Raw genomic sequence first — 54865 nt, 5'->3', positions numbered from 1 at the left:
CTGCAGCAGGTCGGCCTGCGCCTGCGTCTCCACCCCCTCGGCCACCACGCGCTTGTCCAGCGCCTTGGCCAGGGCCACGATGGCCGTGGCGATCGCCAGCGCGGGGCGCTCGATGCCAAAGGCGAACACAAAGCTCTTGTCGATCTTGAGCGTATCGAACGGCAGGCGGTTGAGGTAGCGCATGGCCGAATAGCCCACGCCGAAGTCGTCCAGCGCAATCGCCACACCGAGCGCACGCAGGGCTGCCAGGCGGGTGACGGCGGCGTCCACGTCCTGGATGAGCACCCCTTCGGTGACCTCCAGCTCGAGCTCCCCAGGGCGGATATCGAACTCCTGCATCAGCGCGTGCAGCGCTGCGGGAAAGGCCGGGTCGGCCAGCTGCACCGGCGAGAGGTTGACCGACAGGTGCCGCACCGGCGCCTGCGGGTCGGCACGCCAGCGCGCAAACTGCGCCAGCGCCTGGCGCAGCACCCACAGGCCCAGGTCGAGAATGAAGCCGGACTCCTCGGCCAGCGCAATGAAGACATCCGGCGAGACCAGGCCCTTGGTGGGGTGGCGCCAGCGCAGCAGCGCTTCGACCGAGACGATCCGGCGGTCGTGCGCGCCCACGCGCGGCTGGAACACCACGAACATCTGCGCCTCGGCCAGCGCATGGCGCAGATCGTTGCGCAAGGCCAGCCGTTCGGCCAACTCGGCGGCCAAGGCATACTCGAACTGCACCAGCACGTCGCGGCCGGCGCCCTTGGCGCTGTACATGGCCAGGTCGGCGTGCTTGAGCAGTTCCTCCTGCGAGGTGCCATGCTCGGGAAACAGCGCCATGCCCAGGCTGGCAGCCAGGGGCAGTGTGCGCGGGGGCACGCTGTACGGCACCCGCACCGCCTGCATGACGGACTCGACGTCGCTGCGCAGCGCAGCCTGGTCGTGCGCCGGCAGCACGAACACAAACTCGTCGCCCCCCGGGCGGGCCATTGCCAGGGCGCGCGGTCCGATGCTGCGGTGCAAGCGGGCGGCCACCTCCCGGAGCACGATGTCGCCCACGTCGTGCCCGTAGGCATCGTTGATTTCCTTGAAGCCATCGAGGTCCATGAACACCACGGCAAAGGGCAAGGCTTGCACCGGCCCGCCCCCGCTGCCCGGCTCGCGCGGTGGCGTCAGCCGATCGATGGCCTCCACCAGCCCGAAGCGGTTCAGCAGGCCGGTCAGGCTGTCGCGGGTGGCGCGCTCGTGCAGCTGCTGTTCGCGTTGCTCGGCGTGCAGGGCCACCGCCAGCCGCTGGCGAAACGCGGTCAACTCGCGCTCGGCGCGCCCGTGCGGCGCCGGCAGGTGCCCCAGGCGCAGCCACACGCGCTGGCTTCGGGTTTGCGCAACAGGCAGGTCATGCCAGGGCTCCTGGCCGCTGCCACCGGGGCTTGCGGGCGGCCCCTCTGCGGGCGGCGGGAGATCGCGCGGAGGGAGGTCACTCGGCGCGCTGGTCTCGCCTTGCGCCAGCGTTCCATCCAGCGCCAGGGACAGCAGGATGGGCCGGTCGCTGCCGGCAGGCCACTGCACCACGGACACCGGCCCGGCACCGGCCTGCCCGTTCAGATGCACGAGCATCCATCGCACCACCTCGGCGAAGGGCCGCTGCTCGATGATGGCCTGGTCCATGCGGGCGAGCAGGCGAAACAGCTGGAGGTCGCGCCCCACCTCTTCGGTCATGGCATTGAAGGAGTCGGCCAGGTCGGTGAACTCGCTGCGCCGGCCCGCGATCTGCACCCGGCGCGTGAAGTCGCCGCCCAGCACCGCGCGGGTGCCCGAGGTGAGGGCATCCAGGGGGCGGGTCAGCCTGCGCAGCACCACGGAGCTGCTGGCGATGGCCAGCAGGAACGCGATGGCGGCCACGTTGCCCACCAACGCGGCCACGCCAATCGGCAGGTAGCGCCGCACGTCGGGCTGCAGCGTGGTGGTGATGGTCCAGGCCGCCGCATTGAAGTAGGGCTGAAAGAAGATCTCGCGCTGCGTGCGGACCGCATGGCTCGCCTGCACATCGACCCCCTGGCAGAAGGGCGGCGAGAGTTGCGCGCCCGAAAAACAGATGCGGTGCGTTCCCGACTGGGCGTTTTCCCACAGGTAGTCGGCATGGAAGCGGCCGCGCACGGCAGCGTCCGCCAGCGGCACCAGCAGCTCCACCGTGGGCGCCGCCCCCGGCGCACCGCCACTGACGACGCGCAAGCTGCTCAGGGCACCGGCCGCCGGCGCCTGCTCCGGTGCGGGCACCCAGTCCACGCTGGAAAAAACCTTGGCCAGGCTGTCATCAAGCACCATGGGCCCCTGCCCTTTTGCCGCAGGCTGCGCGTGCACCAGCAGCAGGCTTTGCGCAGCACGCAGGCGGTCGATGAGGTTGATGCCCACCGCCTTGGCCAGCTCGCTGCTCAGCTGTGCGGCGGACTGCTGCACCACATATTCCGTGAGCTGGTAGGCCAGGAGCGAAATCACCCCCACCGGCACCGCCACCAGCACGAAGAACGTGGCCAGCAGCTGGCGCCCCACCCGGCTTTGCAAAATGGCATGGGCCGCACTCAGGCGCATTCAGTAGTCCTCGGCCACCCCGATGAACCCCCCATTGTTGGCACGAATGATGTCATCGCGGCTAGCCTTGGCAGTCAGGGGTGTCTGGCTTTGTCCGTCGGGGCCCATGCTGTAGAGGTCGTAGTCGCTGTTCAGGGGATGCAAGGACTTGTCCTTGCGCTTTTGGCCCACCTTGGCGCCCTCCATCGACAGGTAGCGGTAGGGGTTGCCCCAGGGGTCCAGCCGGTTGTCGGGCAGGTCGGCCAGGCTCGCCGGGAACACGTGCTTGAAATTGACGTACCGCTCCAGCTTCAGGCTGATTTCCAGAAGGTCCTTCTTGGCGGCTGCGATTCTTGCACGCTCCATGTACGCCTGGTAGCTGGGCACGGCGACCGCCGACAGCACCCCGATGAGGGTGACCGAGATCAACAGCTCCAGCAGCGTCACGCCCAACGCGCGCAAGGCACGTCTTCTGTTGTTGCGCACCACCCTCATCGCCCGCCACCTTCGCAAAAAAATGGGCATGGCGCGGGGCACACCGCCGCAGAACACGCAGCCGCAGCACAGGCCGTGGGCAGCGCCCACCGCTGCGTCGAGGCGCATGTGTCCGTGACATTCTGTTTCATGCCCTATGATATTGCACGCCCCAACGGCGCCCGCGTAGGACGGATTCGACGGAGCGCCTGGCCATTCTTGGCCCGCACCGCCTCCAACACTCCTCCAGCATCTCGGCGCCACGCCCTTCCCAAGACCTCCTTGGCAGCCCGCGTGAGCCGAGTGCAGAACACGGGCTTTGAGCGCGCGCTACCATGGTGCCGAACGCCGACTTGCCGAGGCTTGGGGCACCCTGCAGACCATCGCGGACCGTTATCGCCCGATTGCCGAGGCCGGTCCCGACGCATCACTGGTCACGAGAGTTTTACCGATTCAAGAAACCGCCCATGAAGACCATCGACGAGATGCTGAGCCTGGACCTGCTCACCCGCGACCAGCACACCCAGATCAGCGCCTGGATTGCGCGCTCGGCCTCCCCCGAGGAGATTCTGCAGATGCCCTCTGCGCTGTGGCGCGCGGTGGAGCATGCCAGCCAGGTCATGGGCATCAACGAGGACCTGCTGCGCCCGCCGGCCCTGGATGCGGGCGGCATGGTCACAGGGTAGTCCTCCACAACCGAGAAGCCGCCCGTGCAGCTGAACTTCGCATGCACGCAATGCGGCCGGTGCTGCCAGGGCCACCGGGTGCCGCTGGGCATGCACGAAGCCATGGCCTGGCTGCGCCGCGGCGGCGATGTCCACCTGCTGTGCGACGCGGTCGTCTGGCCTGCCGAGCCGCCCGCCGGCGATGCCTTGGCCGCCTACCGGCGCCAGCGCAGCTTTGCCGCAGCGAGCGCGGCAATGGCGGTGCGGGTGGGCGTGATCCTGGCCGCGTCGTTTCCGGGCCGCTGCCCGAACCTGATGGACGAGCAGCGCTGCGCCATCTATGCCGAGCGGCCGCTGGTCTGCCGCATTTACCCGGCATCGATCAACCCCTTCGAGCCGCTGGGCACAGAGTCCAAGGCCTGCCCGCCCGAGGCCTGGGATGCGCGCGGTCCCGCCTTCGTGCGCGCGGGCCGGCTGGTGGACGAGGCCACACACGCGCTGATCGACCAGGCACGCCACCTGGCCATGCACGAGATGCCCGCCAAGCAGCGCCTGTGCGACGCCCTGGGCATAAGGGTCGCCGCCATGGCCAACGAGGGTTTTGCGGTACACCAGCCGCCACGCGCCGCGCTGCTGGCCGCGCTGGAAGAATCCTGCGCCGCCACGGCAGCGCAAGCGGAGCCGGTGGTGCCGGCCCTGCCCGGCGACTGGTGCCTGCTGAGCGCACGCGCCGCCACGCTGGAGATCCTGGCCGAGATCGACGCCCATGCGCTCCACGCAGGCCAGGCCGGCCAGTTCGGGGTGGAGTACCTGGATCTGCAGGCGCCCGCCGGGGCGGCGGGCTAAGAGCGGCTAACAAAGCTCTTCTGGCGTCGTTGCTGCGTCTTGTCGTACTGTTCGTACTGCCTGCGACGCAGCGCCTGGCCAGAACCGCTTCGCTGAGTTTTGTTGGCCGCTCCAGGCCTGCGGCAGGTCCTGCATACCTACCTGCCTGCCTGCCTACTTACTTCTGCGGAATCGCAATCGGCCCGCCCCCCTTGGGCCGCTTGCGGCCACCTGCGGGGCTTTCGCCAAACGCCACCTTTTCGTTGCGCATCTCGATGAAGAAGGGCTTGAGCGGCACGAAGTCGAAGTCCTTGTCCACCACCAGAAAACGCGGGATGGTCTGGCCGCTCAACCCCCTGGCGCTGCTGCTGCCTGGCTGCACCTGGCGAAAGCGCCGGGCGCCGGGTGCGGACTGCAGGGTCTTGAAGGCCCGTGCCGGCAGGTCCGCGCGCGCCACCACAAAGTCGGGCTGCGCCTTGAAGCGCACCCAGGTGGTGCCGCCGCTGGGGATGTTGGTGGAGTTGGCCAACGCGAAGTCCAGCACGCTGCCCAGCGGACTGGACGGCGTGGGCGGCCCCATGATGGTCAGGCGCAGCTCCACCTGGTGGGAGGTCTCGCTGCCCACGTTCTTCACCAGCACGTCCAGCTCGTTGCGCGAACCGGGCACGGCCTTGAAGTCGTTGAACTGGAGGTTGGTGAAGGGGTTCGGCGGCGTCAGCTTGTCCGGCAGGGCAATGGGCGCCATCTTGGGCGTCTGGGCCTTCTCCCAGGTGAAGGTGTTGTCGTCCTCGTTGGACTCGGGCACGGCCAGGTACACGTCGACCTTGAACCGGAACCCGTGCTTGGCGCCGAAATCGTCCTTGGCCATGCCCTTGGGCAGCTGCATGGAAAAGCTCTGCGTGTACCCCTCACCATCCGGGTGGGCCTCCAGCCCGTCGACGCTGTAAGGCGCCAGCAGGTGCAGCGTGCCCGTGGCGGCCGTGGTGCCCGCAAACACCTCGAACGAGACCTGAAACGCCCCCGCCTTGGCCGTGGGCTGGTTCGGGTCGAACTCCCCGGGGCCGAAGGGCGAGTGGGGCTTGCTGTTGGCGTTGGCCACCGTGACCTGCGCGAACCAGGGCTGCGCCGGGTCGTAGCACGGCATGCCGGGCGTGGCCTCGTTCAGGCCATCGAAAAAGATCTGCAGGTTGGGCGATGGCATGCACGTCCCTTGCGGTGTGGGATGGATGAAGACGGCCATGGTGGCACACGGCCCAGGCCGCAGCAAGCGCGCAAATGCTGCGGTTTGTAAGGCCGGGGCTTGGCCAATGGCCAGTCCCACCAGCCTCTCGGTGGCGCAGGCCTTGCGCCAGCGCCTTGGCAACCGGGCGTCGCCCCCTGCGAACTGGCAGCAGTTGCGCGACGAGATAGATCCCAGCGCGCATGATGCCGCAGGGCCGGCCACTCGCCGCTGCGGGCGGGTTGCGGCCATGCCACGGCGGCCATTGTGTGTGCAAGGCCTTCGTTGGTACCATGGCATCAGTCCGCTGCGCAATGACTGGCATTGCGCCACAGGTCTCTTCGTCGCCCCGATTCGCCCCACAGGATGAAGACATGCCACTGCCACCCGTCCTCGACCGATTCCTGGCCGCCCAGGAGCCTGTGCATGAGCGGGTGCTGGCCGAGCTCAAGGCCGGCAAGAAGCGCTCGCACTGGATGTGGTTTGTTTTCCCCCAGTACAAAGGCCTGGGCCACAGCGAAATGGCGGCACGCTACGCCATCCAGTCCCGTGCCGAGGCGAAGTCCTATCTGGAGCACCCGGTCCTGGGCAGCCGGCTGCGAGAGTGCTGCCAGCTTCTGCTGGCGCTGGACGCTACAAGCTCTGCGCGAAGCGTGCTGGGTACGCCCGACGACATGAAGCTGCGCTCCAGCATGACCCTGTTCGACGCAGTGCCAGGTTCGGACACCGTGTTTGATGCGGTGCTCAAGAAGTACTTCGGTGGCGAGAGAGACTCCCGCACGCTGGAGCTGCTTGGCCAGGGCGGCGGCCCTGCATAGAAGCCTGTCGGACCTGGAAGTCGTCGGCTGCCAATCGGCCTCAGCGGTGCAGCGCGCGCCACCGGATTGACGCCCGTCAAGCAAAGCTTGACCTTCGTCAAGGCGCCTGGGCCGTGGTCTCCGCACAATCGACTCCATTGTCCTGCGGAGCCTTCCCCCATGCGCCTGAACCTGCCAACCACCGGACAGGAATATGCTGTCCCCAAGGGCCAGACCCTTGTTTCCACCACCGACACGCAGGGGCGCATCACGCACTGCAACGCCGCCTTCGTGGCCGTGAGCGGCTACACGCGCGATGAACTCGTGGGCCAGCCGCACAACATGATTCGCCACCCCGACATGCCCGAAGAGGCGTTTCGCGACATGTGGGCCACCATCGCCTCGGGCCGGCCCTGGTCGGCCCCGGTGAAGAACCGGCGCAAGAACGGCGACCACTACTGGGTGATGGCCAACGCCACGCCGCTGCTGCAGGACGGCCGGCCCGTGGGCTACATGTCGGTGCGCACCGAGGCCACGCGCGCACAGATCGCCACGGCCGAGCAGCTGTACGCCACCATGCGCGCAGAAAAGCAGGCCGGGCGGCGCGTGCACGGGCTGCGCTCGGGCCGCGTGGTGCGGCACACGCTGGCCGGGCGCGTGGCGCACGGGCTGGCCACACTGGGCCTGTCGGCCCGGCTGGCGCTGGCGCTGCTGGCCTTGCTGGCGGCCTCGCTGACCACTGGCATGCTGCTGCCCGGCGCGCCCGGCTGGGCCGTGCTGCTGGCGCTGTTCGGCGCGGCCTGGTGGTACCTGGCGCGGCTGCTGGTGGGGCCCATCGCGGCGCTGACCCTGGCGGCCAACCGGGTCGCGGCCGGCGACCTGACGACCACCGTGCGCCGGGGCCGCAACGATGAACTGGGCGATCTGGAGCAGGCGCTGGGCCAGCTGTCGTTCAACCTCTGCGCCATCGTGCGCGATGCCCGCGACGAAAGCGAATCCATGCGCCTGGGCGCGCAGGAGATCGCCCAGGGCAACCTGGACCTGTCGGCACGCACCGAGTCGCAGGCCGCCAGCCTGGAGCAGACGGCGGCGTCCATGGAGCAGATCACCGGCACCGTGCGCCAAAGCGCCGACGCCGCCCGCCAGGCCACGGCACTGGCAAGCCAGGCCGACGCAGCCGCCGCGCGCAGCCGCGAGGCGGTGGACAGCGTGGGCCAGACCATGCGCGACATCCAGGGCGACTCCGACCGCATCGGCGAGATCACGCAGGTGATCGACTCCATCGCCTTCCAGACCAACATCCTGGCGCTCAACGCCGCCGTGGAAGCCGCCCGCGCCGGCGAACAGGGCCGGGGCTTTGCCGTGGTGGCCAGCGAGGTGCGCAGCCTGGCCGGCCGCAGCGCCGCAGCGGCCAAGGAGATCAAGCAGCTCATCGACCAGTCGGCCCACCGCGTGGAGCAAGGCCAGCAACGCACCCAGGCGGCCCAGGCCACCATGGTCGAAGTGGTCGAGGGCGTGCGCCGCGTGAGCGCCGTGGTCGGCGAGATCAGCCACGCCAGCCAGGAGCAACTGGCCGGCATCTCCGAGGTCAACACCGCCGTGGGCCAGCTCGACACCATCACCCAGGAAAACGCGGCGCTGGTGGAGCAGGTGGCGGCTGCGGCGCAGGGGTTGACGCGCACTGCGGGGGCGGTGACGGATTCGGTGCAGGTGTTCAGGCTGGAGGCGGGGGTGGTGCCGTCGGCGCGGGCTGCGGTGCCGGGTCAGCGCAGCGCCAGACCGGTGGTGCAGCCGCGTGGCAGGGCGTTGCGGGTGGTGTGATGCCGCTCGGCAGTGGCGCAGGGGGTGATGTTCGTTTTTTCGTGATGTTCATGTGGCGTGAGCTTTGATGCGCGGCGAACAGGCGGCAACCCCGGGGATCGCGCCAACCTGTCTGGTTGCTCGATGCAGTGTGCGTGTGGTTGCCGCGTGCTTTTGCCAAGGGCGGGAGCCGGGGTGTGCGCCCGGCGGCGCAGTAACTTTCTCTTGGCCGCCAAGAGAAAGTCACCAAAGAGAAGGCGGCCCCCAGTCTGCGTCCCCCATTCGCCCTGTCGGGCGAACGGGGGCAACCTGCGATGCTCGGACCTGGGGTGGTGCCGATGAACTCGCTGCGTTCTTCGAACTCCGCTCAGACAGCATCGGCAAGCTAGACGACGAAGCGTGTGTGTCCTTCGGCACACACGCCCACCCCAGCCCCTGCGCTTCTCGGCGCAGCCAGCAGGGGTGGGGAGCGGGGACAAAGACGGCTGCTGCTGCGCAGCTGCGCCTGGGGTCGGGGATGCGCTGCGCGCTGCCGACATGTGGGGCGCGGGCGCTCTGGCGAGCCGAGCGCAGCGAAGGACCACAGGCCGAGCGAAGCAATGGCCCGGATGGAGCCCGCACCCAGCCCCTTCTGACCGTGCCGAGAAGCACAGGGCCTGGGGTGAGCGCGTGCCGAAGGACACGCGCATCGTTGTCTGGCTCGCCGAAGCTGTTTGACCGGAGCTGCCTCGCAGAGGCAGCGCAGGGAGTTCTTCGGCGTCACCCCAGGCCCGAGCATCGCAGGCTGCCCCCTCGCCTCCGGCGAGGGGGACACGGGCAGCGGGGTCGTCTTTTCTTGGCCTACCTTCTTTTGACGAAGCAAAAGAAGGTAGGTGCGCCGCCGGGCGCACATCCCGGCTCCCGCACCACGCACAGGCACGCCATCACCAAAGCCCCAGCCCGTCGAATGGCCCTCGGCCGCCGGGCCGAGACCCGGCCTCCGCCCCCAGCAACAGCATGCAGCAACCACGCACCACCAACCGAGGCACAAGGGATTCCACCGCCCGTCTGCACAGTCCAGCCAGGCAAACCCTGCAGACGAACCGCCAGGCCGTGACAGCTATGGCGTGCCCTTCCCTGCCATTACTTCACCAAGGAAACTCTTCATGCACACGCAAGACGCGACCCTGATGTCTATGCAAGGCGACCAATGCGCTCCTCAGCCAACGCCAGGTGCTCACCCAAGGCATCGATACACGCCAAAAAACCCCCACTGAAGCCCCCATCTGCCCCACCCGGCACCACAAGGCCAGGGGCAAGGCCCGTGAGCCGCTCCACGAAGGCCCGCGCCAGTGGCAGCGCCTGCCTCCAGACGTGCGTCGGCACCTGGGAGCCGATGCTCAGCTCGAGCCGGCGCACCGGCAGGTCGCCCCCGGCCGTGGGCGCAAAGGCCATGGGGGTCATGTCATAGGCCGGCGCCAGTTGGTAAGGCCGGCCCTGCTCGGCCATGAACGAGAGGTTGCCGCTGTGCATGTCGGTGTTGCCGATCAGGGTCCCGAACGCCCACAACAGGCTGGCGGCTTGCACGGCTGCGGGCTCGACCACCCGCACCTGTGCCAACGCCTCCACCATCTCCGGCCAGCGCCCGCTGCGGCCCACGAACTGCGCATCCAGGGCAGTCAACGATTGCAGCCCACGCCGACCCAGAACGCCGACCCGGTCAAAGCGCTCTACCTCCAGAAAGCGCTGCGCGCCATGGTCGATGACGCGCGTGCGCGCCGCCGCAATGCCATGGGCGCCCAGCAACTGCAGCGCCAGGTGCTCTGCCAGCAACAGGTCGCGCCAGCGTTCACTCACCGGGCTGGGAACGGCAGAACTGAACTTGACGATCACATGCGCGGACACCCCTTCGGCGCCTGCACCATCACCATCACCATCACCATCGCATTGGGCAAAGGCGGTGAACTTGGGCTGCTCCCCCGCCGCCGATGAACCCGCATGCTCACCCCGGGCTGCGGCCAGCGCCAGGGCGGCATAGGCCTGCGCCTTGCCGGCCAGCGCGATGGGCGGCGGCAGGCTGCTGTTCACGAACTCCTGCTGCGCGGCATCGCCCACCAGCAGGTTGCCGGGCAGATCCCTTCCCTGGCGCAACAGAGCGCGCATCACGTGCGCGTCGTTCCAGTCGCTCAGCCGCTCTGGCAAACCCAGCGCAGGCCCATGCCGCAGGTTGTAGGCACGGCCCAGGTACCCCTGCGGCCGCATGTCAAAAAGCCACCAGGGCAGGCCATCGGTATGCCCCTGCACACCATCCGCCTGCTGCATCACGAACCCCTCGGGGCACACGGGTACCAGCGTGCCCAGCGCTTGCAACCGGCCTTGGGCGGTGACACGGAACACCGGCGCCACCAAGTCGGCCCGGGTGGCATCGCGCAGCGCATATTGAATAGATCGGGCAGCCCCAGTGCGCAGCACCTCACCGCCCAAAGCCTGCAGCGCCCGGGATACCGTTGGCTGGCTCGCCTGCAGACCACGGGCCAATGCCTTGGCGGTCTTTGGCCCCGTGCGAAGTTGATCGCGAAGCGGACCCGCATGGCGATGGGCAGGGGCGTGCATGCAGGTATTTTGCCACAACTGAATAATTCAATGAATAGATAATTGAATTAATAAACGGCAACCGCAGCCAGTGCTGTAGCACGGCAAGGCGAACCAACTATCGTTTACGGTTGAAGGCAAATCCGTATCAGTACCCGCCTCTGCGCCCCCCATACCCGGCAGACTTTCCCGCCAAGGTCGAGCCCCGCGGCTCCACCACCGCAAACCGCAGCATCATCACCCCATAACGCGTCGCGCTCTGCAGGTCATCGCGCAGCTTCACCACCAACCCGTCCTTGCGGTGGTACAGCCGCCACTCCTCCAGCCAGTCGCCGCAGGTGCTGAACACCTTGAAGCGCCCTGTCTGCATGCGCGTGAGCAGGTCGCTGATGCCGGCCTCCAGGCCGTTGCTGCCGTCTTCGAACGTGGCGCGCTCGGGCAGCAGGTTCACGCCCAGGGTGCGGTACTGGCCCGCGAGTTGTTCGCCGCTGCCCTTGTCGTGCTGCAGCCCGTCGTGCGGCCAGGCCACGGGCATCCAGCGGCCACGCGCGGCGATCAGCGGGGCCTGCATGGCCACGCTGGTCTCGCGCACGCGAAAGGTGTCGTACACGTAGACCGTGTCGGTGTCGCGGTCCCACGCCAGCCAGGCGGCTGCGGCCGGGTGGTCCCAGCCGAAGTCCAGGCCCACGATGCGCGGCCAGTGCGCGGGCAGCGCGAACGGCGGCACGACGATGGACTCCTCGGCCACCGGGAACACCTTGCCCGAGCCCAGCACGGGCACGCCGTTCATGCGCGCCTCGCGCTCGTGCACGGGGTAGCTCTCGGCCAGCTCCTGCTTGGTCTTCTCGTCGAGGTGGGGCACGTCGTTCCAGCCGGCCTGGATGATGGCTTTGCTCATGGGGGATCCTGGTTGGCAGGCTGCTGCCCACCGGTGTGTGAAGTGATCTGCAGCAGGGCGAGCAGTGCACCACTGCACTGACCTACTGTGCAGGGGTGTAGTCCATCGGCAGCAGATGGCTTGGCAGGTAAAGCGGATGGCGTGGTGTGCCGTCGGCGGTCAGCCGAAGGATCTGGAGCCGGCTTTTCTCGCCAGCAACTTGATGGCCACCCGGATCATGGGGCGCTTGCGCCAGGTGGGATGGGCTGGTCGGGCATGACCATGCAATCGAGCGCTGTGGCTCTGTGCTTCAAGCGCCCGGCCTGTAACCATCCCTGAGCCACCCCTCGAAAATATCCGATAGCTTGGGCACCGCGTCCTCCTTGGCCTTGCCCCGGCTGATGAAGAGCGCCAGCTCCTTACGCCCCTGCTCTTCGCGCCCCGCGAAGGCATGGCACATGGCCGCGGCCATGTGCAGTGGCAGCTGCATAGGGCGCTGCTTCGACCCTTCGGCCATCTCGATCACCTGCGCAAAGACGCGGGCAGGTGTGGGAGCCGCCTGCCAGAACGCCTGTGCCTGGGCGATTGCCGCGTGCACCTTCTCGGGCATGCCCGTCAGCAGCCCATCCACGCCCCCGATGTAGGACAGGTTGTGCTCCGCACCCTGGCCATCTACAAAGGCATCGAGCAAGGCCGATTTTTCCGTGCGGTGCCATTTGGGCTTGCCACCCGCCAGGTGGGGCACGGCGTCGAAAGAATAGCCCCACCGCGGCGACAAACCGCTGCCAAGCTGCCAATACTCAAAGATGCGGCGAATGGGCGCGGCACTGCTGTTCACCCACAGCATCGGACGCACATTGACAAAACCTTGTGGCCCCAACGCCGCGTCTACCAATGGCGCAATGTGGGCATGGCACTCGGCGATGGTGAGCAATTGGAATTCACGCATGGGCGTGATCGTACTATTTCAGCAAACCCCAGAGCAGCCATCACGCCACACCTGCTGCGCCTCCCACTTCCCCCACCACCACCCCCTTCGTCAAAAAATCCAGCACCACCTCCGTCGCCCCCTCCAGCGGCGTGAAGGTGATCGCGATCAGCCCTTGCGTCGTGGCAGTGCGCGTCAGGCACTCGTTGTACACCGCCACCGGCGGCTCCTCGTCCAGCCACACCCAGTGCCGGGCCGTGCCCTCGAAGGCCTTGCGGCCCTGGTCATACGACTTGAAGCCGATGACCGATTCGCCCCCGCTCTGGTGGCGCACGCACAGGTAGTCGAGCGCGCCGTTGGCACCGGCACGGGGGCGGGCCTTGGCGATGTCGTCGGCCGGCACCATGCCGGTGCCGGGCTGGCCCGGTGGGCCGTAGAGTTCGAGCTGCACGATGTCGCGCGTGGTCTCCAGCGACTTGCCCGCCGCCCAGGCCTGGATGGGGCCCGCAAAGCGCCGGCCCTCCCACCAGGCGGGGTAGCGGCCGGTGAGGTGCAGGGCCGTCTCGTACGCGCCGCCGATGGTCTTGCCCACGCGGTTGCCGGCCATGAAGCAGCGCTCGCGGTGCGTTGCGCCGGCCTTGAAGAAGGCCAGGTGCCGCGCATACAGCGCGCGGCGCAGAGGGCCGTCGTCCTGAAAGAAGCGGCGCATGCGCCAGCCAGCGAGCTTGTCGCGCAGCAGGGCTTCGATGGCCTCGATCTCTTCGATGGAGGCCTGGGCCAGCGCCTCGGGCAGGCCTGTCATGTCAGTTATCCATGGCGCTGCGCGCCACCCGCAGAGCATGGACCCGGCGCGGCCCAAACCAGCGCCCCCGTGCAAGGGCCGCCCCGCCGCACCGGGGGCGTCCCCCTCCCGACTCGCGCAGCGAGGAGAGAGAGGGGGAAGGCGCGAAGCGACTCAGGGGGTGTTTCATTTCATGCACCACCGTGCGACTTCCCCTTGATCGATTTCACCAGCTCCAGCGCCGCCAGCATGCCCTCGGCCCGGTCGGCGGGCATCTGGGCCAGGGCCTTGCGCAGCGGGTCGGGCGCATCGTCGGCCTTCTTGGCGAACATGCCCAGGTGCGTGCCCAGCAGGTCCAGGGCCTTGAGCTTTTCGGGCGACTTGAACTTCTTGGCCAGCTCCAACTGGCCGCCGGGGCCGATCTCCACCACCTCGATGGAAGCAATGGCCGCCGCGGTGGCGCCGTCGAGCTCCTGCACGCGCTTCAAGCTGCCGTCGTCGTTGAAGATCTTGCGGATGTCGAAGAAGGCAATGCTGGCCAGCTCGCGCACCACCATGGCCGGCGTCACGCCGTCCTCGGGCACGCTGGCGCTCATGCCGCCACCGACCCGCGCACCACGCGTTCCATCGCGGCAATCACGCGCAGGCGGTCGGCGTCGTGCAGGCATTCACCGCGCAGCCAGTCGGCCGGAAAGAGCACGTTCACCGCGCCCAGCGCCGCATAGGGAACGTGCTCGCGCGCTGCCTTGACGAGGGCCGTGGCGCTGCCCAGCGGGTGCAGATCGCCGCGCAGGTAGACCAGGCCCGATGCGGACACGCCTGCGTGCATGGGCACGCCACCCGGCGCCTGCAGCTCGACAAGGTGGAGGTCTTCTTCGCTGTGCTCACTGTCGTCCATGGGGTCTCCTTGCAATTCATCCGCCGTGCATGGCCAGTGCCCGGCGCGCATCCATCTCCGAGACGCGCACATCGCCCCCCACGCGCCGCTGCAGGATGCTGTAGCGCTGCACCAGGCGCCGCCCGCGCGCGCTCGATGCAGGGCCGGGTGCGGACTGCACGGCCCCGGCCTCGCGCAGCTTGGCCAGGCAGCTGCTGATCTCGGGGTGCGAGGTCTTGGGCAGGTCCAGCGCGGCGCCGATCTCGCCCAGCGTGAGCGGCTGGCCGGCCTGGCTGTGCAACAGCTTTTCCACGCGCGACTTGAGGCCGCCCGCGCGGATGCTGGTGATGGTGCGCGCAGGCATGGTCAGGGCAGTTGGCGCGCCGTGCAGGCGCGAAGAAGCATGAGAAAGGTGTAACTGCGTGTGTGCTTGCATGGCAGGACTCAAGGGGTTGGCAAGGGTTGCAGCGCGCGCCGGGGCGCATGCAAGGCGGTAAAGGCACGGCCTTGCAAGCCGCGCGGGTGTTGGGCTGTGGCGATCAAGCAGGCCAGTGGACTCAGGAGGCAAGGCCCTGCAACGCAAGGCCCTGGCGGGGCTGCCGGGGGTTGGCGCCAATACGACAGCTGCCCCCAGAGCGTGGTGCCGGGCGGCTACGATCCCGCCACCCAAAACCACTGATAACAAGGGATTTCGTTCATGAGGGCATCACCCAAAACCATCTGCGCCGCGATTGCGGCCGCCACCTTGTCGATGTCCGCATCTGCGGCGATCGACATCGACCTCACCAACGCGGGCTACCAGACCGACGCGGTCGACAGCTTCACCGTCAAGCGCCTGAAGGTGCCCGGCGCGGGCGAGTGGGACGTCACCTTCAAGTGGGACCCGCAAACCCTGCACTTCGTACCCCAGGCCGTGGCGGCCAGCACGGCAGCGCAGTTGCAGATCTCGGGCCCGACCACGGTGAACGAGGCCGGCACCATCACGCTGTCCGCCGCCGTGCGCAATGCCGACGGCACCTCGACCCCCACCGTGGCCGTGTGGAGCGTGGTGCCCTCCTCGGCCGGCACCATCACGCCGCAGGGCGTGTTCCTGGCCGCCAGCCAGACCGCCGACGTGAACGCCGTGTTCACTGCCAGCGTGCTGCTGCAGGGCAAGACCATCACCAGCACCTACACGGTGAAGGTGGTGAACGTAGCCGCCGCATCCCGCACCTGCGCCGGCGCGCTGTCGAACAACGCCAACGGCATGCTGCTGGCCGACTTCGGCGTGAACCCCGAGACGCAGAAGGTCACCATGCTGCTCACGGCCGCATCGGGCAACCCGAGCTTTCTGAGCGGCAGCTTCTTCTTCGTGCAAGGCACCACCTCGGTCGCGGTGTCGCCGTACACCTACGACGCTGGCACCGCCCTCTTCACGCCCCAGGGCGGCTGGTCGGGCGTCGGCACCATCGCCTCGCCCACCCAGAAGCAGGCCGTTTTCTCGGCCTTCCCGTCCAGCATCAACCTGGCGCAGCCGTTCCAGATCCGGTATGCGGGGATTGCGGGCGCACCAGGCACCATCGCCTGCAACTGAGCTGAGCCAAGAGCGGCTAAAAAGCCCTTCTGGCGTTGTTGCTCGGTCTTGTCGTACTAACGTGCTGCCTGCGACCGAACGCCCAGCCAGAACCTCTTCGCTGGGCTTCGTAGCTGCTCTGGAGCAGAGACCTGCGCTGGGTCACATACCGTTGGTATCACCAGAAGGATTGCCATTCTTCACGGGCCAGGCTTCAGTGAGGGCTCGCGCATCAGCTGCGTGACCATCTGCCTGGCGCGCCAGGCTTTGATAGCTTCGGCTGCAGTCAGCGAATAGCTCACCGACGGCAGTGGCGTACTCAGCGACGGCGGCGGGGGCAGCGCCATCGGCAATGCGGCGGGCGGCATGGGCGGCTTGCTCGCGCAGGCCGTCAGACTCAGTGCGAGCGCGGGCAGCATCGCGCTGCAAAGCCGCTTCACGGGTGCGTGCTTCATTCAGGGCTCCTTGGTACTTGAGTGCGGTGGCGCGCTCCGCCGCCCAGGCGGCCTGCTGAGTGCGTGCGCGCTCGCTGGCATGGCTGGCCTGCAGGGCGGCGATCTGGCCACCCAGGCGCCAGTCCTGCAGCTGCCAGGCGGCGGTGGCGGCCAAGGCCGCGCCAAGCACAGCGGCAGCGGTGTGGGTGATGAGCAGCGGTGCCATCACCGCGCCCCTTCCACATAGGCCACAGGCACATTGCCGAAGAAGCGCCAGAACGACAGCACCGGAACGCCGTCGCGGCGAATCACGATGTTCAGGTCCGCCATGTCGGCCAGCGACAACTCGCCGCGCAGCAGCGGCACAGGCTCGTTCGCGAAGGTGCGGCAGCGGTTGAAGCACTGCTCCGCAGGCACCCAGCCAGCCACGCTGCTGTAGCCCAGCACGATGGCACCCGAGGTCGCCGTGTAGGTCACCGGCTGCGGCGTGCTTGGCATGGTCAGCAGCACCATGCCAAGCACGATCTCCACCACCACCGCACTCATGGCCTGTGCCCCTGCAACAGCCCTTCCAGGCACGCCGTCGTTTCGGCCGCACGCCGGTTGGCCAGGCCCTGCACAAAGCGCATCTCGGGCTTGCCATCGGCCAGCACGCGGCCGGTGCGCACATAGCTCCACACCGGCTTGCCACTGTCGGACACGCCCAGCCGCCGGCAGCCCAGCGCCCAGTCGCCCGCGTTCCACGCCACCATGGCCTGGCTGGCGCAGGTGCTGCCCACGCCGTTGTTCCAGGCATGGCTGGTGGCCATGTCGAACACGCTCTGCGGCGGCAGCCGCGTGAAGCACTGGGCCAGGCGCAGCTGCAGCACCTCGATGGCGGCGCCCTCTTCCTGCGCGCAGCGCGCCGGCGTCCAGCGCTGGCCCACGACCACCGGCGTGCGGGTCACATGCCGCGTGATGCCCTTGCACACCGTGGGCAGGCCGCCCGCCAGTTTGTCCGCATAGACCAAGCCGGGGTCGCGCTGATCGGGCTCCCACTGGCCCAGGAAGGTGAGCACCGCGGCGCTGGCCAGGGCGAGGGAGCCGACCAGGTGCGGAAAGTAGCGCAGGCCGCGGTCGCCCGCGTCGGCCGAGTTGCTGCTCATTCGTCCACCCCCTGCTCGGCCAGGTCGGAGTCCGGCGTGTCCATGCCCCGGCGCAGCCGCGCCATGCGCAGCTCATGCTCGCGCACGTGGCGTCGGTTCGCCTCGCGCTTGTAGTACCAGGTGATCGCCAGGCCCGCCACGGCCACGATGGCGCCCACCAGGCCCAGGAACTCGTTGGAGGTGATCCAGCCAAAGCCGGTGAGCCCCGCGCCGGCCGCAATGGTCTTGCTGCCGGTGGCGCCGAGGGCGTCGATGGTTTCGTTTCTCATGCTCGCTGCTCCTTGCAGTCGTCACCCAGGCCTTCGCCGCCTGGTGGGCGGGAGGCGGGCGAAAAAAAGCCGCTGGTGCGGCTTGGTATTCATTGGGCGGGTGGTGCCGGTCACGCTCGCGCATCCATGCACGGCCACCGGCAATCGTGTGGCCCTTGCCGTCAAGGCAAAAATGGCCAATGACGAGACGAGGCCCCTGCGCGCAATCGCCGTGCAGGGGCCTTCAGGTCACGGGTACCGTTCTTCGGGTACTACGGGCGCATCCAGGATCTCCAACGCGCGGCCTGACGCCAGCAGCGCGGCTGTTTCGAGGTATTGCACGCCCGCCCGCGTTTCGGCGCGAGACAGATCGACGGACTCTGCAGCAGCCAGGTCTGCCAGGTAGACGCGCAAGGCCGCGGCCTGCTGGCGCGCTGGCGTTGCGCCAGCGGGGTCGTCCAGCGCCGCCATCTCCAGCGCTATCTTTTCTGCCTGGGTGAAGCGGTTGCGCAGCGCCAGACGGGTAATCCGCGCTGACGGGGTGGACACCAGCTTACCGCGCACCAGCGTGTACTGGCGCAGCTGTTCGGGCGCAAAGCCCTCTGGCGCCATGCACCAGGCGTCGGGGCCGTCGTAGCTGTCCAGAGCCGTGCCCTGCGCCACGCCGTCGGAATTGAAGAGGATCTTCATGCGATCGGAATATGGGTGGCATAGGCCGTGGAATTGCTCAGCATGAAGATGAGACCGTTGGCGTAGGCCAACCGCATGTAGTTGCTGGAGGCCATGAATGCAGAGAAATTCTTGGAAGATGCCCCATGGTCGGTTGAAACGCGAATTCGGTTGGACGAGTTCAATCGGAAAAAGCCCCCAGCCGCATACAGACAGCAGTTCTTCCCGGAGGTATCCGGGTACTCAGAAGACGTTTCGATGGACATCTGCTCCCAGCCCAGTCCGTCGCGCGATCGCAAAATCCCGTAGGTAGAGGAAGTCGCCATGGCATAGAAGTATTCCGGCCCCGCAGCAAGCTGGTAGACATAGGAACTGCTGCCGGCGCCAACAGGTGCGGCCAGGCTTGTCTTCCAATTGACAAGATCTGTGCTGAACGCGACGTTCCAATTGACAGGGACGCTGTCAACCACACTCACCGCAAACCCTGCTCCCGGGCGGTACGCAATCTGGTTGACCTGGTTGGCATTGGGTACAGCCGTCACCGAAGTCCAGGTGCTGGTCGGGTTTGCCGCATAGCAAACGCGGCTTTGGCCCGAATAGAACCACAGGGAAACGAATTTACCGTCGGCATAGATGATGTTGCGCGCGCCGTCCGCGGAGACCGTGGAAAACGGCAAGGGCCGCACCGTCCAGGTAATCCCGTCGGGAGACGATGCCACCGATACGGACGAACCATTGGTCCCGATGGCCACGAAGTGGCCACCGCCGTAGGCCACGCTTGCCATGTGGTTGCTGGTGGTGCCGGTGGGGTTGGTGCGGGCAGTCCAGGTCACCAGGTCGGGCGAGGTGATGATGGTGCCGTTGTCTCCCACCGCTACGTACAGGCCAGCGCCATAGGCGACATCGTTGATGCGGCTGGTGCCGCCCTGGGTATTGGCAAAGCTGCGCGATACCGAAGGGAACTGGGAAACCCACGCCCTCATGCCTGGCTCATTCACCGTTGCGGCCTTCATGGCGATCGGCGACGATTTGAGGATATTGCTGCTGACGCTGCTGCCTGCAAACTCTTGCGCAGCCACATCGCTTTGCATGACAGATGCCAGCGCCAAAGGACTTGCGAGGATCGCGTTGGTCGATACATTGCTCGATGCAAGGCGGCGTGCCAGGCTTCGCTGCGACAACATCCCCACGAATTCCGAGCGGCGGCCGGAATCGGCCAATGCGGCCTCCAGCGCTGCGCCATCGGTGGTTCCCGACTCGATCGAAGCCAAAAGGCGCATGGAACGAACAACAGGCATAGTCAAATCTCCTTGAAAACAGTGACGGAATACAGACCATCCAGTTGCGCAGCCCCGCCACCGCTGGAGGCGGACATGGTGCTGATCGTGATGGTCACGAGGTTGTTTACAGATACGTAACCCATGATCGTTGCGCCACCCGTCGGTGGCCGGGCATGGCCGTAGTTCACCAGCACCCGGTCTCCCACCGAGGCGCCAGGCACCTGGACATTGAAACTGGCACTGGCACCCGATGCCACGGTGGCAATGGGGCACAGGCCCCTGGCGTAGAGCACGGCCGCGTTGTCGCCGGTCGCGCCAGATGCCTGCATCCAGGCATCCATCAGTTCGTAGTTCACGGCCTCCAGCAGCCAGCGCCCGGTCGATGTGGCAAAGCAGGATTCGTCGTCATCCACTTCTGTGGAGCCCACCACGTGGATGAACAGGCCCAGCGCCTCCACCAGCACAGCGCCGCCTGAGTAATAGGAGGTGGAGCGCAATTCGCCGCGGCTCACATACGGGATGCGCGTCATCGCGGTGGGCCTGGCGCCCACGCTCACCGTCCACGCGGCGTAAGTGCCAGAGCCGGAAGGCTCATCCAGGGACAGCGTCATGGCCCCCGTTGCGGCATCGAAGTCCAGCAGCGTGGCCCCCGCCTGCACCTTGGGATTGCTCGTCGCTGCGACGATGAGGTACTGACCTTTCGCAAAATGCTTGCCCACCTGGTCCAGCACGATGCTCCTGGTCCCGGCGGTCAGCGCCATGCTGGTGCTGCTGGTGGCCATCGTGCCCGGAGAATTGAGGGCGGAATGGGCAGCGGCCACGGCCTGGTCACGCGCAGCCAATGCCACACCGGCCTTGTCCAAAGCCATATCGGCGCTGCCTTTCGCCTCCGTGGCATTGTTGAACGCGTTGTCCCCCAGCGCCTTGATGCCATCCGCATACGCTGGCATCTGGTTGCCCCATGCAAAGGCGGCCGCGTTGTACGTGCCCGCAGCCTTCTCGTTGAGGCCCGGGAATGGGAGAGCCGCCGGCGCGGCCGGCACAGGTTGGATAGCCATTTAGATGAACCCTTCTACAGAAATGGAGGCGCGCGCGAGCGCGTGGTTGATGGACTGCAGGTCACCGGTGACGATGCCCACGGTGTTGAGCCAGCCGAAGCGCGGCAGCTTGCTGGCCTCCACGACGACGGGGGTGTCCAGGATCTGCGTCAGGATTGCGGATGCCGCGCTGGCCTCCGACGTCTCCAGCGTCACCGTGAAATCCACGTTCGTGGCGCTGCCGCGCTGCACGCGCTCGAACGTGCCGTCGTCGTTGAACTTGCGGTAGGTGTAGCTCTTGGGCCGTGCACGCGGGCCCGACTCCACACCGCCAAACTTGTCCTGGCCGATCAGCGACTGCCAGATGCCGACGGACAGCTTGCCGATGCCCACCTTTGCGCCAGCCCCGCCCGACACCGTGATCGTGACCTCGGCTGTGGGGCTGATGGGGATGTCGCGCAACGAGGCATCGGTGCGCTTGTTGAGCGGCATGAACAGCAGCTCGAACAGTCCTGCGGGGTGCTCGAACAGATCCTGGTCGATCTCCTTGGTGACCGGACCGCCGGGCGCATCGCGCGCCGTGATCTTGATGCGGTCGCCGACCAGGCCGCGCACATCCACCGCGCGAAAGAAGCCCGGTTGCAGCACATAGGTCACGCTGCCCGTGCCCTGGCCGCGAGTGGACAGGTAGTAGTCAAACGGCGCGTAGCGGTTGCTGGCCCGCTTGCGCAGCCAGTTCTTCGCATCGAGTCGGGGCAGCACCGTGCTGGCGTTGTGGGCCTTCACGCACTCGTAGATGGCGTGCTCGCTCAGCCGCTCATCGCCCAGCGCATAGGTTCCACTGGCCACCCAGGCCACCTCACCCGCCGATGTGTCCGGCTCGGCAACGCTGGTGCCTGGCTTGATCATCGCGTCGGTGATTTCAATGGGAATCAGAATGTTCATGCTACGAGCTCCACCTTGTTCATGATCTCGGCACGGATGCCGTTGCCACCCTCGGTCACGTTGTCCAGCAACTCCACCGTGGCCTGCGCGTGCGTGTTGCCCAGGGTCTGCAGGCTCTGCAGGCGCATCACCTCGTCGGTGAGCTTTTCCAGATGCGCTTCCAGCCGCGCCGTATCGCCCAGGCTGCGACCGTGAACGAAGGGGTTGTAGGCCGTTGGGATAACTGCTTCACCGCGCTGCAGCAGCGCAAAGCCGGTGTTGGGAACGAAGGGCGTGCCCCTGTGGAACACCTTCATGCCCAGCTTCTGGGCCTCTTGCTCCAGGGTGCCGGCAGGCATGCCGAACATCTCGTTGTATTGCGAAAGGGTGTAGCCACCCGCCGCCAATGCGTTGTAGACGCTCATCGCCCCGGAGCCATCGGGTGCCGCAGTCAGCACCTCGCGGGCTGCGTTCAAGATGGCCTGGCGCTCGAACTCCACACCATCCTTGGTGGTGCCTCGGCCCGTTGTGGTATCAAAGGAAGCTTCCCCACGGCCCGCGATGACGTTCGAAGACCGTGCTGCCGCGGGAGTATTCGTCCTGCCATTGATGGCGTCCGTCAGATCCTGCAGCGCCTTGTTCACATCGCCTACACCGCTGTGGATGCCGCGCAGCTCATCGACCTGGATCTGGGCCTGGTCCAGGATGCCCTCGAGCTTCTTGAGTTGGGCCTCCGCCTCGCTCAATTGCTCCCCGCTGATCTCCTCCAGATCCGACAGCTTTCCGGCCAGCACCAGGCGATCACGGTCACGCTCGAACTGGCTGGCGTACTGGGTGCCATCCAGCCCCTGGCGCGCAGCCGAGATGGCTTCGCCCAGCTGCTCTGCATCCATCAGCTTGCCGGTACTCTGCGCAGTGGCCAACGCCTTGGAGATGACATCCTGGCCTTCGGCAGCTTGCATGCGCATCGTGCTGTCGACTTCGCTGTACAGCTCATCCACAGACGACTTGACCAGGTCAAAAACCGCCTTGACGCGTGCCTTGGTCTCTTCCGCCGCCTCCTGCTGGACAGCAACCATCCGCTGGATATTGGCAAACGCCTCGTCTACCTCCGCATCCTTGATGTCGGCGATGGCGCCCGCAGCACGCACCAATGCCAGGCGCATGCCATCGGTGGTGGAGCCCAAGTTGTAGACCGACATGGCGGCCGCCGCAAACTGCTCCTTGCTGGCATTGGCCAGTTGATCCCCCGTCACGTGAATGCCTGCTGCGCTCAAGTCCGCCGCAGCGCTCTCGTACTGCGTCTTGCGGCGCTGGGCCGGCAGCATGTACTTGCTCAGCACGCCAGGGAGTTCCTCGGCCAGCGTCTTTTGCAGCTTGACTGCCTGCACGTTGTCGAACAGCGCGCGGTTGCTCCCATCAAGAGCATCACGCTGGCGGGTCAGCGCCTGGGTCGCATCGTCGGTCAGTGCATTGAGCTCGTCCTGCAGTCCATTGCGCTCGTTCTGCACCTCGATGGCGCGGCGGGTGGCCGTGTTGGCGTCGTACTGGGTCGCAAGCTCCTGCCTGCGCCCCTCATCCAGGTCGGAGAATCCGGCCAGGTAGTTCTCACGCTCCAGCGCCTTGGCTTGCCCTTCCTTGCCCTGGGCCCTCAGCAGCTCCACCGACAGTGACTTGGCATCGTTGAGCAAGGACTCCTTGGCACCGGTGAACTTCTGGGTCAGTTCGTCAACAGCGTTGGTCAGGTTCTCAACCGCAGGTGCTGCTTGCGCCGCCCCTTGGTACAGGGGCGCGAGGTAGTTGGCGATGTCCATGACATCGCCATACAGATCCGGGTTGGACACGACCGAGTTGACAGCGTTCTTGATGTCGTTTCCGGTAGCACCCAACAGTTGCTCAGCCGAGACATTGATGCCCAACTTTTCCAGCCGGCGCGAACCGCTGCTAGCCAAGTACTGGCGGCGCTCCTCGTCGCTGTAGTAGTTCTGCAAGAAAGCGCCCGTAGAGGCCGTAAAGCGCTCCAGCCCACCAAACGCTTCTATGAAGTCATCAGCAAAGTCGGCGAGGGCCAGGCTACCTTGGTGAATGCCAAACCCCAGGGCATCGCTTGCTTCGTTGAGCGTGTTGAAGCTCGTAGCCAGGCGCTTGAGCGTATCGAAAGCGGTTTCACCTGCCTTGGCGTATTCGCTGGGCTCATAGCGCTTGCGCGTAACCTGCTCCACCTTCACGTCATACAACGCGTCGGACGACCCGGTCAGTTGGCTAAGCTGCGTGCTTTTGACAACATCCACCGTCTCGGTGATCCACTGTCCCAATACCTCCTTCGCCATGCCCGCGCCGGCCTTGCCATATGCAGCGGTGATCTTCTCCTGGATCTTTGCTTCGTCCAGTCCTTGGAAGTTCAAGTCTTGTTGGCTCAGGTCGAACGTGAAGCCCGCAATCTTCTCTCCCGCCAAGCCCAGGTCGTTGGCCATGCCGACGAGATTCTTGCGAAACTCGTTGTACCCCTTCTGGATGCCATCGGACTGGGCCTGCACCAGACCGATCATCCGCTCCATTTCTTCGTCGTAGGTTCCGTAGTTGAGGGTGCTGGAGGCAGCGAGCGTGCGATCGTAGGCCTGGCCGTTGTAGGTCACCGAGGCCCCGCCGGTTGCACCTTCCGCCTTGAAGCGCGCAACGGCCTCCTGGTCACGGCGCTTGAGCTCCTTGTATCGGGCAATCGGGTCGGTGGTCTCGAAGCTCGACCCGGAAACCAGGGTCCCCCCCGTGCGTTCCTCCTCCCAGGCAGACAGATCACCGCGACCAAGGGTACCTTGCAGACCCGATCCGACGATGTTCTTGCTACGGAAGAAACCCATCGCATTGGCCAGCACAGCCAGGACCACGCCCCAGCCGGTGGCGCTCAGCCCACCGGCACCTGCGGCAGCACCAGCACCAGCGCCAGCACCGGTACTTCCACCGATACCAAAAGCTTTCGTAATGGCGCCGACAAGCCCCGTACCGCTGTATGCCTGATAGCCCGCATTGACGATCGTCATCAGGTTACCGATCTGGGCGTCACCGCCGTACGTATCGTCACCCCCCGTACCGCCATTACCCCCACTCGTGGCGACGGGACTGTTACCCCCGCCCATGATGCTGGTCACAAAACTACTCAATGCACCCGAGACGGGTTTCATCATGGTGCTGATGGTCGGCTTGAGCACCAGGTTCTTGAACTGCTCCTTGAGCGCTTCGCGAAGGTTCTTACCAAAGTCCTTTCCCGACTCCAGGCTCTTCATGAACGCATCGGTCAGGCTGGTATTGATCTGGTCCGCTGTCTTTTGCCAGTCCTCCCGCACAACCTTGGCCACCGCCGTCTCGCCCTCGATGCGCTTGGCCTCCTCAATCTTGGCTCGTTCCGCATCCTTCTCTTTGCCCTCAGGAAGCTTGTCAAGCTTTTCCAGCTCCTTGGCGTACTTGAGTTCGACCTGGCGCAAAGCCACCAGCTTCGCACGCTCGACGGCCGACAGGCCCGTCATTTGCGCATCCTTTTCCGCAAGCTCGCTTTGCTCCCTGGCCGTTTTCAGCAATGCGTCGGCTTGAGCGCCTATAGCCTGGAAGTCAGCGACCACAAGACTCGATACGTAGCGCTCTTGTTGTGCAATGCCCTTGTCCATCGCCTCAAGCAGCCCAGGAATCGGAGGTCCTGCGTCCGCCTCCTTGTTTCTGGTCTGCTTCAGTTCATCAAGCTTGCCTTTTTCGACCTCGGTCTTGCTCTTGCCAAACGCCTTGTTGAGAGCCTCCTGAGCCTCGGCCGCTTTTCCAATCCCTTCCGCAGCTTTGTTGGCAGACTCGGCGTACTTCTTCAGCTCCTCTTCCGCCTTGGACTGGGCTGATATCTCCGCATCTTTTGCAGCACGCAATGCATTCAGCTTCGTCAGTTCCCGGGCTGCTTCAAGCTCTTTCTCCTTCTGCGCCCGCGCACGGGCACTGAGGTTGCCCTTGTCCAATTCCTTTTGAATTGAAGCTTCCAGCTTTGCACCTTCGCTGAGCTTTTCCTGCGCAGTCCCGCGCTTTCCCAATGACTCGATGTATTCCTTCTCGGCCGCGATCTTTTGCTTGATGATCTCCAGGGTGGATGCGTCCTCACCTGGAGGGCTCTTCGCACCTCCGCCCTGAAACTGGGCGTTGATGTGGGCTTCAACCATTGCAACCGTTGGCTTTCCCAAGCGCTTGTCTGTGGGGTCTTTGGCGGCAATGATCTCTCGCTCTTTGCGAAAATTTTCGAGTTCATCCTTGCGACGCTGGTCAGCTGGCTTGGCAGCCTGAATGCGTCTATCAACCGAATCCCCCGCCTCAATCGACTTTCTCTCTGATGTGGCCTTCTCACCTTCCTCTCTAGCAGCGGCCTGCTCCGACTGCTTGCGGCCTTGCAACATAGCGATTTGCTGCTGAAACTTATCAAGCGCCTTTTTGTAGGCATCCTCTCCAATTTCGCCATTGCCAAATTTCCAACGCTCGCGCTTGATGGTTTCAAGCTGCTTTTCAGCATTCGCAAGCTTGCTATCGACGGTCTCCGGGCGCCCCAAATTGAGCATCTTGTCCCAGGCGTCCTTGGCCCCATCGGAGACGCCGCGCCATGCTTTCGCCAGGTAGCCCAGCCGATCTTCGACGGTCTTGCTGGCCTTGACCATGGCGGAGTCGTAGGTCTGCTGCGCAAGCGTTGCTGCTTGCGTCTTCAGCCCCTGCTCCTCCAGAGCCTTGATCTGGTCATAGACGGAGGAAGTCAGGTAGTTGTGCTGGGCATTCAGTTTGCGGGACGCCTCCACGGGGGATTCACCCAATTCAGCAAAGGCACGCACGGTGTCCTTGATGGAAACTCCGACATTGCGCTCCATCAACACCGCTGTGGCGGCGAACTGCTCCAGGGAAGCAACCCCCACCTGGCCCGACCCGACCAACGCGGCGAGTGCCTCCGCAGCCTTGGCTTGGGTTCCCACCACGTTGCTCACACTGACGGCCATGGCCTGCAATTCAGACACGCGGGTGCCTGCCGCGTTGCCCGTCAACGCAATAGCTTTGGCATACTCCACAGATTCTTTGCTGCCTTCGTGGTAGGCGATGGACAGTCCTGCAACGGCAGCGGCTACCATCGTGAACGGTGCGACGGCTGCTCCCAGCAGACCGCTATAGGCCGCGAAGGCCGCGCCAGCATTGGCAACAGCCCCAGAGGAGTCCGCAAGAGTTCCCACAATTTGGTTGCTCACCTCCAGGAAACTGGTGCCCGACTCACTGCCCGACTGCAACGCAGAAAACACGCCGCCCAACTCACCCGGTAGGCTTTGCATAGCGCTAGACAGGTCCGACACAGCCTGCTGCATGCTCCCAAACACAGCCAGCTGCCCCGCCACGGCCTGCTCGATTTGCTGGGCCACAGACACCATGGCCTGGCCCTGTGCCAGGTACTGCGCGTTTGCTTGAACTGCATCGGCGGTTTGATCAATGGCCATACTCAACCTCTCATGGATATGGCCCGCCAAGCGCAAGCCCAAAAAACAAAAGCCACCCGAAGGTGGCTTGCACAAACAAAACAAGACGTGACCTGGCGCCCCGCCGGACTGCTCAGTCCCTGCCATTCATCTCTTCCAACGCCGCCCGTTCAATCACCTGCACATCCGCAAAGATCGCATCGCGCTCGTCATCGGTCTTGTCGCGGTGCAGTCGATCGAGGGTCGCAAACACGGCCAGATAATCCAGACCCGTCGCCCCGCCCATGCCCACCCGCCACTGGGTGCTCACGCTGCAAAACAGCAGGCAGGCGTCCACGTGCTCGGGCCAGACTTCCACGTCTTGCTCGGGGAAGTCGCTGGGCCGCATGCCCCACACGGCCAGCTCGGATTCATCGGGCGGCTTTTGGTAGGGCGCGCGCCCAATGGCCTTCAGTTTCCCAGGCGCAGGCCTTCGCGGGTTTCGTTGTAGGCCTTGAACACGGCCTCGGCGGCGCCGGGGTAGCTGTCGCACATGTCGACCAGGGCGTCCACGCCCAGGGGTTCGTCCAGGTCCCAGCCGGTGACGATCTGCACGATCAGCTCGGCGCTGTGCCTGGCGCGCAGGCTGGCGATGTCGCTTTCCTTCACGGGCTTGATCAGCGCGGTGATGGCCGCTTCCTTGGCGTCGGCGTCCGACACGTCTACCGCATCGGTGGCCGCAGTAGCAGCGGCCGCCGTCTTCTTGCCGGCGGGCTTCTTGGCGGCGACGGGCTTGTCCTTCTGCTCGGCGGCATGGGCTTTCTCGGCCTCCTGGCGCGCGGCATCGAACAGGGTCTGCACGGTCTTGCCGATGGCTTCGGCGTGCTGCTCGCGCATCTTGGCCCACACGGTGGAGGGCAGGTGGCGGGCGTCGAAGTTCACTTCGTCGAGCCCGTGCGGCGTGGGCACTTCCACCTTGAGTGCGAAGGACTTGGGGGTGGACTTGCCGATAACGAGTTTGGCCATGGTGATTTTCTTTCGAGGGAGAAACAGTCAACAAAAACGAAAAGCCCGTGCCAAGCCCTGCCGCCCCCTCGAAGGAGCGAACAGGGCCGGGGCGGTGCAGGGGGTGCCTGCACGGCCAGAGCAAGCTGTAGCGGTGCAGACGAAGGGAGAAACAGGCGCCTCACGGCGCCTGGCGCGCTCAGTAGCGCGTGGGGCGGCCTTGCAGCGAGATGGTGGCGCGCACCTGCATCACGCTGCCCTTGGTCAGCGTGGGCGTTTCGTTGAAGGACACGAAGCCGTTGTAGAGCAGCACGGCGCCGTTGGGCAGGGTGACCTTCAGCGCGCGGATGGCGCGGGCTTCGCCGGCGGCCTTCAGGGCCTGGTAGCCGGGCAGCGATGGGTCGTCGCCGATGCCGATCTGGATCGACTGGGCGCTGGTCACCGTGGGCAGCTGGCGCTCGTAGTCTTCTTCCAGGAAGGAGAAGTTGGCGAACTGCTGGTCACCGCCGCTGGTGGTGAACTCCAGGATCTGCGGGATCTGCGTCCAGGCCGTGATCTCGCGCAGGCTGCCCACGCCGGTACCGGCCGCGAAGCGGTTGGTGTCCGTCGTGTCGATGCCGGTCACGTCCAGCGCGTTGGTGGCCACGTTGGCAGCCTTGAACACGCGGTCGCTGATCTTCTGCCAGCCCGACTTGAGCTCGTAGAAAGCGCCGTTGAGCAGGCCGTGCGCGGCCGACGTGATGACACCGGGGTTGGCGTTGGTGATGGCGGTCACGGTCTTGACCGAGCCGTAGGTGGTTGCAATGGCGATGGTTGCGCCGTCGGGCAGGGATACAGCCATGGAATGGGCCTTTCAGTGGAGAAAATGAAGTGACAAACAAACAAACAAAAAAGCCGCATCAAACAAGTGCGGCGCAAGGTCTGCGTGGCATGGGGCAGGCGTGTCCCCGGAAGATCCAGGAGAGCGGCCTGCCGCGGGGCAGAGTGAACGGTGGGTCAGGATTGCTGCGGCGGCTGCTGCTTGTGCAGCCACTGCTCCCAAGCGGTGATCGCGCCCTTGGCCAGGCGGATCAGGGTTTCATGCAGTGCTTTGGTGGCAGGGTTCATGGAGACCTCGGCGAATGGATGTTGGCGCACGCCGCAACGCGCGCGCAGCGCGGGTGCGCCATGCACGTGGGACAGTAGAAAAAGGAGGGAGAACGAAACCAGGGCCGCTGCCAACAAAGCAGGGCCGCAAAAGCAAAAAATCCCGCAGGGCAAACCATGCGGGATTGATAAAGATTCAAGACGACACACCACCCCAACTATCTACCGCAGTCGCTACAGGCGAGGAGCCAGGCTGTGGCTGCGGGCAATCAACAGAGGGGCGACGGGCGAGAGGGTAAGCACCCTCTGCAATCGTCTGGTGCAATTCTAACCGCGGTGCATGGCGTTGTGCAAGCGTTTTTTCATCGACTGGTTTCTGCGGCTCACACAATCGTCCAGCATGTTGAGCATGCGGCGGCCGTCCTGGCCCATGGGCTCGCGTGCCTTGCGGCTGCCGCCGCAGGCCTTGCACAGGCGCCCCAGCATGGGGGAGCCGGGCACCAGCGCGCTGCCGCGGCCCATGCAGGCGCGGCAGGTCGGGTCGAGCCAATAGCACACGCTGGTGCGCGCCAGGCAGCGCGGGTCGGCCAGGTGCTTGGCCGTGGCCCAGCGCTCCACGGCCTCAAGCACCTGCGCCAGCGAGCGCAGGCGCGAGAGCAGTTGCACCGCGTCGGCCTCGGGGTGGCTGCGGCGCTGGTGCGCGCTGCTGTCCTGCGTGAAGCGTGGCGCTGCCACGCTGTCCCATTCGCCGCGCAGGCGCATCAGCGCGCCGCCCAGCATGCCGGGCGACCAGCCCGCGGCGATCAGCACGTCGGCATCGCCACGGCGATCCGGGTCCACCTTGAGGTTGGAGGACGAGGTGCCCGCGCGGGTATAGGCCTCTTCCACGGTGCGGTAGTGGTTGGTGTTGTGGTCGGTCATCAGCATGCTCGTCCTGGATGGTTGTTGTGGGTGTTGATGCCATCAATGGCATCACTGCGCGAGCCAGGTGGCAACACGCCGCAGCGCGCGGCGTTGTCCGGCAGGGCCCCGAGGCGCCGGTACTCCGCCAGCACCACGGCATGGCCCGCGGCGGCGCCAGCCGCGCCGAACACGGCAGCCAGCTCGCCCTGGTAGGCATCGGTGTGGGCGCCCTCCTTCAGCGAGCGCCAGAACTGCGGCCCCTGCGCCAGCGCGCGCACCTTGCAGCCGTGGCAGCGGGCGCGAAAAAGGGGGCTGTGCGCGCGGGTCTGCGCGGCCTGGCATGCAGGGCATGGCTGCCCTGCCCCACCGCTGCGCAGCAGCGCGCAGACCACGAGGCCCACGCCCGTGTCCGTGCCTGGAGGTGCAACGGCCAGCAGCGCGGCGCTCATGCCCAGCCCTCCTCGACCATGGCGATGAGCCGCTGCAGGGTGGTGCGGTCCATGGCCGGCAGGATGACCTGCAGCACCGCATCGAAGGCCGCCGCGTAGAAGCGCTCGAAGGTCTGCTGGTCCATGGCCTCGTAGCGGATCGACTGAACAATGGGCACCGCCCTGCCGGTGCGCGGGTCGATGGCATCGTCGCAGTAGCCAGCCGCCAGTTTGACGGCCACCAGCGCCTTCTCGCGCGTGTCGTAGATCTCGCTGTTCTCTGCCACCACCTGCAGCAGCGCGAACAGGCGGCGGTGCTGCGGGCCGTTGCGCGGGCGGCTCCACTCCATGCGCAGGCAGGTGCCGGGTTTCATCACCTCCAGCTTGCGCGTGAAACGGGCCCAGGCATCCTGGTCGTCCGGCGTGCTGCCGCGCAGGCCTTCGGCGGATTTGATGAGCATGGCTTTCATGATGGGTACGTCCTTTCTGCGGTGGTGGTGTTCAGGGAATGGGCCGCCGTGGCGCCCGGGCGGTAGGCCGGCCGGCGCACCCCGGTCGCGGCACGCAATGCGCCGGGCCGTGGGGGTGTTGCGGCGGCTGCCAGGGGGCCCGCCGATGCCAGTGCGCGCAATGCAGCGCGGTCCATGGCGGGGCTGGTCTGCGGTGCGCGCACGGCAATGGGCTGCGCACTGCGCGGCGCGGGCGAAGGCGCTCGCGTTGCATCCAGCGGCACGGCGGCCTGAGCGTTGGGTACGGCCCCCTTTTCGGCACGCGGCGCAGCCGAGTCCCCCGCAGTGGCGGCACGCGGCGCAGCCGAGTCCTCAGCAATCGCGGCACGCGGCGCAGCCGCGAGGGCCTGCAGCGAGTGAAAGCGCACCGCCGTCTTGCCCGCCGCGCTGCCGCCCTCGTACACCAGGCGCGCGCGCTCCGCATTGCCAATGAATGCGATGCGCGGCGGGGGCAGGCCGACCTTGGCGTACTCGCTGTCGGGGCTGCGGTCGCCGCCCAGGCAGCGCGGGTAGTCGAAGGTTCCGCGCCCGGTGTAGGCGCGGTGGCTTTCGCAAAAGCGGTGCTGCAGGTAGCCCAGCTCCTTGAGGTCGGTGCGGCACACCTTGGGCCAGCCGCCCAGGTCCAGCACGGCGGCGTGGATGGCGGGGTCGTCAAAGACCACGTCGGTGTAGGCGCCCACGCTGCCCATGGCCTCCAGCGTCTTGCCCCAGGCCAGGGCCGCACGGTCGGCCGCCGTGCCGGCAAGGATGCGCACCACATCGGCCACGCGCGGCGCAAAACGCCCGTGCTCGGGATCGGTGGCGTGGCGCTGCATCGCCTGGTGGATCTGCGACAGCTCGAACGGCTGGCACGCGCCCCACCACAGGTCCAGCACAAAGCGGCTGGCGTCCTGCCGGTAGTAGGCGAGCACGTCGGTGATCAGCTGCGCAAACAGGCTGCGTTCAGAGGGCTGCATGCGGGGGCTCCTTTCCATGGATGGGCGGGTGATCGACTGCATCGGACAGCCCAGGCGCCTCGGCCGCCCAGGCATCGGCCACGCTGCGGTTGCGCTGCTCCAGCGCCTCCTGCCGGTTGACCGGCGCATGCAGCACGCCCGGCATGTGCATGCCAGCAGCGCTGCCACCGCCGCCGCGCTGCCCAGCGGCGCGCATGCACACGGCCTTGAGGTACTGGGCCGGGTCGGCCGGGCGCGCCACGCAGGCGGCACTGACGGCCTCGGCCACGATGTCGCTGCCATAGTCCTTGCACAGCCGGCCGACAAAGCTGCCGCACTGCGCACGCGGCATGCCCGCCTGCTGCAGCAGCGATTTGCCCGCGGACCACAGCGCATCGCGCGTCAGCCCGTCGGCAGCCCCCTCGGGTGGCAGGCCAACACCCGCATCACGGCCTCGGCTGGCCGGCGCCGTGCCCACCGTGCTGCCCTGCCCCGTGGCCGGTGCGGCGCCGCCCGTTGCGCCAGCAACGGGGCTGCTGTCCCCACCAAAGAGGTCTGTTCCATCTCCTTCTCCGTCTCGCTCTCGGCTCCGTTCCTTTCGGTTCCCTTTAAGGCCGGTTTCCGGTGGATTGCTGGCGGACGGGTGCAGGATTTCCGGCGGAAAGCAATCGCCTTGTTCGGGCCCGCAGCCCTCGCCCTGCGGCGCCATGCCATGCGGGTAGGCCCCGGTCTTCCAGAGCGCCTGCGGGGGCACGCCCAGCGCGGGCTTGCCTTCCTTGGCGCGCTTGGCGTTTTCCTTGCGCAGGCGGTCGCAGTACTTCTCGTAGGCGTACTTCTCCTTGGCGGCAAAGGCCGCAATGGCCTTCTCGGCCACCACCGGGTGGTACAGGCGCCCATCGGCACACTTCACAAAGCCGTGCAGCGCCGCAGCGCGCACCTTCTTCCATTCCTTGAGCACGCGGCCATAGCCGGCCAGGTTGGCCAGCTCCACGTCATCGTCGGGCAGCGAGGCCGCAGGCACCTGGTGCCAGGCCGCGCACCACAGCAAAATGCCCGCGCGAAACGCCTCGCCCTCAACCGCGGCCGCAAACTTCGAGTCGCGCAGCCGCCGTACATCGAGCTCCATGTACTGGAAGTCGCTCAGGTCGCAGGCGGGCAAGGTCAGCGGTGCAGGCAGGCCTGCGCTGCCCTTGGCGTCGCTGCTGGTGCTGTTGCTGCTGTTGCTCACGCGCCCTCCTGCCCCGGGGCCGCGGCATAGGCCTCGTTGAACTGCGCCCACAACGCGGTGCCCGGCTCGTGGTGGTTCGCTTCGGCCAGAGGAATGTGCTGCGCGGCCGCCGATTGCGCGGCTGCACGCAGTAGCTGCAGGGTGTTGCCAAGCGCCATCACTGCCTCCAGTCGCGCGCAATGCGGCGGCTCTTGTCCAGGCTGGCCTGCGCCTGGGCACGGCTCTCGATGCAGATGGAGCCCCGCACACGCGGGGCCAGGCCCACCGTGCGCAGGCCCCTGCGGTTGAACAGCAGCACCGGGCCAGCAGGCAACTCGGGCCGGTGGTGCGCAGAAGCACTGCGCGCAGCATCGGCACCGCGCGGGCGCACCGATTCAAAGGCATTGGGCCCCGCAGGCACGGGGGATGGTGGGGTTGATCGCATGGCTCGTACGGCTCCTCACAAGGCGTGCGGGCGCCCACGCTCCCGCAGGAGCGCACGGGTGGGCCCATCACAAAAGAAAAGAAAAAACACCCGGCGCCGCACAAGGCAAACAAGGCAGCGCCGGGTCGAAGGCCGTGGCGCCTGCTGCATCAGCGCCACGGCAGGAGAAACCAGGGGATCAACCGTCCCCGCAACCGAAGTCCACCGACGCTGCTGGGCCCCGGGATCGCGGCAACATGCCCGCAAAGTCCACCGCCCCTTGCGTCAGGGCATGCAGCTCGCGCATGCGGCTTCGGGGAACCGCGCGGCGCCAGTGCGTGATGGCGCTGGGCGTCAGCCCAAAGTGCTCGGCGACCAACTTGTTGCGGCCAGGTTCGGCATCCAGCCAATCCGTGAATCTCATGGCAGCAAGTTTAGTTTTAACTAAACCAATAGTCAAGTAAAAGCTAAAACATCTTGCCAAAAATTTAGCTCCAGCTAAACTGCGCAACCATGAGCAACGACAGCACCCGCCGCGCGGAATTCACCGCCTACTTCGAAAAGCACTTCGGCACCGACCGCCAGCGCTTCATGGACCAGTTCGGCGTGAGCAAGGGGCGCATGACGCAGTACCTGGACGAGGAAGAGGCCTTTGGCGAGCGCGCCGCCCTCAACCTCGAAAAGCGCGCCAACCTGCCCCTGGGCAGCATGTTCCCCTCGCTGCTGCGCGCCGGCAGCGAGGCCGCCCGCATCCTCGCCCCCGAGGGCGTGCCCGTGGTGGGCACCGCGCAGCTGGGCGACGACGGCTACTTCTGCGAGCTGCAGTACCCCGTGGGCCACGGCGACGGCCGCATCAACTGGCCCACGCGCGACCCCAACGCGTACGCCCTGCGCTGCAAGGGCGAGAGCATGAAACCGCGCATCCGCCACGGCGAGTTCGTCGTCATCGAACCCAGCCACGGCTTCATGCCGGGCGACGAGGTGCTGGTGCGCGAGCGCAGCGGCAAGGTCATGGTCAAGCAGCTGGCTTATGTGCGCGATGGGATGGTGCACCTCGATTCGGTGAACGAGGCGCATCCGCGCATCAGCATTCCGGAGGATGAGGTGGAGGTGATTCAGTATGTGGCGGGGATAGCGAAGTCGGCGTTGTGGTCGAATGATTGATTGACCGCTACCGGATCAGTTGCTGTTTGTGGTTTGTGGGTGTGGCTACTGCATGCTTTTTCCGAGGGCAGGAGCCGGGGTGTGCGCCCGGCGGCGCACCTACCTTCTTTTGCTTCGCCAAAAGAACGTAGGCCAAGAAAAGGCGACCCCGCTGCCCGTGTCCCCACTCGCCCGTTGGGCGAGTGGGGCAGCCTGCGATGCTCGGTCCTGGGGTGACGCCGAAGAACTCCCTGCGCTCCCTCTTCGAGGCAGCTCCGGTCAAACAGCTTCGGCGAGCCAGATGACGAGGCGCGTGTCCTTCGGCACGCGCTCACCCCAGGCCCTGCGCTTCTCGGCACGGTCAGAAGGGGGTGGGCGCGGGCTCCACTCGGGCCATTGCTTCGCTCGGCCCGTTGCGCCTTCGCTGCGCTTGGCCTGGGCAGAGCGATCGCGCCACTTGCGTCGGCAGCGCGCAGCGCGAACCGACACCCGGCGCAGCTGCGCAGCAGCAGCCGTGCGGTACCCGCTCCCCACCCCTGCTGGCTGCGCCGAGAAGCGCAGGGGCTGGGGTGGGTGCGTGTGCCGAAGGACACACGCACTTCGTGATCTGACTTGCCGATGCTGTTTGAGCGGAGTTCGAAGAACGCAGCGAGTTCATCGGCACCACCCCAGATCCGAGCATCGCAGGTTGCCCCCATCGCCCATCGGGCGATGGGGGACGCAGACTGGGGGCCGCCTTCTCTTTGGTGACTTTCTCTTGGCGACGCAAGAGAAAGTTACTGCGCCGCCGGGCGCACATCCCGGCCTCCGCCCTCAAACACAGGCATGCAGCAACCACGGGAGCCAACCCCCGCAACCAGGCTCCACAAAGCACAATACCAATCCAGCCAGCCGCCCCAAGCACGCCCCACCTCCATGACCTCAACCACCCCAAACCCCACCCCCCTCCGCCTCACCCAGTTCTCCCACGGCGGCGGCTGCGGCTGCAAGATCGCCCCCGGCGTCCTCTCCGAAATCCTGAAAACCAGCGGCGCAGGACTCGCCGGCCTCCTGCCCAAAGAACTGCTGGTAGGCATCGAAACCGCCGACGACGCCGCCGTCTACCAGCTCAACGACGAGCAGGCCCTCATCGCCACCACCGACTTCTTCATGCCCATCGTCGACGACCCGTTCGACTTCGGCCGCATCGCGGCCACCAATGCCATCAGCGATGTGTATGCCATGGGCGGGCGCCCCATCATGGCGCTGGCCATCGTGGCCATGCCGGTCAACCAGCTGCCGGTGGAGGTCATCGGCCGTGTGCTCGCAGGCGGCCAGGCCGTGTGCCGCGCGGCGGGCATACCGATTGCCGGCGGGCACACCATCGACTCGGTCGAGCCCATCTACGGCCTGGTCGTGATGGGCCTGGTGCACCCCGCGCGCGTGCGCCGCAACCGCGATGCGCGCGCCGGCGACATGCTGGTGCTGGGCAAGCCGCTGGGCGTGGGCGTGCTCTCTGCCGCGCTGAAGAAAGGCCTGCTCGACGACGCCGGTTACGCCCGCCTGGTGGAGACCACCACGCGCCTGAACACCCCCGGCATCGCGCTGGCCGAGCTCGACGGCGTGCACGCCCTCACCGACGTCACCGGCTTCGGCATCGCCGGCCACACGCTGGAGATGGCACGCGGCGCCGGCCTGCGCGCCGTGCTCGACTGGCACCGCCTGCCGCTGCTCGATGGCGTGGCCGACTGGGCCGCGCAGGGCATCGTCACCGGTGCATCGCGCCGCAACTGGGACGGCTATGGCGCCGAGGTCACGCTGGCCGACGGCCTGCCCGCCACGGCCCAGGCGTTGCTCACCGACCCGCAGACCAGCGGCGGCCTGCTGGTCAGCTGCGCGCCGCAGGCGGTCGATGCCGTGCTGCGCACCTTCCGCGAGCAGGGCTTTGCCGATGCCGCCGTGGTGGGGCACATGCAGCAGGGCGACGCAGCCGGCGCCCCCGCCGGCCTCACGGTGGCGCCATGAAAGAGCCCACGCGCGTGCACGACCGGCACGCCTTCGACACCCTGATCGACGCGCGCAGCCCGGCCGAATACGCCATCGACCACATCCCCGGCGCCATCAACCTGCCCGTGCTCGACAACGAAGAGCGGCGCATCGTCGGCACCCTGTACAAGCAGGTCGGCGCCTTCGAAGCGCGGCGCGTGGGCGGCGCCATGGTGGCCGCCAACCTGGCGCGCCACCTGCAGGGCCCCCTGGCCGACCGCCCCCCGGGCTGGAAGCCCCTGGTCTACTGCTGGCGCGGCGGCCTGCGCAGCGGCTCCATGACCACCTGGCTGCGCATGGTGGGCTGGGACGCCCAGCAACTGGCCGGCGGCTACAAGGCCTGGCGCCGCCACGTCATCGACACCATCGAGCAGCGCGCCCCCGCCCTGCCCCTGGTGGTGCTGTGCGGCGCCACCGGCACCGCCAAGACCCGGCTGCTGCACGCCCTGGCCGCCCAGGGCCAGCAGGTGCTGGACCTGGAGGCCCTGGCCCGGCACAAGGGCTCGCTGCTCGGCGCCCTGCCCGACGTGGCCCAGCCCTCGCAAACCGCCTTCGAAACCGCCATCGCCAGCGTGCTCGAGCGGCTGGACCCGGCCCGCCCCCTGTACATCGAAGGCGAAGGCCGCCGCATCGGCCGCCTCACCGTGCCCCTCACCCTGGTCGAGCGCATGCGCGCCAGCCCCTGCATCGAGCTGCGCGCCAGCACCGCCGCGCGCGTGGAATACCTGCTGCGCGACTACGCCTACCTGGGCGACCGCCCCCAGTGGCTGGCTGACCAACTGACCCCCTTGAAACCCTTGCACGGCAACGAGACCATCGCCGCCTGGCAGGCCATGGCCCTCGCGCGCCAACTGCCCCAGCTGTTCGAGGCCCTGGCCACCCGGCACTACGACCCCTCGTACGCGCGCTCGCACCGCTCGTACTTCCGTGCGTGGGAGCAGCGGCAGGTGGTGGACGCGGCGGATCTGTCGCCGCCCGGCATCGAGGCGCTGGCGCACAGCATTGCAGGCTTGCGCAACGACGAAGGCCACGGCGCAGAAGAACAGGCAGGGCAAGCACCGCAAGGGGCCCTGGGAGCGCCAGCGTCCCCCTGAACTACGCCGCCGAGCGCAGCCCCGCCAGCCGCGTGAGCGCCTGCACCTGCCACCCGAACTCGTCACCAAAGGCGGACCGGTCCATCACCGCCGCGCCGCCATAGGCATACACCGAGGCATAGGCCGCGTAGCTGGCAGCATCCAGCGCACGCCCGGCCAGCGCATGTGCCACCGCATTCGTCGCCGACACCGCCGCATGCGCCGTGCCGTCGATCGACTTCGATCCCGGGTGGCTTCTCGCAACCCGCTCCACCTCGCCGCAGGCTGCCTGCAGCCCGGCAACGTCCAGCGCGCCCGCCACATAGGCCCCCAGGTGGTCCAGCGCCGCCACCGCGCGCGCATCCTCCAGCAGATGCCGCACCCGTTCCACACAGGCCAAGCCGAAGGCATAGCGCAGTTGCGCATTGGATTCATGCGCCAGGTCCAGGGACCGGGCCAGTGCGGTGAGCTCTTCGTTCATGGCGGTGTTCCGTTTTTCCACGCGAGGCGGACAAGGCGCCATCATCCACCGTGCCAACCGAATCGCCAAGCAGGCGCCCCAACTGCCTCGCCGCGCTGGGCCCGGGCACAGCGATAGCGCCCCACCTGTCGGCAGCGCGCAGCGCGTAACCGCCCCCCCGGCGCAGCTGCGAAGCAGCAGCCGTGCGGTACCCGCTCCCCACCCCTGCTGGCTGCGCCGAGAAGCGCAGGGCCTGGGGTGGGCGTGTGTGCCGAAGGACAAACACGCTTCGTGATCTGGCTTGGCGCAGCTGCTTGAGCGGAGTTTGAAGAACGCAGCGAGTTCTGCGGCACCACCCCAGTTCCGAGCATCGCAGGCTGCCCCCGTTCGCCCGACAGGGCGAATGGGGGACGCAGACTGGGGGTCGCCTTTTCTTGGCCCACCTTCTTTTGGCGACGCAAAAGAAGGTGGGTGCGCCGCCGGGCGCACATCCCGGCCTCCGCCCTCCATCAAAGGCATTCGACAACCACTGCACGCTGGTGGTCAAGTACCCAGCCCCCAGCTTTTCCTCTTTGGCATCCCCCTCATGGCAAGCACTACAAGGCCTGTCATGCGCGCAAGAGCCCTGTCGCTCAGCCCTGTACCCCCAACTTCTGGAGCAACCCCACCGCCCGGTACGGCACCTCCTTCACCCCCTCCAGCAAGAACACCGTGGACCGCGAATGCTGCGTGCGCAGCGGGATCAGGGGCGCATAGGCATCGGAGTCGTACCAGGCGCGCGCCTGCTCCATCGAGGGGAAGCGGATCACCACGCAGTCGCCGCCGAAGGTACCTTCGCGCAGTTCCGGCCGCGTGCCATGCACCAGGAACTCGCCGCCATAGGGCTCCAGCGTGGCATCGATGCGCTGCAGGTAGGTAACGATGTCGGGGCCGAACTGCAGGTCTTCGAGCAGGCCGATGGCGTAGGCAGACATGGTGGATCTCCTTCAAGGGGTGGTTGGGTGAACCTGGCGCCGCGGGCACCATGCCCGGGCAGTCAGGAGCCACTGTAGAAAAGGCCGTGTTGCGCGTCGATTACGTCCGAGGTCATGTTTTGCACGACAGCGCGTCTGCGCCGCCGGCTTTTGCACCATCCCGCGTTACAGTCAAGTGGTAGAGGGGACACCCCTGCCCCGCCGCCCCACAAGACCATCCAGGAGCCATGACGATGACTGCCGCCCAGCCAGAGCCAACAGCACAGACCACCCCCACCACCCACCACCAGGCCGCCACCGCCTGCCTGGAAGCCTGGCTCGCCGCCTTGGCGGCGGACATCCAGCACGAGAGCAACCGCCCCAATCCCGACACCGCCAAGATGGAGCGCCTGGTTGCCGACCGCAGCAAGCTGTTCCAGGAGCGCACTGCGCTGGAGGCCAACGACAAGGGCGCCATTGCCCGCGTCGTCGCCGACTACGCCGCCGCGCTGCAGGCCCGCAAGTTCAAGGTCTGACCGACAGCCCCTTGCCACAGAACTGAACGGGGCTGATACACCCACCCAGGGCCGCCCCGATGCTCGCCCGCCCACCCATCGCCCCGCTGCGCCCCTTTGTGCGCCTGCTGTGGGCGGGGTTCACGCCGCTGGCATCTGCCCGCCCCGCGCGCGAGCATGTGCTGCCCACTGGCCACATGCACCTGGCCCTGCGCTGGGGCGGGCCGCCGCTGCACCTGCTGGGCGGTGCGCCGCACAGCGATGTCGAATCCCCCGGCCCTGCCGTCGTGGGCGGGGCCCGGGCCGGCTACTACGCCAAGCAGGCCGGCACGCACGGCTGGTCGGTGGGGGCGCAGCTCGAACCCGGCGCGGCCGGCGCCCTGCTGCGCACCAGCGCCGCCGAACTGGCAGAGCGCCACACCGCGCTGGCCGACGTGTGCGGCCCCAGTGCAGTCGCTGAGCTGATGGAGCGCCTGCAGGCGCAGGGCGACCCCGCCGCGTGCCTGCTGGTGCTGGAACGCTGGCTGCTGGCACGCATGGCCACCCAGGTGCGTGGCCTGCACCCGGCCGTGGCGGCGGCCCTGGCCAGCTTGCACGGCGGTGCCCAGGTGCAGCAGGCCGTGGCTGCCAGCGGCCTGAGCCACCGCCACCTGATCGCGCGCTTTCGCGAAGCCACCGGCCTGGCGCCCAAGCAGCATGCGCGCGTGCTGCGGCTGCAAATGGCGCTCGCTGCACTCGGCACCCCGGGCCTGGGCGCCGCCGATGTCGCGGCCAACGCCGGCTTTGCCGACCAGGCGCATTTCACGCGCGAGTTCCGCGACCTCACCGGCGTGACGCCTACCGACTGGCTGCGCGCCGCCCCGGCACAGCGCAACCATGTGCGCGTGGGCGTGGGCTGATGCGTATTTCGGTCGCTGCTGGACAGTGGGGGCGGGTTGACCTGGACAGCGGGAACGGCGGGAACGGCGGGAACGGCGGAAATTGGACACAGAGATCGGCGCTCGTGTGCATTCCCAGGTCGCTGACGATGAGCATCTGTTCGGCTCGTCCAGGAGCCTGCCGGACTTGGAGCGTCGAAAGCGAAAATCGGCCCCAGCGAGGACATTTTTTGCCGGATTTGCAGCCCCATAGCCAGGCCATGGGGCAAAAAGGCGGTGAAAAATGGACCGCTGCGGTCGATTTGCAGCCGACGATTTCCAAGTCCGACAGGCTCCCAATCGCCTTCTTGGGTGATACAGGGCACTGCTGTGTCCAGCTAAACTTCCGATATCGGCCAGGAGCGGCCGTGAGCTCTGTCGCAAGAGATGGAGGTCGGCTCGACGATGCGTATTCATTCTTCGCTCCAAAACCCAAGTCATAACCAACAGCACAAACTTCAATCCTCATGAAAAAAAATACTTCCTTTCTCGGCCGCGCGCTAGCAGTTATTGGATGCTTGGTCGTACTCTCTGGCTGTGCATCGATGTCGACTACCAAGTCTGAGCCCATCGCAAACGGATCCAAAATCTTGATCATGCCTTCGCGCGACGTTGTACAAGGGGGGAAAGCCCATGCGCAAGGAGCAGGAAGTGGTAAAAATCTCCAAGTGGCAGTGCTCCGCGAACTCAGTACCCTGTCTACATTCAAGGCGACACCCTTCGACGCGAATGCAAAACTCAATCACTCTGCGAGCATAGTTAAATCAGACGCCCTGGAAGCGGGCAAGAGCGCTGCGGCCGATTACGTGCTCATCCTGGACCTCGGTGAATTCAGAAACGCTGCGCCAATGACTTTTCGATCTGACTTCGTGACACTCCAAAATGGTTCACTCTTGCGCGTGAGCGATGGCAAGGAAACGTGGGTTTTGAATAACCCAGTGGTCTTGGAAAAATCCAACCTGGGAAATCATTTGGTTTTGATTGACAACCTCGCCAAATTGGTGGCTGAGTCCATCCTTCGGTAGTAGCCCACGGGGCTTTGCGCTGTTCAATTTCAATTTTTTGTCCGACGATGCAAAGCACAGCGCTAGCTGCATATCGCTGGCCATAAGAGCCTGTTCAAAGTCTTTTTGCAGCCGCGATGGGGCGCAATCGGGATGAGTGGATGCTTCGGATGCGCCGCATGGGCTCATGCCCATGCAAGCAGCCGGGGCGTCCAATCGCCCGATTGCGCCCCAACCCGTCGGGCAAGTGCCTTTTCGGGCGGTCTGCGGCGTTGCGGCGCTTGCCGATAGCACGGGCTATCGGCTGCGCACCGCGCCTAGCATCCCATCCCGAAAAGGGACTTGCGCGGCTTCAAAAAGACGTTGAACAGGCTCTTAGAAATCCGGGAATGCGAAATGGGTATTGTGCGCACATTTGAAGGGTTTCGATAGGCTTGTAGAGCAAGACTGTCAGAGGGTTTCGCTAAGCTGGGAGTTGCTTTGAGGCAAAATCGAAATCAATCACTGCACACCTTCTTGGCAATTCCTCATTCGGGCCTTTGGCGTCCATGTGGCAGGCGCCAGCTGCTATGGTTTTTGCAGCGTTGCGTCGCTTCGGTGGCGCAGTGCTTTTTCGTGGATGGCGCACGTCTTCAAACATGGCCGTTCGGCGGCTTGGACAACTGTCAACTTCTCCTGTTGCTGAAGGACTGCGCCGGGCGCATTGCCGACTCTCGCCTCATCACAGAACCAGTCGTTCAATTCGCGCACGGTGAGTGACCGCTTCCCGGTATCAGCGTCCGGCGGCTATGGGCCCGTAGCAGTCGGTCGATGACATCGGATGCAACACCTGCTAGCGGTCGTTAGCTGAGAAACCATTTGCACGGATCTCCATAGCGTTGCCAACAAGATATTTGCGGCCGTCTTCCTCTGCTCGCTGCAAGTAGTCATTCAGCTTTGACGAAGCTGTATCTTTTAACGCCCATAGCGCAGCGATGCGCTGGTACTCATGGCCAGTCTGCCAAGCGCGCTCTGCAAACGATTCAGTCAAGGCGGACTTCAATTGGCTCAGTGCAAGGAGGGCGCGTCGGCTTACGTACTCGACGTCGTCTTGCACAAACCTGATCAGTAGCGCTTCCGCCTCCCGCTTGTGCTCGTGTAGCTCTCCCAACTTTGCTGCTATCTGCCACTTGGCATCAATCTCAACTGAATGGATGGCTCGAGCGGCAAGGATTAAAAGCGCGTCGCTTCTACCCAAAAATTGATCGGCAATGTCTTCAATTTCGTTATCGCGTGCTAGCGCATAAAGGAAATCGTCTGTCACGGCGTTGCCCCAGTTCACCGCGGGTACTGTTTCAATCAAGTATTTGGCAGCGGCCCTGAAGCGTTGCCAGTCCGGGTAATCACACTCCCATTCACCTGACCTCGCATCAAGGGGAATTACCGTCGCCCACTGCTTAAAGCGCATGACCTCATCGTGAAGGAATGATGTAGCGTCCATGGTGCGGATTGGCGATTACAAGGAGCGAGTAGCCTACCCTAAAGCGGCCACTCGCCATCGTCCGGTTGTGGCCGATACCCGAAGTCTAGCCCACGCCCGCAAATGTTCTTCAGCGAGGTTCGGCCGGCCATTTGCGCCTCTGCTCAAGGTGCCGGCTTCTTTCTGTGTCCACGGTGCCGAACTAGCTGTCCAGAGAGCCGAAATACGCAGCCAAGAACCCGGTCCAGGGTCAATTTCCTTCAAGACATCCCTGGCCGCCTTGCCTACAGTGGGGCTGAACTTGCAACCCCAGGAGATGCACGCCATGGTCCACGAACTCTTTCCCTACCTGCATGTTGCCGATGGCGCGGCGGCGATCCGCTTCTATGAGGAAGCCTTCGGCGCGCGCGAGCTGTTCCGCCTGACCGAGCCGCCCACGGGCCGGCTGGGCCATGCGGAACTGGACTTCGGTGGCACCACGCTGATGCTGAGCGACGAGTACCCCGAGATGGACATCCTCGGCCCCCGGCCGGGCGCCCCCACCTGCGTGTCGCTGCACCTGCACGTGGACGATGCGGACGCGGTGATCGCCCGGGCCGTGGCCCTGGGCGCCACCTTGGAACGGCCCGCGCAGGACGCCTTCTACGGCGAACGCTCGGGCGTGGTGCGCGACCCCTTCGGCCACCGCTGGAACATCGGCCATTCGATCGAGAAAGTCACGCCCGAGGAGATGCAGCGCCGCTACAACGCGCTGATGGCGACAAGCGGCTGATTCGGATTTGCCTTGAGCCATATGGCGTCGTTGGTTCGCCTTGCCGTGCTACAGCACTGTCTGCGGCTCCCGTCTAGCCATACGGCTCAATGCAAATCCTCACGAAAGCTCACACCAGGCCGCGCAGTTCGACGCGCACCCCCAGCCCGCGCAGGTCGCCGCTCTTGTACAGATCCAGCCGGCCCCCGTAGGCCTGGGCGATCTGGCCCGCAATCGCCAGGCCCAGCCCGCTGCCCTGCACCGATTCGTCAAAGCGCAGGCCACGCTGCCCTGCGGCCTGCAGTTGCGCTGGCGTCATGCCGGGGCCATCGTCCTCGACCTCCAGCACCCATGCGGCAGCGGGGCTGTCGCCCTCCCTGCGCACGCGCAGCGACAGCCGCACGCGCGAGGCGGCCCACTTGCCCGCGTTGTCCAGCAGGTTGCCCAGCACCTCCTCCAGGTCGGCGCGCTCGCCGCGCCACAGCAACGCCCCCGGGGCCTGGTCGTCCAGCTCCCAGGCCAGTTCCTGTGCGGCGTGCAGGCGCTGCATCATGTGCAGCAGCTGGCCCACGCACTCGCGCACATCCACGGCCGGCCTGGCAGCGCCCGGGTGGGCCAGCAGCGCATCGCTCATGGTGCGGGCCTGGTAGCGGTCCACCAGCTGGGCCATGGCCGCCACCTGGCGCTGCACCTCGCCAGCGGGCACCTGCGGCTGCGCGCTGGCCTGGGCGCTGAGCAGGGCCAACGGCTTCTTGAGGGCGTGGTTCAGGTCGGCCGCGTGTGCGCGGGCGCGGGCCACTACCTGCGCGTTGTGGGCCAGCAGGCCGGCCAGTTCGGCCTGCAGGGGCTGCAGGTCGCGCCCCGTGGGGGCAGACAGGTGCTGTGCCACGTCGGGCCCCGGGCCCTGCGGCGAGCGCAGGGCCGCCAGCAGCGCCTCCAGCCGGCGCAGGGGGGCCAGGCCCACGCGCACCTGCATCCACGCCAGCGCCCCGGCCAGGGCCATCAGCACCATGGCGGCCAGCACCAGGGTGCGGTCGATCTGGCGCATGCTGTCCTGCAGCTGCGCCGCCGGGCCGTAGACCACCAGGGTCGCCTCGTTCGCGGGCGGCCCCAGCGCGATGGGGGTGGCCAAGGCCAGCAGGGGCTCCTGCATCGGCCCCGTTGCCCGGTGCAGCACGGGCGAGCCGCTTGCAGGCACGGGCTCGGTGGGCAGGCTGTCCATGTCCCACAGCGAGCGCGAGCGCAGCACGCTGGCTCCGGCATGGGCGCGCCAGTACCACCCGGCATAGATGGCGCTGAACTCGTCCGCCCCGCCGCCCGCATCGCGCAGGCCGCCCTGCGGCCCCACCTGCAGCCGCGCGCCCACGCGCTGGGCCTTGTCGCGCAACACCTGCTCGAAGCTGGCCAGCAGGCTCTGGTGCATCTGCGCGCGCAGCCACCAGCCGCCCGCGCCCACCAGCACCAGCATGGGCACCAGGGCCAGCAGCACGATGCGCGTGGCCATGGGCCACTGCGCCAATTGCAGCGCCAGCCGCTGGGCCAGCGCCATCAGGCCGGCCCCCGCGGTGCGTCTGCGGGCCCGGCCTCCAGCCGAAAGCCCTGGCCACGCTCGGTCACGAGCCGGGGCGCACCGCCGAGCTTGCGGCGGATGCGGCCGATCAGCACGTCCAGGGTGTTGGAGTCGGGGTCCAGGTCGCGCGCATACACGTGCTCGCCGATCTCGCTGCGCGTGAGCAGCCGGCCCGGGTGGTGCATGAAGTACGCCAGGATGCGGTGCTCCTGCGCCGTGAGCTGCAGGCTCTGGCCCTGGCCCTGCAGCGCGAAGCGGCCCTGCACCACGTCGTACTCCAGCGGCCCGGCGCGCAGCACCGCGCTGGCCGACCCGGCCGTGCGGCGCAGCATGGCGCGCAGGCGCAGCACCACCTCGTCCATCAAAAAGGGCTTGGTCAGGTAGTCATCGGCCCCGGCGTTGAAGCCCGCCAGCTTGTCGCTCCAGCGGTTGCGGGCCGTGAGCACCAGCACCGGCCAGCCGCACCCGGCCTCGCGCCAGTCCCGCAGGGTGCTCAGGCCGTCCTTGAGCGGCAGGCCCAGGTCCAGCACCGCGGCGCTGTAGGCCTCGGCCGTGCCGGCAAAGGACGCGGCCTCGCCATCGTGCTCCACATCCACGGCAAAGCCCGCCGCCTCCAGCGCCAGCCGCAGTTGGCCGGCCAGCGCCACATCGTCTTCCACCACCAGAATGCGCATCCTTACTCGTCCACCTTCTGGCGCAGCACCTGCAGGGTCACGGCATCCACCTCCAGCTCCAGCTTGTGGCCGTTGGGCTGCAGCAGCTCCACGCTGTAATGGGGCTGGCGCCGGTGGTCGGTCTCCAGTTCCACCTCCAGCACCAGGCCCGCAAAGCGCGGGGGCAGCGATTCGAGCATGGCCCACATGGGCTTGATGGCGGCCTTGGGGGCGGCGCCCTGGGGCGGGTGGATCACCTCGCCGGTGGACACATCCATCAGCAGCTTCATCTGGCCGGCGGGCTTCTCGGAGAGCTTGACCTCGTACACCGCCTGCCCCTGGGCATCGCGCTCGAACTCCACCTCCGACACGCGCGCGCCAAAGCGCTGCTCCAGGCGCTTGATGTAGCGCGCCATCTGCGCGGGGGACACGGGTTGCGTGGGCCAGTCGCTCTCCTGCGCTACCACCGCGCCCGTGGCGGCATCGACCAGCACCTCGTGCTTGCGGCCCTGCGCGTCGAGGAGCTTGATCTCGTAGCGCAGCTCGCCCTTGCGCCCGCGCTCGGTCTCCACCTCGATGACGCGGCCGTTGTACTTGCGGCTGATCTCGGCGATCACGGTGTTCAGCGGCTTGAGCTGCCCGTTGAGCACGCCGCGCCGCGCCGCATCCTGCTCGGCCGCCAGGCCCGGCTGCTGCGCCAGCACCTGCGCACAGGCCAGCACCAGCGCCGCACAGGCGGCATGCGGTAAGGGGCTCATCCATCGTTGCATCGCGGGGATTATTGCGGACGATCCTAAACGCCCCATGAACAAGGGCTTCACGCCGTGTTTAGGCACAGCGCACCACACTGCCGCCCATTCTTGTCAACCAAAGGAAAGCACCGTGAAAAAGACCCTCCTGAGCCTCTCCCTCACCGCAGCCGCCGCCGTGGCCACCCTGCCCTCCATGGCCCTGGCCATGGGCGCGCAGGATGCGCTCAACGTGATCGCCCAGAACCACCATGTGGCCACGCACGGCCTGCAAAAGCAGTACGGCTACTGGACTGCAGAGGCCATCGCCAACGACGGCCAGCGCGCCACCGTGCTGGTCAAGGACGCCGATGCCAGCTTCACCGCCGTGCGCAAGAGCGACATCGGCACCACCCTGCCCGGCGCGGCGCAGGTGGCCCAGGCCCTGCGCGCCGCAGGCTGGGCCCATGTGCATGACCTGGAGCTCGACGACGGCTTCTGGCAGGCCGAGGCGCGCCAGAGCCTGGTCCACGGCGAAAAGGTCGAACTCGTGCTGCACCCCCAGACACTGGAGGTGCTCAGCCAAGTGGGCCGCAGCGGCGGCTTTGCCAACCAGCAGGCCGTGCTCGGCGCCGAGCAGATCCGCCGGGCCCTGCAGCAGGCCGGCTACACGCGGGTACACGACCTGGACTACGACGATGGCCACTGGGAGGCCGAGGCCACCAACCTTGCAGGCCAGTCGGTGGAGCTGCGCCTGGACCCGCACACGGCCCAGGTGCTGAGCGAACGGCTGGACGACTGAGCCCCCCCGGCGCAGCGGGCCGCAGCCCCTGGCTGCGGCCCTATGCCCGCACCAGCACCGCCCGCACGCCCGCCTGCGTGTAGCCATACTTGCCATACAGGCCAAACGCCGCCACCTCCTGCCCCGGCGCCAGGCAGGCATGCGTGGCGCCCAAGGCACGGGCCTTGGCTTCCAGCGCCTGCATGACAAGGTGGCACAGCCCCCTGCGGCGGTGCGCAGGGTGGGTGAACATGTCGGAGACATAGGCCACCGCGCTCCCGGGCAGCAGTACCACTTGCCCCCTGGCGACGACCTCATCGCCCAGCGTGGCAAACACGTGGTGGATAAACGGGTCGCGTGGGGTACCGGGGTTCGATATGCCGGGCAGTTGCGCAAGCCGCGCCATGCCCGGTGCATCGGCCGCCCAGTGCACCTGCGCGCCCGGCGTGGCCGGGCGGCTCCAGGCGGCGGCCAATGGGCGCGCCAGCAGCGTGCTGGTCCATGCGTGCAGATAGCCCTGGTCGATGAAGTGCTGGGCCTCGGATGGCGGCTGCCCCGCAAAGAGGTTGACCACATGCGCGCGGGCACTGGCCGGTGCGCTGGCCACCTCGCGCAGGCTTTGCGCGCCCGGCGCGGTGCACAAGAACTCGCTCACATAGTTGAACTGCACTGGCCAGGGCCATGCCAGTGGCGTGGGGTAACAGACCTCGGTGGTGGCAGCGCCGTGCTGCAGCACCGCTGCACCGGCCTCGCACCGCTCGCGGTGCGCCAGCGCGCGGATGAAAGCGGCCACGGCGTCCTGTGCTGCACACGCCGGCGGCAGCGGCGCCACCGTGGCGCGCGGGCGCCCGGCGGAGGTCATCGCCTAGGGCCTGCCCAGCGCCAGCAGCTGCCGCGCCTCCAGCTTCGTCTCGTCGAGGGCGTTCGCGCTGTCGATGGCGATCTGCAGGTACTTGCGTACCGTCTCGACCTCCCGGTCGCTGACCATGTAGAGCTTGGCCAGCTGCAGCGCGGCCTCCGCGTCGCCGGCATCCAGCGCGCGCAGGAACCAGCGCTTGGCGCTCACCATGTCACCCATGCAGCGGTAGCTGATGCCGATGTTCAGAAACGCCAGCTCGCTGCCTGCGGCGATGGCCTTCTTGTCCCATTCAATGGACTGCGCCAGGTCGATGCGCACGCCCTCGCCCGCGCCATACATCACCGCGACCATGGCCATGCAGTCCACATCACCCGCCTGCGCCCCCGCCAGAAAGCCCGTGAAGGCCTTGTTCAGGTGCCCGCGGTCATAGGCCGCCGTGGCGTCTTCATAAGGGTTGTGCTCTGCATCGGACATTGCCTTGCCTTCCTGTGAAGTGAAGAAAAAGAAACCGGAGAATCCAGGCCCGGGGCCGGCATGGCGGCCCCGGCAATCCAGCCATCATGCCCGGCTTTCATGGCACCCCAGCAAGCACGCCGGCCGGTTCACCGCGCACGCCCCTGGCACTGCCTTGGGCCACCACGAAAAACACCAGCAGCAAAATGCTTGCCGAGCCGCCCAGCAGCACCGCCCCAATGGGCGCCGGCGCTGCGGCAAACGCCGGCAGCAGCACCCCCACCAGTACGAGCGGGTTGGTCAACACCGCCCAACGCGGCCACTGCGTGCGCCCGCGCAGCACCAGCACGGCCAGGATCACCGAGGCCACGGCCCCAGGCACGGCCAGGCCCAGCAGCGACAGCCGCATGTAGGCCTGCACGGCGTCGGCCTGCGCCTGGCATGCCACGGGCGCCCCACCGGCAGCGCCATCCACGCACGAACGGATGAGCAGCTCAAACACCGCCCACACGGAATGGATGGCCGCCAGGCCCACGGCAAACAGCAGGAACAGGCCGAACATGGCGCGCGCCGCCCACCCCGCCGGTACCTTCACCCCCTGGCACACCTGCCAGAAGCCCGCCACCAGCAAGGCCCCCGCCACGGGCCCGAGCAGGCCGCCGGCCCAGATGCGTTCCACCGGCGCCGAGCGGATCAGCTCCAGCATCCCGGCGCGGAAATCAGCGGCAGCCCCCCAGTGGCCCAGCAGCAGCATGTCGCCCGCAAACAGCAGCAGCGCGCCCAGAATGCCCAGGCCGCCGGCCGGCCGGGTGCGTGGGCGGTGGGCCGGATCGTTGGGGTGCTTGCTCATGCGGTAACGCCTTCCTTGGTGCGATGGTGTGTGTCGCGAAGCGATGAATTTGCGGACAGCGGATCGCCGCCACTGTAAGCGGCATTTGGGTGAACTCCCCCAAAACCGCACGCCAACCCGCTGCAGGCCCGCCCAGTCATAGCAAAATAGCGCCACAAAAATTCCACCAACACACAATCGGGGTGAGAGGGATGGCAGAACGCATCGACAAGCACCGCCCGCATGCCGCGGCGCGAGAGGCCGGTTGCACGCGCGGGCAGGCGCCCGCACACGCAGCTGCCGGCACTGCTGCCACCCCCACCCCGCACCGCCCGGCCACACCATGCCCCTGACCACCGCCACCCTGCTCTGCCTGGTCGTTGCCATCCACGATGGCGACTCTTTCCGCGCCCGCTGCGGCGATGTCACGCGCAATGAGGAGACCTTCGTCGCCATCCGCGCCATCGATGCGCCCGAGATGCGCCAGCCCTATGGCGATCTCTCGCACAAGAGCCTGGTCAACCTGTGCCTGGTACCGCAGAAGGTGAAGCTGAGCAACATGGCGGTGGACGTCTTCGGCCGCACCGTGGCCGACGTGGAGTGCCAGGGCAAGGACGCCGCCACCGAGCAGTTGCGCGCCGGCATGGTCTGGTACGACCCCAAGGTAGGCCTGGGCTACGAGGCGCTGGCCGACATCCAGCTGCGCGCCCAGGCCGCCGGGCGCGGCCTGTGGGTGCAAAACGGCCCGCTGCCGCCGTGGGACTGGCGCGCCACGCGCAAGCTCAAGCCCACGGGCCCCGTGGCCAACCCGCAGCGCTACCCCTGACGCGGCCAGCGCGCACTGCGCTCACGGCGCCACGCGCACCCCCTGCACCTGGCCACCCAGCTTCAGGTACAGCAAGCCATCCGTGCCCAGCCACCAGTGGGCTGCGGCCGAAGCGGGAGCCTGCGCCGCCGCGCCCTCGGGCAGCACCCACTGCGGCACCAGCCGCCAGGCCTGGCTGGCCAGGGTGATGGTGAAGGCACCTTCGCTCGACGCTGGCTGCACGGCCAGCGAGGCGCCGGGCAGCGCTGCCTGAAAGACCGCCTGGGCCTGCGTGGCATTGAGCAATGCCGGCAGCAGCAACTGCCTGGCACCATTGCCGATCTGCAGGTAGATACGGCCTTGTTCATCCACACCCACCTGCGGGTTGCCCGTGGCTGAGCCCGCACCGGTCCAGCCGGGCTTGAGCACATAGGTGCGCCCACCCGCGCGCAGCTGGATCGCGCCCTCGGCCCCCAGCCTGATCTGCGCATCGGGCAGCACTGCCGTCACCGCACTCGCCAAGCCCGCCAGATCCGCCACGGCCGGCGCAAACTGCACCACCACCCCACCGCGCACCCAGCGCAGCAGGCCCAAGGGGGTGAAGGTGAGGCCATCGGGCAAGGTCGCATCGATGGTGATGGGCAAGGTGGGCAAGAGCTGGAACACCTGGCCGCCATCGCGCAGCAGGACCACGCCCGATGCAGCAGCCTCCAGCCCCTGGGCCAGCTGGGCGCCCGACAGGCGCGCCAGCGGGCCGCCCAACCGGGCAAAGGCTTTGTCCACCGTGACAGAGGCGGGCAGATTGAAGAAGGCCATCGGGTCACCGGGTTGGCCGGCATCGCCCAGGAGGGAGCCCAGGGTGATGGAGACCAGCGTGCCCTGCGCATCCACCAGCAGCTTCTCCCCGGCCTGCAGGCCCATGCCGCCCACCTGGGGCAGGCTGGTGCTGGTGGCCCGGGTGCCGCTGGCAGAGCCCTGCGGCGGCAACAGCGAGCCCGACACCACCGCCACCGTGAGCGGCTGGGCCTCGATGGTGGTGATGGCATGGCCCGAACTGAGCAGCACCTGCCCGGCCAGCGCCATGGGCTGGCCCACGGCGCTGCTGGTCATGGACGCCCAGCCCTGCAGCACCACCAGCACCAGCACGCTCTGGCCATTGACCTGGGCCACGCGCAGCTGCGTGCCGGGGCTTGCCTGCACCTGCAGGGGCTGGTTGTTGATGGTCAGCTGCAGCCGCACGGGCGTGTTGCCGGTGCCGGCACCCGCAGGGACCACGATGGTGGCGCCCCCGGCACCGGGCTCGACCACGATGGGCTGTGTGGGGTCGGTGACGATGGTGGTGCCGCCGGGGGTGCTCACCACCACGGTCGGCGGGGCCGATGGGCCGGGGTCGGCGGGCGGGATGTAGCGAGCAAGCTTGCGGATGCGGGCGTTGCCGTAATCCGCGATATACAGGTGGCCGACGGCATCCAGGGCAATCCCGAAAGGGCTGCTCAGCTGGGCCGCCGTGGCGGGCCCGCCATCGCCGCCAAAGCCCCCCGTGCCGTCGCCTGCCACCGTGCGGATGGTGCCCGTGGCCCCGTCCACCTTGCGGATGCGCTCGCTGCAGGAGTCGGAGATGTACAGATGGCCTGCGGCATCCGCCGCCACGGCAAAGACCAGGCACACCTGCGCCGCCGTGGCGGGCCCGCCGTCCCCGCCAAAGCCCGCGGTTCCATCGCCCGCCACCGTGCTGATGGTGCCCGTGGCCTTGTCCACCTTGCGAATGCGGTGGTTGAAGGTGTCGGCGATGTACAGATGGCCCGCGGCGTCCACGGCAACGCCGTAGGGGATATTCAGTTGCGCCGCCGTGGCGGGCCCGCCGTCGCCGCCAGCGCCCTGGTTCCCATCGCCCGCCACCGTGCTGATGAAGCCCGTGACCGCATCCACCTTGCGGATGCGGTGCTCGGCAATGTCGGCGATGTACAGATGTCCCGCGGCGTCCACGGCAACGCCGTAGGGAGTATTGAGCTGCGCCGCCGTGGCGGGCCCGCCATCGCCGCCACCGCCCGGGGTTCCATCGCCCGCCACCGTGCTGATGATGCCCGTGGCGGCATCCACCTTGCGGACCCTGGCGCCAGCGGAATCGGCGATGTACAGGTTGCCGGCCGCATCCACGGCCACGCCCTGGGGGTTGTCCAGTTGCGCCGCCGTGGCGCCCCCGCCATCGCCGCCAGAGCCCTGGGATCCATTGCCCGCCGCAGTGCTGATGGTGCCCGTGGCGGCCTCCACCTTGAGGACGCGCTTGTAGCCCGCATCGGAGAAATAGAGGTTTGCGGAAGCGTCCGCCGCAACGCCAAAGGGGTAGCCCATGTACACGGCGGTCGCCAGTTCATGGGTGCGAAAGCTGGTGAGGGTGCGGATGACGCCTGTGGCGCCGTCCACCTTGCGGATGCGGTGGTTGCGGCCGTCCGCAATGTACAGGTGGCCGCCTGCCGCATCCACCGCCAGGCCGGTGGGCTCGTCGAGCCGCGCAGCCGTGGCAGCGGCGCCATCGCCCGACAGTCCCGGCGTCACACTGCCCGCCACGGTGCTGATGGTGCCCGTGCCGGCATCCACCTTGCGGACACGGCTGTTGTAGCTATCGGCGATGTACAGGTCGCCCGCCGCATCCACGGCCACCTTGCGGGGCTGGCTCAGCTGGGCCGCCGTGGCCGGTCCGCCGTCGCCGCCAAAGGTCCCATTGCCATCGCCTGCCACCGTGGTAATGGTGCCCGTAGCGGCATCCACCCTGCGGATGCGGTGTTGAAGGGTGTCGGCGATGTACAGATGGCCTGCCGCATCCACGGCCAGGCCAAAGGGGTTGAGCACCAGGGCCCCTGCGGCGGGCCCCCCATCGCCGCCAAAGCCCCCGCCCGCCACCGTGGTGATGGCACCCGTGGCGGCATCCACCCTGCGGATGCGGTTGTTGTTGGTGTCGGCGATGTACAGATGGCCCGCCGCATCCACCGCCATGGCTCGGGGGTGGCTCAGTTGCGCTGTCGTGGCGGGCCCGCCATCGCCGCCAAAGCCATCGGTGCCATCGCCCGCCACCGTGGTGATGGTGCCCGTGCCGGCATGCACCTTGCGGATGCGGTGGTTGAACGTGTCGGCGATGTACACATGGCCCGCCGCATCCACCGCCACGCCCTGGGGGTTGTTCAGCGATGCGGCGCTGGCCGCAGCGCCATCACCACCAAAGCCCCCCACCCCCGTTCCCGCGAACAAGGTGCTCGCGCCCGTGCTGCTGTCCACCCTGCGCACCGTGTGGTTGTCCAGCGCCACATACAGGCGCCCCCCCCCGCCCACGGCCACGGCGTGGGGAAAGGGCAGTGGCGACAGCGGATCCGGCCCCCCGCCGGCCACCGTGCTGATGTTCTGCGCCAGGGCCGGCGCAGCCAGCACCAGCAGGGCCAGCAGGCTGCCCCCCAGCCACCGCCAGAGTCGCCCGGCCGGCAACAGGGTCGGCCAGGCCACCAGGCAAGCGGGCGGGCGGGTGGCGGCAAGGTGGTGGGGCATGGCGCAGTCAGTCCTTCATTCAGTCCGTCAGGCAGTCCTTCGGTCGCTCCGCAATGTAGGCGTTTGCCGCGACCTTGTATGTCCCTAGAACTTGCTACAAGCCCCACCCGCCAACCGCTGTCACGGCGCCACGCACACCCCCTGCACCTGGCGGCCGAGCCTCTGCTACAGCAGCCCGTCGGCCCCCAGCCGCCAGGTCGAGGTGGCTAGGGGCCGCCGCGCCCTCGGGCAGCACCTGTCCACCTGGCGCGTGAGGTGGGCCGGGAACAGGGGGCCACGGTGCCAAGGGCACAGGCCCACGTGGCACCTGGTGTGCGCTATCTACGGCGCCGCCCCACCGGGCGCCTGCGGCGACAGAGCGTCCATGCCCTGCGCCACCGTGCGCAGGTGTACATCGAGCTGGTTGTAGGGAATGGAGATGCCTGCGGCCTGCAGCGCAGCCAGCAGGCGCGCGAGCAGCTCGCCGCGCAGGGTGATCCAGTGGGAGACGTCGTGCGTCCAGACGCGCACGGCAAAGTTCAGCGCGCTGTCGCCATAGCCCACCATCAGCACCACCGGGGCCGGGGTGTCCAACACGCCCGGGGTGCCACGCGCTGCGGCGGCCAGCACGGCCAGCACCTGGGCCGGGTCGGAACCATAGGCCACGCCCACGGGCACCTCCACGCGCCGGCTGCGGTCGAACAGGGTCCAGTTGGTCAGGTTGCCGCTGAGCAGCAGGCCGTTGGGCACCACCACGTCGGCGCCATCGAAGGT

The 54865-nt window shown here is 67.2% G+C and carries 56 protein-coding genes (2 of these 56 cut by a window edge); 15 read left to right on the top strand and 41 right to left on the bottom strand.

The genetic code is table 11. The features are described from left to right. Together AC0IZS_RS22030 and AC0IZS_RS22025 are read right to left on the bottom strand one after the other, a co-directional pair. Positions 1–2568, bottom strand: partial view of a putative bifunctional diguanylate cyclase/phosphodiesterase gene (locus AC0IZS_RS22030; RefSeq protein WP_471637580.1) — the 5' portion only. 102 nt of this gene lie to the left of the window's left edge; the window shows 2568 of its 2670 coding nt (coding positions 1–2568); the start codon lies at positions 2566–2568; its stop codon lies beyond the left edge, outside the window. Continuing rightward, positions 2569–3150: a prepilin-type cleavage/methylation domain-containing protein gene (locus tag AC0IZS_RS22025; protein WP_471637579.1), complete on the bottom strand. Its 582-nt coding sequence runs from the start codon at positions 3148–3150 to the stop codon at positions 2569–2571. It lies immediately after the preceding gene. A gap of 338 nt (positions 3151–3488) precedes the next feature. On the opposite strand from AC0IZS_RS22025, the gene AC0IZS_RS22020 reads away from it, so the two are divergent. Both AC0IZS_RS22020 and AC0IZS_RS22015 read left to right on the top strand, forming a co-directional pair. Next, positions 3489–3707: a hypothetical protein gene (locus tag AC0IZS_RS22020; protein ID WP_322592758.1), complete on the top strand. Its 219-nt coding sequence runs from the start codon at positions 3489–3491 to the stop codon at positions 3705–3707. 24 nt (positions 3708–3731) lie between these two features. Continuing rightward, entirely contained in the window at positions 3732–4532 is an 801-nt protein-coding gene (locus AC0IZS_RS22015; RefSeq protein WP_471637578.1) for a YkgJ family cysteine cluster protein, read from the top strand. Positions 4533–4689: 157 nt separating this feature from the next. On the opposite strand, the gene AC0IZS_RS22010 is transcribed toward AC0IZS_RS22015, so the two are convergent. After that, positions 4690–5712: a hypothetical protein gene (locus AC0IZS_RS22010; protein WP_471637577.1), complete on the bottom strand. Its 1023-nt coding sequence runs from the start codon at positions 5710–5712 to the stop codon at positions 4690–4692. 392 nt (positions 5713–6104) lie between these two features. Between AC0IZS_RS22010 and AC0IZS_RS22005 the strand changes: the two genes are divergently transcribed. Together AC0IZS_RS22005 and AC0IZS_RS22000 are read left to right on the top strand one after the other, a co-directional pair. Further along, positions 6105–6548: a DUF1810 domain-containing protein gene (locus AC0IZS_RS22005; protein ID WP_471637576.1), complete on the top strand. Its 444-nt coding sequence runs from the start codon at positions 6105–6107 to the stop codon at positions 6546–6548. A 159-nt stretch (positions 6549–6707) separates the two neighbouring features. Beyond that, complete coding sequence (locus tag AC0IZS_RS22000; protein ID WP_471637575.1) at positions 6708–8348, top strand: methyl-accepting chemotaxis protein; 1641 nt, start codon at positions 6708–6710, stop codon at positions 8346–8348. Positions 8349–9500: 1152 nt separating this feature from the next. Here AC0IZS_RS22000 and yjjJ read toward each other — a convergent pair. The 7 genes from yjjJ to AC0IZS_RS21965 all read right to left on the bottom strand — a co-directional run bounded on the left by yjjJ (position 9501) and on the right by AC0IZS_RS21965 (position 14725). Next, complete coding sequence (gene yjjJ, locus AC0IZS_RS21995; protein ID WP_471637574.1) at positions 9501–10919, bottom strand: type II toxin-antitoxin system HipA family toxin YjjJ; 1419 nt, start codon at positions 10917–10919, stop codon at positions 9501–9503. Between the two features lie 127 nt (positions 10920–11046). Beyond that, on the bottom strand, positions 11047–11796 hold the full coding sequence (locus AC0IZS_RS21990) for a phage terminase large subunit family protein (protein ID WP_471637573.1): 750 nt from the start codon (positions 11794–11796) through the stop codon (positions 11047–11049). A gap of 289 nt (positions 11797–12085) precedes the next feature. Beyond that, positions 12086–12724, bottom strand: a complete 639-nt coding sequence (locus AC0IZS_RS21985; RefSeq protein WP_471637572.1) for a hypothetical protein — start codon at positions 12722–12724, stop codon at positions 12086–12088. 40 nt (positions 12725–12764) lie between these two features. After that, complete coding sequence (locus tag AC0IZS_RS21980) at positions 12765–13505, bottom strand: terminase large subunit domain-containing protein (RefSeq protein ID WP_471637571.1); 741 nt, start codon at positions 13503–13505, stop codon at positions 12765–12767. Between the two features lie 170 nt (positions 13506–13675). After that, entirely contained in the window at positions 13676–14080 is a 405-nt protein-coding gene (locus AC0IZS_RS21975; protein ID WP_471637570.1) for a terminase small subunit, read from the bottom strand. After that, a complete protein-coding gene (locus tag AC0IZS_RS21970) occupies positions 14077–14382 on the bottom strand; it encodes a hypothetical protein (protein WP_471637569.1) in 306 nt (101 codons plus the stop codon). The genes AC0IZS_RS21975 and AC0IZS_RS21970 overlap by 4 nt, the downstream gene beginning before the upstream one ends. A gap of 16 nt (positions 14383–14398) precedes the next feature. Then, entirely contained in the window at positions 14399–14725 is a 327-nt protein-coding gene (locus AC0IZS_RS21965; RefSeq protein ID WP_471637568.1) for a hypothetical protein, read from the bottom strand. A 333-nt stretch (positions 14726–15058) separates the two neighbouring features. On the opposite strand from AC0IZS_RS21965, the gene AC0IZS_RS21960 reads away from it, so the two are divergent. After that, entirely contained in the window at positions 15059–15934 is an 876-nt protein-coding gene (locus AC0IZS_RS21960) for a hypothetical protein (protein ID WP_471637567.1), read from the top strand. 141 nt (positions 15935–16075) lie between these two features. On the opposite strand, the gene AC0IZS_RS21955 is transcribed toward AC0IZS_RS21960, so the two are convergent. The 20 genes from AC0IZS_RS21955 to AC0IZS_RS21860 form a co-directional block, all read right to left on the bottom strand. Further along, positions 16076–16573 carry a hypothetical protein gene (locus AC0IZS_RS21955; protein ID WP_471637566.1) on the bottom strand — a complete coding sequence of 166 codons (498 nt, stop codon included), beginning with the start codon at positions 16571–16573 and terminating at the stop codon, positions 16076–16078. After that, positions 16573–16893 (bottom strand): hypothetical protein, encoded by a 321-nt coding sequence (locus tag AC0IZS_RS21950; RefSeq protein WP_471637565.1) that lies wholly within the window; start codon positions 16891–16893, stop codon positions 16573–16575. The genes AC0IZS_RS21955 and AC0IZS_RS21950 overlap by 1 nt, the downstream gene beginning before the upstream one ends. After that, entirely contained in the window at positions 16890–17492 is a 603-nt protein-coding gene (locus AC0IZS_RS21945; protein WP_471637564.1) for a lysozyme, read from the bottom strand. Before AC0IZS_RS21945 ends, AC0IZS_RS21950 begins: the two co-directional genes overlap by 4 nt. After that, positions 17489–17761: a holin gene (locus AC0IZS_RS21940; protein WP_471637563.1), complete on the bottom strand. Its 273-nt coding sequence runs from the start codon at positions 17759–17761 to the stop codon at positions 17489–17491. Before AC0IZS_RS21940 ends, AC0IZS_RS21945 begins: the two co-directional genes overlap by 4 nt. A 228-nt stretch (positions 17762–17989) precedes the next feature. Next, a complete protein-coding gene (locus AC0IZS_RS21935; protein WP_471637562.1) occupies positions 17990–18430 on the bottom strand; it encodes a hypothetical protein in 441 nt (146 codons plus the stop codon). Then, the gene (locus AC0IZS_RS21930; RefSeq protein WP_471637561.1) at positions 18427–19707 is read right to left on the bottom strand and encodes a hypothetical protein; all 1281 of its coding nucleotides are present in this window, start codon (positions 19705–19707) and stop codon (positions 18427–18429) included. The genes AC0IZS_RS21935 and AC0IZS_RS21930 overlap by 4 nt, the downstream gene beginning before the upstream one ends. A 2-nt stretch (positions 19708–19709) precedes the next feature. Then, entirely contained in the window at positions 19710–20747 is a 1038-nt protein-coding gene (locus AC0IZS_RS21925; RefSeq protein ID WP_471637560.1) for a hypothetical protein, read from the bottom strand. Further along, entirely contained in the window at positions 20748–21671 is a 924-nt protein-coding gene (locus tag AC0IZS_RS21920) for a hypothetical protein (protein WP_471637559.1), read from the bottom strand. It lies immediately after the preceding gene. After that, entirely contained in the window at positions 21668–27142 is a 5475-nt protein-coding gene (locus tag AC0IZS_RS21915) for a phage tail length tape measure family protein (protein WP_471637558.1), read from the bottom strand. Before AC0IZS_RS21915 ends, AC0IZS_RS21920 begins: the two co-directional genes overlap by 4 nt. A 112-nt stretch (positions 27143–27254) precedes the next feature. Next, on the bottom strand, positions 27255–27509 hold the full coding sequence (locus AC0IZS_RS21910) for a DUF1799 domain-containing protein (protein ID WP_471637557.1): 255 nt from the start codon (positions 27507–27509) through the stop codon (positions 27255–27257). Between the two features lie 62 nt (positions 27510–27571). After that, positions 27572–28126: a phage tail assembly chaperone gene (locus AC0IZS_RS21905; RefSeq protein ID WP_471637556.1), complete on the bottom strand. Its 555-nt coding sequence runs from the start codon at positions 28124–28126 to the stop codon at positions 27572–27574. Between the two features lie 178 nt (positions 28127–28304). Further along, positions 28305–28946: a phage tail protein gene (locus tag AC0IZS_RS21900; protein WP_322592565.1), complete on the bottom strand. Its 642-nt coding sequence runs from the start codon at positions 28944–28946 to the stop codon at positions 28305–28307. A gap of 572 nt (positions 28947–29518) precedes the next feature. After that, complete coding sequence (locus AC0IZS_RS21895) at positions 29519–30118, bottom strand: hypothetical protein (RefSeq protein WP_471637555.1); 600 nt, start codon at positions 30116–30118, stop codon at positions 29519–29521. Then, positions 30112–30543 (bottom strand): hypothetical protein, encoded by a 432-nt coding sequence (locus AC0IZS_RS21890; protein WP_471637554.1) that lies wholly within the window; start codon positions 30541–30543, stop codon positions 30112–30114. The genes AC0IZS_RS21895 and AC0IZS_RS21890 overlap by 7 nt, the downstream gene beginning before the upstream one ends. Further along, a complete protein-coding gene (locus tag AC0IZS_RS21885) occupies positions 30540–30992 on the bottom strand; it encodes a hypothetical protein (protein WP_471637553.1) in 453 nt (150 codons plus the stop codon). Before AC0IZS_RS21885 ends, AC0IZS_RS21890 begins: the two co-directional genes overlap by 4 nt. Further along, on the bottom strand, positions 30989–31987 hold the full coding sequence (locus tag AC0IZS_RS21880; protein WP_471637552.1) for a DUF6475 domain-containing protein: 999 nt from the start codon (positions 31985–31987) through the stop codon (positions 30989–30991). Before AC0IZS_RS21880 ends, AC0IZS_RS21885 begins: the two co-directional genes overlap by 4 nt. After that, entirely contained in the window at positions 31974–33194 is a 1221-nt protein-coding gene (locus AC0IZS_RS21875) for a DUF1376 domain-containing protein (protein WP_471637551.1), read from the bottom strand. Before AC0IZS_RS21875 ends, AC0IZS_RS21880 begins: the two co-directional genes overlap by 14 nt. Next, a complete protein-coding gene (locus tag AC0IZS_RS21870) occupies positions 33191–33352 on the bottom strand; it encodes a hypothetical protein (RefSeq protein WP_471637550.1) in 162 nt (53 codons plus the stop codon). Before AC0IZS_RS21870 ends, AC0IZS_RS21875 begins: the two co-directional genes overlap by 4 nt. Next, positions 33352–33618 carry a hypothetical protein gene (locus AC0IZS_RS21865; protein WP_471637549.1) on the bottom strand — a complete coding sequence of 89 codons (267 nt, stop codon included), beginning with the start codon at positions 33616–33618 and terminating at the stop codon, positions 33352–33354. Before AC0IZS_RS21865 ends, AC0IZS_RS21870 begins: the two co-directional genes overlap by 1 nt. 178 nt (positions 33619–33796) lie before the next feature. Further along, the gene (locus AC0IZS_RS21860; protein WP_471637548.1) at positions 33797–34021 is read right to left on the bottom strand and encodes a hypothetical protein; all 225 of its coding nucleotides are present in this window, start codon (positions 34019–34021) and stop codon (positions 33797–33799) included. 89 nt (positions 34022–34110) lie between these two features. Between AC0IZS_RS21860 and AC0IZS_RS21855 the strand changes: the two genes are divergently transcribed. The 3 genes from AC0IZS_RS21855 (at position 34111) to mnmH (ending at position 37859) form a co-directional block, all read left to right on the top strand. Next, positions 34111–34761, top strand: a complete 651-nt coding sequence (locus tag AC0IZS_RS21855; protein ID WP_007862258.1) for a S24 family peptidase — start codon at positions 34111–34113, stop codon at positions 34759–34761. A gap of 894 nt (positions 34762–35655) precedes the next feature. Further along, complete coding sequence (gene selD / locus AC0IZS_RS21850; protein ID WP_471637547.1) at positions 35656–36744, top strand: selenide, water dikinase SelD; 1089 nt, start codon at positions 35656–35658, stop codon at positions 36742–36744. Further along, positions 36741–37859 carry a tRNA 2-selenouridine(34) synthase MnmH gene (mnmH, locus tag AC0IZS_RS21845; protein ID WP_471637546.1) on the top strand — a complete coding sequence of 373 codons (1119 nt, stop codon included), beginning with the start codon at positions 36741–36743 and terminating at the stop codon, positions 37857–37859. Before selD ends, mnmH begins: the two co-directional genes overlap by 4 nt. 1 nt (position 37860) lies before the next feature. On the opposite strand, the gene AC0IZS_RS21840 is transcribed toward mnmH, so the two are convergent. Beyond that, positions 37861–38319 carry a hypothetical protein gene (locus AC0IZS_RS21840; RefSeq protein WP_471637545.1) on the bottom strand — a complete coding sequence of 153 codons (459 nt, stop codon included), beginning with the start codon at positions 38317–38319 and terminating at the stop codon, positions 37861–37863. Positions 38320–38930: 611 nt separating this feature from the next. Beyond that, positions 38931–39272, bottom strand: a complete 342-nt coding sequence (locus tag AC0IZS_RS21835) for a DUF1330 domain-containing protein (protein ID WP_471637544.1) — start codon at positions 39270–39272, stop codon at positions 38931–38933. A 227-nt stretch (positions 39273–39499) separates the two neighbouring features. On the opposite strand from AC0IZS_RS21835, the gene AC0IZS_RS21830 reads away from it, so the two are divergent. The 4 genes from AC0IZS_RS21830 (at position 39500) to AC0IZS_RS21815 (ending at position 42372) form a co-directional block, all read left to right on the top strand. Beyond that, complete coding sequence (locus AC0IZS_RS21830) at positions 39500–39787, top strand: hypothetical protein (protein WP_471637543.1); 288 nt, start codon at positions 39500–39502, stop codon at positions 39785–39787. Between the two features lie 59 nt (positions 39788–39846). After that, on the top strand, positions 39847–40665 hold the full coding sequence (locus tag AC0IZS_RS21825; RefSeq protein WP_471637542.1) for a helix-turn-helix transcriptional regulator: 819 nt from the start codon (positions 39847–39849) through the stop codon (positions 40663–40665). 608 nt (positions 40666–41273) lie between these two features. Next, complete coding sequence (locus AC0IZS_RS21820) at positions 41274–41708, top strand: hypothetical protein (protein WP_471637541.1); 435 nt, start codon at positions 41274–41276, stop codon at positions 41706–41708. 469 nt (positions 41709–42177) lie between these two features. Then, positions 42178–42372 (top strand): DUF1010 domain-containing protein, encoded by a 195-nt coding sequence (locus tag AC0IZS_RS21815; protein ID WP_471639561.1) that lies wholly within the window; start codon positions 42178–42180, stop codon positions 42370–42372. A gap of 147 nt (positions 42373–42519) precedes the next feature. Here AC0IZS_RS21815 and AC0IZS_RS21810 read toward each other — a convergent pair whose 3' ends face one another. Then, positions 42520–43167 (bottom strand): HEAT repeat domain-containing protein, encoded by a 648-nt coding sequence (locus AC0IZS_RS21810; RefSeq protein WP_471637540.1) that lies wholly within the window; start codon positions 43165–43167, stop codon positions 42520–42522. Positions 43168–43471: 304 nt separating this feature from the next. Here AC0IZS_RS21810 and AC0IZS_RS21805 point away from each other — a divergent pair, with 304 nt between their 5' ends. Next, positions 43472–43918 (top strand): VOC family protein, encoded by a 447-nt coding sequence (locus tag AC0IZS_RS21805; RefSeq protein ID WP_471637539.1) that lies wholly within the window; start codon positions 43472–43474, stop codon positions 43916–43918. 109 nt (positions 43919–44027) lie between these two features. Here the strand turns inward: AC0IZS_RS21805 and AC0IZS_RS21800 are convergent, their stop codons facing one another. Genes AC0IZS_RS21800 through AC0IZS_RS21790 form a run of 3 tightly spaced genes read right to left on the bottom strand, consistent with a single transcriptional unit; the run spans position 44028 to position 46878 of the window. Continuing rightward, positions 44028–45446, bottom strand: a complete 1419-nt coding sequence (locus AC0IZS_RS21800; RefSeq protein WP_471637538.1) for a sensor histidine kinase — start codon at positions 45444–45446, stop codon at positions 44028–44030. Then, entirely contained in the window at positions 45446–46141 is a 696-nt protein-coding gene (locus AC0IZS_RS21795; protein WP_471637537.1) for a response regulator transcription factor, read from the bottom strand. The genes AC0IZS_RS21800 and AC0IZS_RS21795 overlap by 1 nt, the downstream gene beginning before the upstream one ends. A gap of 2 nt (positions 46142–46143) precedes the next feature. Continuing rightward, complete coding sequence (locus tag AC0IZS_RS21790; RefSeq protein ID WP_471637536.1) at positions 46144–46878, bottom strand: PepSY domain-containing protein; 735 nt, start codon at positions 46876–46878, stop codon at positions 46144–46146. 124 nt (positions 46879–47002) lie between these two features. On the opposite strand from AC0IZS_RS21790, the gene AC0IZS_RS21785 reads away from it, so the two are divergent. Next, on the top strand, positions 47003–47650 hold the full coding sequence (locus AC0IZS_RS21785) for a PepSY domain-containing protein (protein ID WP_471637535.1): 648 nt from the start codon (positions 47003–47005) through the stop codon (positions 47648–47650). 40 nt (positions 47651–47690) lie between these two features. Here the strand turns inward: AC0IZS_RS21785 and AC0IZS_RS21780 are convergent, their stop codons facing one another. The 3 genes from AC0IZS_RS21780 to AC0IZS_RS21770 all read right to left on the bottom strand — a co-directional run bounded on the left by AC0IZS_RS21780 (position 47691) and on the right by AC0IZS_RS21770 (position 49791). Beyond that, positions 47691–48491, bottom strand: a complete 801-nt coding sequence (locus AC0IZS_RS21780; RefSeq protein WP_471637534.1) for a GNAT family N-acetyltransferase — start codon at positions 48489–48491, stop codon at positions 47691–47693. A gap of 3 nt (positions 48492–48494) precedes the next feature. Then, positions 48495–48962, bottom strand: coding sequence for a sel1 repeat family protein (locus AC0IZS_RS21775; protein WP_179679636.1), 468 nt, complete (start codon positions 48960–48962; stop codon positions 48495–48497). A gap of 97 nt (positions 48963–49059) precedes the next feature. Then, positions 49060–49791 carry a DUF6796 family protein gene (locus AC0IZS_RS21770; RefSeq protein WP_471637533.1) on the bottom strand — a complete coding sequence of 244 codons (732 nt, stop codon included), beginning with the start codon at positions 49789–49791 and terminating at the stop codon, positions 49060–49062. 322 nt (positions 49792–50113) lie between these two features. Between AC0IZS_RS21770 and AC0IZS_RS21765 the strand changes: the two genes are divergently transcribed. After that, entirely contained in the window at positions 50114–50596 is a 483-nt protein-coding gene (locus AC0IZS_RS21765) for a thermonuclease family protein (protein ID WP_471637532.1), read from the top strand. 21 nt (positions 50597–50617) lie between these two features. Here the strand turns inward: AC0IZS_RS21765 and AC0IZS_RS21760 are convergent, their stop codons facing one another. Together AC0IZS_RS21760 and AC0IZS_RS21755 are read right to left on the bottom strand one after the other, a co-directional pair. Further along, positions 50618–54112: an NHL repeat-containing protein gene (locus AC0IZS_RS21760; RefSeq protein ID WP_471637531.1), complete on the bottom strand. Its 3495-nt coding sequence runs from the start codon at positions 54110–54112 to the stop codon at positions 50618–50620. A 321-nt stretch (positions 54113–54433) separates the two neighbouring features. Further along, positions 54434–54865, bottom strand: partial view of a mechanosensitive ion channel family protein gene (locus AC0IZS_RS21755; RefSeq protein WP_471637530.1) — the final stretch only. It continues 2145 nt past the right edge of the window; 432 of the gene's 2577 nt are visible here — the last part of the coding sequence; the start codon falls outside the window, past its right edge — the gene reads right to left on this strand; the stop codon is at positions 54434–54436.

The sequence above is a fragment of the Acidovorax sp. AC410 genome, from assembly GCF_979253235.1.
The sequence above is the reverse complement of the archived record's forward strand: the minus strand, read 5'-3'. Positions and strand labels throughout refer to the sequence as shown.

Excerpts from the sequence above, each read along its gene's own strand:
- AC0IZS_RS22025 (WP_471637579.1), bottom strand. The coding sequence starts at position 3,150 with ATGCGCCTCGACGCAGCGGTGGGCGCTGCCCACGGCCTGTGCTGCGGC.
- AC0IZS_RS22020 (WP_322592758.1), top strand. The coding sequence starts at position 3,489 with ATGAAGACCATCGACGAGATGCTGAGCCTGGACCTGCTCACCCGCGAC.
- AC0IZS_RS22010 (WP_471637577.1), bottom strand. The coding sequence starts at position 5,712 with ATGCCATCGCCCAACCTGCAGATCTTTTTCGATGGCCTGAACGAGGCC.
- AC0IZS_RS22005 (WP_471637576.1), top strand. The coding sequence starts at position 6,105 with ATGCCACTGCCACCCGTCCTCGACCGATTCCTGGCCGCCCAGGAGCCT.
- AC0IZS_RS22000 (WP_471637575.1), top strand. The coding sequence starts at position 6,708 with ATGCGCCTGAACCTGCCAACCACCGGACAGGAATATGCTGTCCCCAAG.
- yjjJ (WP_471637574.1), bottom strand. The coding sequence starts at position 10,919 with ATGCACGCCCCTGCCCATCGCCATGCGGGTCCGCTTCGCGATCAACTT.
- AC0IZS_RS21990 (WP_471637573.1), bottom strand. The coding sequence starts at position 11,796 with ATGAGCAAAGCCATCATCCAGGCCGGCTGGAACGACGTGCCCCACCTC.
- AC0IZS_RS21985 (WP_471637572.1), bottom strand. The coding sequence starts at position 12,724 with ATGCGTGAATTCCAATTGCTCACCATCGCCGAGTGCCATGCCCACATT.
- AC0IZS_RS21980 (WP_471637571.1), bottom strand. The coding sequence starts at position 13,505 with ATGACAGGCCTGCCCGAGGCGCTGGCCCAGGCCTCCATCGAAGAGATC.
- AC0IZS_RS21975 (WP_471637570.1), bottom strand. The coding sequence starts at position 14,080 with ATGAGCGCCAGCGTGCCCGAGGACGGCGTGACGCCGGCCATGGTGGTG.
- AC0IZS_RS21970 (WP_471637569.1), bottom strand. The coding sequence starts at position 14,382 with ATGGACGACAGTGAGCACAGCGAAGAAGACCTCCACCTTGTCGAGCTG.
- AC0IZS_RS21965 (WP_471637568.1), bottom strand. The coding sequence starts at position 14,725 with ATGCCTGCGCGCACCATCACCAGCATCCGCGCGGGCGGCCTCAAGTCG.
- AC0IZS_RS21960 (WP_471637567.1), top strand. The coding sequence starts at position 15,059 with ATGAGGGCATCACCCAAAACCATCTGCGCCGCGATTGCGGCCGCCACC.
- AC0IZS_RS21955 (WP_471637566.1), bottom strand. The coding sequence starts at position 16,573 with ATGGCACCGCTGCTCATCACCCACACCGCTGCCGCTGTGCTTGGCGCG.
- AC0IZS_RS21950 (WP_471637565.1), bottom strand. The coding sequence starts at position 16,893 with ATGAGTGCGGTGGTGGTGGAGATCGTGCTTGGCATGGTGCTGCTGACC.
- AC0IZS_RS21945 (WP_471637564.1), bottom strand. The coding sequence starts at position 17,492 with ATGAGCAGCAACTCGGCCGACGCGGGCGACCGCGGCCTGCGCTACTTT.
- AC0IZS_RS21940 (WP_471637563.1), bottom strand. The coding sequence starts at position 17,761 with ATGAGAAACGAAACCATCGACGCCCTCGGCGCCACCGGCAGCAAGACC.
- AC0IZS_RS21935 (WP_471637562.1), bottom strand. The coding sequence starts at position 18,430 with ATGAAGATCCTCTTCAATTCCGACGGCGTGGCGCAGGGCACGGCTCTG.
- AC0IZS_RS21930 (WP_471637561.1), bottom strand. The coding sequence starts at position 19,707 with ATGCCTGTTGTTCGTTCCATGCGCCTTTTGGCTTCGATCGAGTCGGGA.
- AC0IZS_RS21925 (WP_471637560.1), bottom strand. The coding sequence starts at position 20,747 with ATGGCTATCCAACCTGTGCCGGCCGCGCCGGCGGCTCTCCCATTCCCG.
- AC0IZS_RS21920 (WP_471637559.1), bottom strand. The coding sequence starts at position 21,671 with ATGAACATTCTGATTCCCATTGAAATCACCGACGCGATGATCAAGCCA.
- AC0IZS_RS21915 (WP_471637558.1), bottom strand. The coding sequence starts at position 27,142 with ATGGCCATTGATCAAACCGCCGATGCAGTTCAAGCAAACGCGCAGTAC.
- AC0IZS_RS21910 (WP_471637557.1), bottom strand. The coding sequence starts at position 27,509 with ATGCGGCCCAGCGACTTCCCCGAGCAAGACGTGGAAGTCTGGCCCGAG.
- AC0IZS_RS21905 (WP_471637556.1), bottom strand. The coding sequence starts at position 28,126 with ATGGCCAAACTCGTTATCGGCAAGTCCACCCCCAAGTCCTTCGCACTC.
- AC0IZS_RS21900 (WP_322592565.1), bottom strand. The coding sequence starts at position 28,946 with ATGGCTGTATCCCTGCCCGACGGCGCAACCATCGCCATTGCAACCACC.
- AC0IZS_RS21895 (WP_471637555.1), bottom strand. The coding sequence starts at position 30,118 with ATGCTGATGACCGACCACAACACCAACCACTACCGCACCGTGGAAGAG.
- AC0IZS_RS21890 (WP_471637554.1), bottom strand. The coding sequence starts at position 30,543 with ATGAGCGCCGCGCTGCTGGCCGTTGCACCTCCAGGCACGGACACGGGC.
- AC0IZS_RS21885 (WP_471637553.1), bottom strand. The coding sequence starts at position 30,992 with ATGAAAGCCATGCTCATCAAATCCGCCGAAGGCCTGCGCGGCAGCACG.
- AC0IZS_RS21880 (WP_471637552.1), bottom strand. The coding sequence starts at position 31,987 with ATGCAGCCCTCTGAACGCAGCCTGTTTGCGCAGCTGATCACCGACGTG.
- AC0IZS_RS21870 (WP_471637550.1), bottom strand. The coding sequence starts at position 33,352 with ATGGCGCTTGGCAACACCCTGCAGCTACTGCGTGCAGCCGCGCAATCG.
- AC0IZS_RS21865 (WP_471637549.1), bottom strand. The coding sequence starts at position 33,618 with ATGCGATCAACCCCACCATCCCCCGTGCCTGCGGGGCCCAATGCCTTT.
- AC0IZS_RS21860 (WP_471637548.1), bottom strand. The coding sequence starts at position 34,021 with ATGAGATTCACGGATTGGCTGGATGCCGAACCTGGCCGCAACAAGTTG.
- AC0IZS_RS21855 (WP_007862258.1), top strand. The coding sequence starts at position 34,111 with ATGAGCAACGACAGCACCCGCCGCGCGGAATTCACCGCCTACTTCGAA.
- selD (WP_471637547.1), top strand. The coding sequence starts at position 35,656 with ATGACCTCAACCACCCCAAACCCCACCCCCCTCCGCCTCACCCAGTTC.
- mnmH (WP_471637546.1), top strand. The coding sequence starts at position 36,741 with ATGAAAGAGCCCACGCGCGTGCACGACCGGCACGCCTTCGACACCCTG.
- AC0IZS_RS21840 (WP_471637545.1), bottom strand. The coding sequence starts at position 38,319 with ATGAACGAAGAGCTCACCGCACTGGCCCGGTCCCTGGACCTGGCGCAT.
- AC0IZS_RS21835 (WP_471637544.1), bottom strand. The coding sequence starts at position 39,272 with ATGTCTGCCTACGCCATCGGCCTGCTCGAAGACCTGCAGTTCGGCCCC.
- AC0IZS_RS21830 (WP_471637543.1), top strand. The coding sequence starts at position 39,500 with ATGACGATGACTGCCGCCCAGCCAGAGCCAACAGCACAGACCACCCCC.
- AC0IZS_RS21825 (WP_471637542.1), top strand. The coding sequence starts at position 39,847 with ATGCTCGCCCGCCCACCCATCGCCCCGCTGCGCCCCTTTGTGCGCCTG.
- AC0IZS_RS21810 (WP_471637540.1), bottom strand. The coding sequence starts at position 43,167 with ATGGACGCTACATCATTCCTTCACGATGAGGTCATGCGCTTTAAGCAG.
- AC0IZS_RS21805 (WP_471637539.1), top strand. The coding sequence starts at position 43,472 with ATGGTCCACGAACTCTTTCCCTACCTGCATGTTGCCGATGGCGCGGCG.
- AC0IZS_RS21800 (WP_471637538.1), bottom strand. The coding sequence starts at position 45,446 with ATGGCGCTGGCCCAGCGGCTGGCGCTGCAATTGGCGCAGTGGCCCATG.
- AC0IZS_RS21795 (WP_471637537.1), bottom strand. The coding sequence starts at position 46,141 with ATGCGCATTCTGGTGGTGGAAGACGATGTGGCGCTGGCCGGCCAACTG.
- AC0IZS_RS21790 (WP_471637536.1), bottom strand. The coding sequence starts at position 46,878 with ATGAGCCCCTTACCGCATGCCGCCTGTGCGGCGCTGGTGCTGGCCTGT.
- AC0IZS_RS21780 (WP_471637534.1), bottom strand. The coding sequence starts at position 48,491 with ATGACCTCCGCCGGGCGCCCGCGCGCCACGGTGGCGCCGCTGCCGCCG.
- AC0IZS_RS21775 (WP_179679636.1), bottom strand. The coding sequence starts at position 48,962 with ATGTCCGATGCAGAGCACAACCCTTATGAAGACGCCACGGCGGCCTAT.
- AC0IZS_RS21770 (WP_471637533.1), bottom strand. The coding sequence starts at position 49,791 with ATGAGCAAGCACCCCAACGATCCGGCCCACCGCCCACGCACCCGGCCG.
- AC0IZS_RS21765 (WP_471637532.1), top strand. The coding sequence starts at position 50,114 with ATGCCCCTGACCACCGCCACCCTGCTCTGCCTGGTCGTTGCCATCCAC.
- AC0IZS_RS21760 (WP_471637531.1), bottom strand. The coding sequence starts at position 54,112 with ATGCCCCACCACCTTGCCGCCACCCGCCCGCCCGCTTGCCTGGTGGCC.